Annotated in this window: 41 protein-coding genes, 3 tRNA genes, 1 rRNA gene and 1 pseudogene; 12 read left to right on the forward strand and 34 right to left on the reverse strand. The window is 52.6% G+C overall.

Annotation, left to right across the window (positions count from 1 at the left end):
• Positions 1 to 112: 112 nt before the first annotated feature.
• The 6 genes and pseudogenes from ACOTX5_RS21520 to ACOTX5_RS21545 all read right to left on the reverse strand — a co-directional run.
• Positions 113 to 2,113: pseudogene (locus ACOTX5_RS21520) on the reverse strand (primase-helicase zinc-binding domain-containing protein); the annotation flags it as partial.
• 14 nt (positions 2,114 to 2,127) lie between these two features.
• Complete coding sequence (locus ACOTX5_RS21525; protein WP_048229237.1) at positions 2,128 to 2,448, reverse strand: DUF5375 domain-containing protein; 321 nt, start codon at positions 2,446 to 2,448, stop codon at positions 2,128 to 2,130.
• Positions 2,445 to 2,672: a hypothetical protein gene (locus ACOTX5_RS21530; protein ID WP_048229235.1), complete on the reverse strand. Its 228-nt coding sequence runs from the start codon at positions 2,670 to 2,672 to the stop codon at positions 2,445 to 2,447. Before ACOTX5_RS21530 ends, ACOTX5_RS21525 begins: the two co-directional genes overlap by 4 nt.
• On the reverse strand, positions 2,669 to 3,220 hold the full coding sequence (locus ACOTX5_RS21535; protein ID WP_080350879.1) for a host cell division inhibitor Icd-like protein: 552 nt from the start codon (positions 3,218 to 3,220) through the stop codon (positions 2,669 to 2,671). Before ACOTX5_RS21535 ends, ACOTX5_RS21530 begins: the two co-directional genes overlap by 4 nt.
• Positions 3,217 to 3,483, reverse strand: coding sequence for a helix-turn-helix transcriptional regulator (locus ACOTX5_RS21540; protein ID WP_048229231.1), 267 nt, complete (start codon positions 3,481 to 3,483; stop codon positions 3,217 to 3,219). Before ACOTX5_RS21540 ends, ACOTX5_RS21535 begins: the two co-directional genes overlap by 4 nt.
• A gap of 341 nt (positions 3,484 to 3,824) precedes the next feature.
• Positions 3,825 to 4,004 (reverse strand): hypothetical protein, encoded by a 180-nt coding sequence (locus tag ACOTX5_RS21545; RefSeq protein WP_163373971.1) that lies wholly within the window; start codon positions 4,002 to 4,004, stop codon positions 3,825 to 3,827.
• A gap of 41 nt (positions 4,005 to 4,045) precedes the next feature.
• Between ACOTX5_RS21545 and ACOTX5_RS21550 the strand changes: the two genes are divergently transcribed.
• From ACOTX5_RS21550 to ACOTX5_RS21560, 3 genes are read left to right on the forward strand one after another with little or no spacing between them, the layout of a single operon-like run.
• A complete protein-coding gene (locus ACOTX5_RS21550) occupies positions 4,046 to 4,780 on the forward strand; it encodes a hypothetical protein (protein ID WP_049110223.1) in 735 nt (244 codons plus the stop codon).
• The gene (locus ACOTX5_RS21555) at positions 4,777 to 5,004 is read left to right on the forward strand and encodes an ogr/Delta-like zinc finger family protein (RefSeq protein WP_045141904.1); all 228 of its coding nucleotides are present in this window, start codon (positions 4,777 to 4,779) and stop codon (positions 5,002 to 5,004) included. The genes ACOTX5_RS21550 and ACOTX5_RS21555 overlap by 4 nt, the downstream gene beginning before the upstream one ends.
• A gap of 18 nt (positions 5,005 to 5,022) precedes the next feature.
• On the forward strand, positions 5,023 to 5,589 hold the full coding sequence (locus ACOTX5_RS21560) for a phage polarity suppression protein (protein ID WP_048229227.1): 567 nt from the start codon (positions 5,023 to 5,025) through the stop codon (positions 5,587 to 5,589).
• 633 nt (positions 5,590 to 6,222) lie between these two features.
• On the opposite strand, the gene ACOTX5_RS21565 is transcribed toward ACOTX5_RS21560, so the two are convergent.
• The 6 genes from ACOTX5_RS21565 to proB all read right to left on the reverse strand — a co-directional run bounded on the left by ACOTX5_RS21565 (position 6,223) and on the right by proB (position 12,088).
• Entirely contained in the window at positions 6,223 to 6,870 is a 648-nt protein-coding gene (locus tag ACOTX5_RS21565; RefSeq protein ID WP_063438770.1) for an HNH endonuclease domain-containing protein, read from the reverse strand.
• Positions 6,863 to 8,197, reverse strand: coding sequence for an ATP-binding protein (locus ACOTX5_RS21570; protein ID WP_080350883.1), 1,335 nt, complete (start codon positions 8,195 to 8,197; stop codon positions 6,863 to 6,865). Before ACOTX5_RS21570 ends, ACOTX5_RS21565 begins: the two co-directional genes overlap by 8 nt.
• Positions 8,194 to 9,369, reverse strand: a complete 1,176-nt coding sequence (locus ACOTX5_RS21575) for a tyrosine-type recombinase/integrase (RefSeq protein WP_049110227.1) — start codon at positions 9,367 to 9,369, stop codon at positions 8,194 to 8,196. Before ACOTX5_RS21575 ends, ACOTX5_RS21570 begins: the two co-directional genes overlap by 4 nt.
• Positions 9,370 to 9,532: 163 nt before the next feature.
• Positions 9,533 to 9,608: transfer RNA gene (locus ACOTX5_RS21580), tRNA-Thr, on the reverse strand.
• Positions 9,609 to 9,719: 111 nt separating this feature from the next.
• Positions 9,720 to 10,973: a glutamate-5-semialdehyde dehydrogenase gene (proA, locus tag ACOTX5_RS21585; RefSeq protein WP_017383130.1), complete on the reverse strand. Its 1,254-nt coding sequence runs from the start codon at positions 10,971 to 10,973 to the stop codon at positions 9,720 to 9,722.
• Positions 10,974 to 10,984: 11 nt separating this feature from the next.
• Positions 10,985 to 12,088, reverse strand: coding sequence for a glutamate 5-kinase (proB, locus tag ACOTX5_RS21590; protein ID WP_015571369.1), 1,104 nt, complete (start codon positions 12,086 to 12,088; stop codon positions 10,985 to 10,987).
• A gap of 305 nt (positions 12,089 to 12,393) precedes the next feature.
• Between proB and phoE the strand changes: the two genes are divergently transcribed.
• Positions 12,394 to 13,446, forward strand: a complete 1,053-nt coding sequence (phoE, locus tag ACOTX5_RS21595) for a phosphoporin PhoE (RefSeq protein ID WP_017383128.1) — start codon at positions 12,394 to 12,396, stop codon at positions 13,444 to 13,446.
• A 131-nt stretch (positions 13,447 to 13,577) separates the two neighbouring features.
• On the opposite strand, the gene crl is transcribed toward phoE, so the two are convergent.
• The 3 genes from crl to gpt all read right to left on the reverse strand — a co-directional run bounded on the left by crl (position 13,578) and on the right by gpt (position 15,843).
• Positions 13,578 to 13,979 carry a sigma factor-binding protein Crl gene (gene crl, locus ACOTX5_RS21600; RefSeq protein ID WP_006809999.1) on the reverse strand — a complete coding sequence of 134 codons (402 nt, stop codon included), beginning with the start codon at positions 13,977 to 13,979 and terminating at the stop codon, positions 13,578 to 13,580.
• Positions 13,980 to 14,035: 56 nt separating this feature from the next.
• Positions 14,036 to 15,280 (reverse strand): esterase FrsA, encoded by a 1,245-nt coding sequence (gene frsA / locus ACOTX5_RS21605; protein WP_017694464.1) that lies wholly within the window; start codon positions 15,278 to 15,280, stop codon positions 14,036 to 14,038.
• Between the two features lie 104 nt (positions 15,281 to 15,384).
• Positions 15,385 to 15,843, reverse strand: a complete 459-nt coding sequence (gene gpt, locus ACOTX5_RS21610; protein WP_003863205.1) for a xanthine phosphoribosyltransferase — start codon at positions 15,841 to 15,843, stop codon at positions 15,385 to 15,387.
• A gap of 258 nt (positions 15,844 to 16,101) precedes the next feature.
• Here gpt and pepD point away from each other — a divergent pair, with 258 nt between their 5' ends.
• A complete protein-coding gene (gene pepD / locus ACOTX5_RS21615) occupies positions 16,102 to 17,559 on the forward strand; it encodes a cytosol nonspecific dipeptidase (protein WP_032652656.1) in 1,458 nt (485 codons plus the stop codon).
• 55 nt (positions 17,560 to 17,614) lie between these two features.
• Here pepD and dinB read toward each other — a convergent pair whose 3' ends face one another.
• From dinB to ACOTX5_RS21655, 8 genes are all read right to left on the reverse strand, one after another.
• Positions 17,615 to 18,673 (reverse strand): DNA polymerase IV, encoded by a 1,059-nt coding sequence (dinB, locus tag ACOTX5_RS21620; protein WP_032102824.1) that lies wholly within the window; start codon positions 18,671 to 18,673, stop codon positions 17,615 to 17,617.
• A gap of 107 nt (positions 18,674 to 18,780) precedes the next feature.
• Positions 18,781 to 18,981, reverse strand: coding sequence for a (Na+)-NQR maturation NqrM (nqrM, locus tag ACOTX5_RS21625; RefSeq protein WP_003863212.1), 201 nt, complete (start codon positions 18,979 to 18,981; stop codon positions 18,781 to 18,783).
• 2 nt (positions 18,982 to 18,983) lie between these two features.
• Complete coding sequence (gene nqrF, locus ACOTX5_RS21630; RefSeq protein ID WP_015571374.1) at positions 18,984 to 20,207, reverse strand: NADH:ubiquinone reductase (Na(+)-transporting) subunit F; 1,224 nt, start codon at positions 20,205 to 20,207, stop codon at positions 18,984 to 18,986.
• 10 nt (positions 20,208 to 20,217) lie between these two features.
• Entirely contained in the window at positions 20,218 to 20,814 is a 597-nt protein-coding gene (gene nqrE / locus ACOTX5_RS21635; RefSeq protein WP_003863217.1) for an NADH:ubiquinone reductase (Na(+)-transporting) subunit E, read from the reverse strand.
• Between the two features lie 6 nt (positions 20,815 to 20,820).
• Entirely contained in the window at positions 20,821 to 21,459 is a 639-nt protein-coding gene (locus ACOTX5_RS21640; protein ID WP_003863219.1) for an NADH:ubiquinone reductase (Na(+)-transporting) subunit D, read from the reverse strand.
• Positions 21,452 to 22,246: a Na(+)-translocating NADH-quinone reductase subunit C gene (locus ACOTX5_RS21645; RefSeq protein ID WP_045911132.1), complete on the reverse strand. Its 795-nt coding sequence runs from the start codon at positions 22,244 to 22,246 to the stop codon at positions 21,452 to 21,454. The genes ACOTX5_RS21640 and ACOTX5_RS21645 overlap by 8 nt, the downstream gene beginning before the upstream one ends.
• The gene (locus ACOTX5_RS21650; protein WP_015571375.1) at positions 22,239 to 23,474 is read right to left on the reverse strand and encodes an NADH:ubiquinone reductase (Na(+)-transporting) subunit B; all 1,236 of its coding nucleotides are present in this window, start codon (positions 23,472 to 23,474) and stop codon (positions 22,239 to 22,241) included. The genes ACOTX5_RS21645 and ACOTX5_RS21650 overlap by 8 nt, the downstream gene beginning before the upstream one ends.
• A gap of 2 nt (positions 23,475 to 23,476) precedes the next feature.
• Positions 23,477 to 24,820, reverse strand: a complete 1,344-nt coding sequence (locus tag ACOTX5_RS21655) for a Na(+)-translocating NADH-quinone reductase subunit A (RefSeq protein WP_023295963.1) — start codon at positions 24,818 to 24,820, stop codon at positions 23,477 to 23,479.
• Positions 24,821 to 25,120: 300 nt separating this feature from the next.
• On the opposite strand from ACOTX5_RS21655, the gene dpaA reads away from it, so the two are divergent.
• Entirely contained in the window at positions 25,121 to 25,861 is a 741-nt protein-coding gene (gene dpaA / locus ACOTX5_RS21660; RefSeq protein WP_006810008.1) for a peptidoglycan meso-diaminopimelic acid protein amidase, read from the forward strand.
• Here dpaA and ACOTX5_RS21665 read toward each other — a convergent pair.
• Positions 25,832 to 26,599, reverse strand: a complete 768-nt coding sequence (locus ACOTX5_RS21665) for a class II glutamine amidotransferase (RefSeq protein WP_017383120.1) — start codon at positions 26,597 to 26,599, stop codon at positions 25,832 to 25,834. The genes dpaA and ACOTX5_RS21665 overlap by 30 nt on opposite strands.
• Positions 26,600 to 26,647: 48 nt before the next feature.
• A complete protein-coding gene (gene lpcA, locus ACOTX5_RS21670; protein WP_003863232.1) occupies positions 26,648 to 27,226 on the reverse strand; it encodes a D-sedoheptulose 7-phosphate isomerase in 579 nt (192 codons plus the stop codon).
• 239 nt (positions 27,227 to 27,465) lie between these two features.
• Between lpcA and fadE the strand changes: the two genes are divergently transcribed.
• Complete coding sequence (gene fadE, locus ACOTX5_RS21675; RefSeq protein ID WP_015571378.1) at positions 27,466 to 29,910, forward strand: acyl-CoA dehydrogenase FadE; 2,445 nt, start codon at positions 27,466 to 27,468, stop codon at positions 29,908 to 29,910.
• A gap of 107 nt (positions 29,911 to 30,017) precedes the next feature.
• The gene (locus tag ACOTX5_RS21680) at positions 30,018 to 30,788 is read left to right on the forward strand and encodes an amidohydrolase (RefSeq protein ID WP_045911133.1); all 771 of its coding nucleotides are present in this window, start codon (positions 30,018 to 30,020) and stop codon (positions 30,786 to 30,788) included.
• Positions 30,789 to 30,888: 100 nt separating this feature from the next.
• Here the strand turns inward: ACOTX5_RS21680 and ACOTX5_RS21685 are convergent.
• Together ACOTX5_RS21685 and dnaQ are read right to left on the reverse strand one after the other, a co-directional pair.
• Positions 30,889 to 30,965: transfer RNA gene (locus ACOTX5_RS21685), tRNA-Asp, on the reverse strand.
• 132 nt (positions 30,966 to 31,097) lie between these two features.
• A complete protein-coding gene (dnaQ, locus tag ACOTX5_RS21690) occupies positions 31,098 to 31,829 on the reverse strand; it encodes a DNA polymerase III subunit epsilon (RefSeq protein WP_003863237.1) in 732 nt (243 codons plus the stop codon).
• Here dnaQ and rnhA point away from each other — a divergent pair.
• Complete coding sequence (rnhA, locus tag ACOTX5_RS21695; protein ID WP_160840538.1) at positions 31,783 to 32,361, forward strand: ribonuclease HI; 579 nt, start codon at positions 31,783 to 31,785, stop codon at positions 32,359 to 32,361. The genes dnaQ and rnhA overlap by 47 nt on opposite strands.
• Here the strand turns inward: rnhA and ACOTX5_RS21700 are convergent, their stop codons facing one another.
• Positions 32,362 to 33,078: a class I SAM-dependent methyltransferase gene (locus ACOTX5_RS21700; RefSeq protein WP_017383714.1), complete on the reverse strand. Its 717-nt coding sequence runs from the start codon at positions 33,076 to 33,078 to the stop codon at positions 32,362 to 32,364.
• A 32-nt stretch (positions 33,079 to 33,110) separates the two neighbouring features.
• Here ACOTX5_RS21700 and gloB point away from each other — a divergent pair, with 32 nt between their 5' ends.
• Both gloB and mltD read left to right on the forward strand, forming a co-directional pair.
• A complete protein-coding gene (gloB, locus tag ACOTX5_RS21705; RefSeq protein WP_032102816.1) occupies positions 33,111 to 33,869 on the forward strand; it encodes a hydroxyacylglutathione hydrolase in 759 nt (252 codons plus the stop codon).
• 68 nt (positions 33,870 to 33,937) lie between these two features.
• Positions 33,938 to 35,302, forward strand: a complete 1,365-nt coding sequence (gene mltD / locus ACOTX5_RS21710; protein ID WP_032671409.1) for a murein transglycosylase D — start codon at positions 33,938 to 33,940, stop codon at positions 35,300 to 35,302.
• 52 nt (positions 35,303 to 35,354) lie between these two features.
• On the opposite strand, the gene ACOTX5_RS21715 is transcribed toward mltD, so the two are convergent.
• From ACOTX5_RS21715 to ACOTX5_RS21725, 3 genes are all read right to left on the reverse strand, one after another.
• Complete coding sequence (locus ACOTX5_RS21715; RefSeq protein ID WP_045911134.1) at positions 35,355 to 36,128, reverse strand: class I SAM-dependent methyltransferase; 774 nt, start codon at positions 36,126 to 36,128, stop codon at positions 35,355 to 35,357.
• Positions 36,129 to 36,205: 77 nt separating this feature from the next.
• Entirely contained in the window at positions 36,206 to 37,006 is an 801-nt protein-coding gene (locus ACOTX5_RS21720) for an endonuclease/exonuclease/phosphatase family protein (RefSeq protein WP_026080641.1), read from the reverse strand.
• A 137-nt stretch (positions 37,007 to 37,143) separates the two neighbouring features.
• A complete protein-coding gene (locus ACOTX5_RS21725; protein ID WP_045911135.1) occupies positions 37,144 to 38,319 on the reverse strand; it encodes an MFS transporter in 1,176 nt (391 codons plus the stop codon).
• Between the two features lie 103 nt (positions 38,320 to 38,422).
• On the opposite strand from ACOTX5_RS21725, the gene yafC reads away from it, so the two are divergent.
• Entirely contained in the window at positions 38,423 to 39,328 is a 906-nt protein-coding gene (gene yafC / locus ACOTX5_RS21730; RefSeq protein WP_015571393.1) for a DNA-binding transcriptional regulator YafC, read from the forward strand.
• A gap of 30 nt (positions 39,329 to 39,358) precedes the next feature.
• Here yafC and dkgB read toward each other — a convergent pair whose 3' ends face one another.
• The 3 genes from dkgB to rrf all read right to left on the reverse strand — a co-directional run.
• Positions 39,359 to 40,162 carry a 2,5-didehydrogluconate reductase DkgB gene (gene dkgB, locus ACOTX5_RS21735; protein ID WP_045911136.1) on the reverse strand — a complete coding sequence of 268 codons (804 nt, stop codon included), beginning with the start codon at positions 40,160 to 40,162 and terminating at the stop codon, positions 39,359 to 39,361.
• Positions 40,163 to 40,322: 160 nt separating this feature from the next.
• Positions 40,323 to 40,399, reverse strand: a tRNA-Asp gene (locus tag ACOTX5_RS21740).
• 55 nt (positions 40,400 to 40,454) lie between these two features.
• Positions 40,455 to 40,549: ribosomal RNA gene (gene rrf, locus ACOTX5_RS21745) — 5S ribosomal RNA — on the reverse strand; the annotation flags it as partial.

Below are 40,549 nucleotides of genomic sequence, written 5' to 3' on the forward strand. Positions count from 1 at the left end.
ACATCTTGTTGTCTGATTATTGATTTTTCGCGAAACCATTTGATCATATGACAAGATGTGTATCCACCTTAACTTAATGATTTTTACCAAAATCATTAGGGGATTCATCAGTGCTGAGTGCCTCGTCAGAGTTCTGCTGTGACTGGAGCAATGCACGCGCCGTCATCGGGTCGCTGAACTGCTGCATAAGCTGGCGCACGATGACGGCCAGCTCTTGCGCGATTTTGTCCTTAAGCTGCGGGTCACGCTCCTCCGGGGCAATTTGCTCCGGGAAGTGGATTATCACCCGCCGACGGGACACGCCGCCGCTGCGGTCGGTGAAGCGCATCGGGTTATTGTTCACGGCCAGAATCACCGCCGGGATATAGGCCGAATAGGCGTCGCGGTATTTTGGGTCAACTGACACGGCATCGCCGCCGGTTATGGCCTTAAGTCCTGCGCCGTCCCCGCTCCATTTCTCCTGGTCAGGCAGGCGTATCAGCGAGAAGCCAATCAGCGCGGCACGCTCACGTGGTGATTCCAGCGTCTCGATGGTCGCTGACGTAGCGTTGTCCTCCCCGGCGAGCAGGGTCGCAATTTCGGCCAGAATACTTTTCCCGCTTCCGCCGGGTCCGGTGACTTCGAGAAAAAGCTGCCAGTCGTAGCGGTTCGCCAGCACCATAAACAGCGCGGCGAGTATCACGTCACGTTTAGCCGAATTACCACTGGCCGCACGGTCGAGCCAGCGCCAGAAATTCGGCGCATGGGTTTCCAGCGTTTCACCCTCCACCGGAGGGGTAAAGTCCACGTCGCACAGGGTGCGCAGCCAGTGTGATTTGCTGTGCGGACTGAATACGCCGGTGAGGGTATCGAGCACACCGTTGCGAAAGCCAATCAGACGACGCGCCGGGGCGGCCTGCTGCGGAATAATGAGTTTCAGGGTATCGACCACCGAGGCAATTCTCCCCGATGAAAACGGGGCACGCAGGCGCTGGAACAGCCCGGCCACGTCGCGCGCAAAGTCTGAGGGCGGGATGATTTTCCATGTCCCGGCTTCATACCGGGACAGGAGCTGGCCGTTCGCATCCACAGCCAGCGCTTCGCCGTAATGCTCATGCACCCGCATCGCCTTTTCACTGGTGCTCATGGCGGTAAATTCCGCCTCGCTCATGGTGTCGAACGGGCTTTGCGCCGCTGGCCGGATGGCATCGTAAATCGCTTTGCGTGTGGTGTCCTCGCCCTGCTGCATAAACGCATCATTCCAGTCACCGAACACCGGCGGGAGGGCAACCGTGCCCTCACAGGCCTGTGCGGCCTCTGCGGCTTTGATCTGGCCGTTCCCGCTGAGGTCACGGTCAGCGGCGAGGATAATCTGACAGGCCGGGTGCCTCTGACGGGCAAGGCTCGCCAGAGAAAGGAGGTTCACGGACGAGAGCGCCACCATGACGGTTTCACCGGTCAGGTGATGCACGGTGAGCGCGGTCGCGTAGCCCTCCGCTATCCACAGGCGTTTTCCCGCCTCTTTTTTCCCCTTGATAAGGTGATACGCCCCTTTTACCGCTCCGCCTTTCAGGGTGCGTTTGAGGCCGTCAGAATTAATAAGCTGAACGTTAACCACCGAGCCGGTATCGTCCTGCAGCGGCACGATGACATCACCGGCGCGGTAGGTCACGCCGCCGGTCTTGTGTGTGGTGGAAAGCGTCAGGCATTCGAGCGCAGGAAAGCCCTTCCGGGTCAGGTAGGCGTTGCCGGTGCCCGGGCGGGTTTTCTCCAGAAGCTTTGCGGCAAGCGTGGCAGCGGCTCTCCGGCTGGCATCGCTTTCGGCCTCGGCGGCGGTAATAATGTCCTCAGCAACCGGCGGCAGACTGCCGGTCAGGGCGCTCACCTTCCCGGCGGCTTCGGAAGCCGACACGCCGAACACCTTTTCGACCAGCTTAAGTCCGTCACCCGCGCCGCACTGGTTGCAGAACCACGTCCCGCGCCCCTCTTTATCATCGAAGCGGAAGCGGTCAGAGCCGCCGCACACCGGGCAGGCCTGATGCTGGTTTTTACTCACTTTCACACCCAGCGCCGGGAGAATGCGCGGCCAGTGGCCGCATGCCTGTTTTACGGTTTCCGTTACGTTCATTTTCATCGTTATTTTCTCCCTCAGTGCACAACCGGCGTGTCGATATGACGGGCACAGAGTTCATCCATTACGGCAAGCCCCAGAAAGGACAGCGACGGCGCGGCTTTCAGTGGTCCGGCTTCCATCAAATCCTCCAGCAGCGCACAGGCAATCTGACGGCCTTTTTCCTCGCCATGCTGGCGCAGATAAAACCCTTCCAGCTCGGCGGCAATAGCACTTTCCAGCGCATCAAGGGTGAGTTGCGGGTAGCGGTGCTGACGTTCGCATAGGGTCAGCCAGGCACAGGCCACGGCACGACGATACAGGGCGGCGCGTAATACCGGCGGTAACGGCTTTTTCATACGCTACCCTCCCCGGCCAGCCAGCGCTGATTGCAGCGTTCGACCACGCCGTCGAGCTGGGCGGTCATCAGGTAAATCACGGAGTTAAGCTGCGACTGCTGCGCGGGGTCGCGGTGGAGGGTGGTGCAGTCCTGCTCCTGCATCATCGCGCTGACAAAGTGGCCGACGTTGCGCAGGTGCTCAAGGCATTCGAGTTCTTTAATGCTGAGGGTGGTGTGTTTCATGCGCGCACCTCTGCAACCGGCAGACGGCCAGCAAACGAGAGGATGTAATCGCGAACAAGGGAAAGACGTGCGGCGTGCTCGTCACCGGCCACGGTGCGAAGCATACAGATACGGGGTTTACGGTCTGCGCGACGAACGGCGGCAAACAGGAAGACAAATTGCGGGTGTGACGGGGTGAGGATCGTAGCCATAAGGGCAACCTCCATAGTTAGCTGGTTACAGCTACCACCGAAGTTTCCACACTTATGGGTGGTAGCCCAGACGGGGGTGGAAATACCGGTAACTATGGGAACCGGCCCGACCGAAGTCGGCCCCGCCTGAGCCACCATTATTATAACAGCGCACAGGTTTCTAAACCGTTGCGCAGATAACGGGTGCATCAAGGCACAGACATAAAAAAAGACGCAAGGCGCGTCTAATGTCGCCATAGTTAAACACGGGTTTCCACGCCCGGCTGTCGATTTTGCGACAGCGGGAAAACTATACCTGGAAACGGCGAACGGAAGCAAGCCAGAAAAAGGGGCTTTCAGAAGAACGGTCATCATCATGCGTCACAGCTCCGGTTACGATCGGCGATCCGTTCGGCCATCCATGCGGCGATTTCTGACTGCGCCCACGCCACGTTTTTACCGCCAAGTGAGATCTGTTTCGGGAAAGCCTCCCGGCTGATGAGGTCATAAATCGTCGAACGGGACAGGCCACACAGGTGCATCACTTCGGGCAGGCGAATAAAGCGCTCCTGAACGGCGTCAGAAAACGGCATTGGCGGGGCGACAGGCGCAGAAGACGGGGAAGAAAAAGCGGTGTGCATCGGGCTACCTCATAAAGTCCATACAGTGCCGGTCGTGTCCGTCCGGCCTCGGGTAGCTCTCTATTTTGTGAATATTTTCTCTCAGGGCAACAAGTCTTTTCATATCAGCCCACCACACAACTGACTGAATTTTATACCGTAAACACTGCTGGCCTATATTGGCCGTTATTGGCCTTTATTGGCCATTGTTGGCAAAGTCGATAAGTTAAAAATGAAATATATATACACACTTTTATTCCGAATGAATCTAACCAGCTGAAACTCAGTCAGTGGTCAATAAATGCTCAGGGTGAACAGTGGTGAACAGACGGTGAACAGTCAGACCATCAACTGTTCACCATTTAAGATACTGTATTACTTATATTTTTATTTAAGGTGAACAGTGGTGAATAGTAAACAGTAAAAAAACAAACAGAGAGGGTGATTTTCCTGCGACCTTTCTCTGGCAAGCCTGCTTTTGAAAGTCCCGTCTGTGCCATTCCTGCCACAACGGCAATGAGTCGAGTTGTTGTGTGGCGCACGGCAGAATCTCCTCAACTTGACATGACTGAGGAGACACACCATGACCACCACCGCTATCCCTGAATACCTGACACCCGCATTTCAACAACTGGACGCGGCCAGAGCCGCCCACCTCGAGAGCGCCCGTCAGATGGATGACACCACCACGGCCATTGCCCGAACCGCCGAACAGAAAGCTGAGATTGAAAAGGAAAACGGCAGCGATGCCAGCGTATGGCGCAGGGCATTCCGTGCCGGTGGAGCAGTGCTGACGGATGAGCTGAAACAACAGCATCTGGCACGCGTGGCCTCCCGCGAGCTGGTGCAGGAATGCGACAGGCTGGCTGAGGTTCTGGCCTATGACAGCGACCGGCTGAAAGCCCTCTGTGACGGCACGGCCAGAGATTATCGTCAGGCGCATCATAGCGTGCTCAGCCAGTACGCCGGGAAAGAGCTGGATAACGCGCTGCGTGATACGTGCGGGGCCCTTGTCCGGGCGATGAAACTGAAAATGCTGACGCTGGGGAACCCGCTCGCAAACACCGTCGGGATTCAGGGTTATGTCGAACCGGATAAAGCCGTCATGCAGGAGGTGCAGGCGTGGCTCAAGCGTGCAGTGAATGACTGTCATATCCGTCTGGCGGATGAGCCGGTGCTGTTTAAAACCGGGCTGTCGGCTGAGACGCTGCCCCATATGGATTACGGCGTGGCAGTGACCAACGGTCAGCGTCAGGCCTTCTTTAACAAACTGCATGAGCGTGAAGCTGACCTGAAAGCGCGGGGACTGCTGGAGTGATGCACTGCCCGTTCTGTCAGTGCCCGGCGCACACCCGTACCAGCCGCTATCTGTCCGGGACGATCAAGCAGATTTATTACCAGTGCACCAACGTCCTGTGCTCCGCCACGTTCAGAACGGTGGAGTCAGTCGACAAAGTGATTCAGCCGCCCTCGGCCACGACAGAAACAGACGACCATTTAATCTGCACTCAGGCCGGTAAAACCCGAAAACAACGCCTGTAACCCATACGGAGACACCTGATGACACCCTTAACGCTGGAGCAGGCCTTTGAAGTCTGTCAGAACACTAAAACCGCCTGGCTGACCCGCAAACAGGAGCTGGCCGACACCGAACAGGAATACCGGGAACTCATCGCCACCGGTGATGACAGCCGCACCCGGAGTCTGCAAACCCTGCGCGATATTATCGACGTGAAAAAATGGGAAATTAATCAGGCGGCCGGTCGTTATATTCGCGCACATGAGAGCGTGCAGCGCATCAGTATCCGTGACCGGCTGAATGATTTTATGCAGGCGCACGGCGCAGAGCTGGCCGCCGCGCTTGCGCCTGAATTAATGGACTATAACAGCCAGAATCCCGCCGTCAGACACTGCGCGATGCAGCACTCCGTCGATTACCTGCGCGAGGCGCTGTCGGTGTGGCTGGCCGCCGGTGAAAAAATTAATTATTGCGCACAGGATAATGACATTTTAACGGACATCGGATTCAGGCCTGATGCGGCTTCGCGGGATGATAATCGTGAGAAATTCACACCTGCACAAAACCAGAATTACGTGAATAAACGCGCAGAACTGGCCTCGCAGTAGCCCGTCAAAAAATCCCCGTAAATCCCGCCATTTTTCCCGAATTAAGCCATGCATGCGTAAGGTGCATGGTTTTGCATGCGTTTTCACGTCCCGGCCTCCCCCGCCAGCGCCAGCTCTGGTGCGGTCTGAGGCTGCTCTTGCACCTGCATTGAAAGAGGCCCCTTAAGCGGGCAGGCGGGGCGGGGAGAGCATTGCGCGCCAAGACAGTGATTAATCATTTTTAATTTATACTATTCGAATATTTATAGAACCACTTACATAGAGATAAAGCGTAAACTTTCGGTTAAATATTAACATCTGATTGTGGTCCATAAACGGTATGACATTGAGTAATTAAGCTGTGCATACAGAATGCGAGACATTACTAGTTTTAGACTCAATTCCTTGACATATAATCACTGCAAAAAAAATAGAATACAAAAAACCTTCTTTAAAAAACCTCTAAAAAAACATCCTATGTACATGTAAAATAACTCCAGAATAAAATAATAGCATACTATCACTCTGGTTATTCCAATAACCTCGAATAATTGCACATTACGCACTACATTGACTTCTTGAAATATTAACAAACGCCTCACATCTAAAAATAAAAAACATATCCTTTTTTTACATGAGAGGCGTAACCATAAACTATCGCAAGGCTGCTTTTATTTGCAACAAAAGTTCAGCCCGCCTAATAATACTCTGAGTGCTGAGATACTCTTCCATCAAACCGGTCAAGTCAGTTTCGGTTATATATTCATCACCAACTTCAAATTCATGAAAAAATCTGTTTAGCTTACAGATGCTTATGGTATTCGCACCTTTCATTGATTTGTCAATATATGCCCTGCCAAACCTGATAATGTGCTCATCCCATGAATCAAAATGGGGATGTACTATTTTAAAGACAGTACCTGTCGTTGGGTATCTTACACGTCGAGAGCTGTTTCTAGTTACATCAGGAACTTCATTAATCACTTCCTGAGCGCGTTTAATCTCATTACAATCAGCACATATTACACATAGATTTCTAGAAGTGAACATAAAATCTAACTTTAAGGATTTTGGTATTATATGTTCAACAGTACAGTTTAAAGCAGAGCGTAATGAAATATCATTTTTACAAAATGCACACGTACCGCGTTGTTCACCACGATAAAAATCCCTAATTCTTGCTCTAAGGTTAGATAGCAAACCCTCCCCCCAAGACAAATGTGTATAATTACCTCGCTTGACCTCATCGATAGCCAAAAGATCATCCCTGGTAAAAACATAAAGGTTTTCAATATCAGCCATAATAATCGAAAACCTCCTCCAACACTTTAATCAACTCGTAGACAGGATCCTCTGATGCTATATTTTCCTTAAAACTTTTTAACCTTTCCAACAAAGCAGTATCTTCTACATCGAAAGATTTATTCTTTTTAACTTTTGAAAATAAGTTAATTGCTAACTTCGTTATATATTCATTTCTATACCCAGGAGCATCGAACACTTCTGCTAGTTGATAATCAGCTGATCTAAATGAATTATCGACAGAAGAAGTTAGCTCATCATTCTCAAGAGAGAGAATGTATCCATTATCAGACTTTAAACCTGATACTATTTGCGGAGAGTGTGTCGCAATTAAAAAATGACAACCAACATAGTCAGAAAATGTATTTTGTAGTAAATCTATAAATTCTAGCTGCCATTTAGGGTGAAGACTTATCTCTGGCTCATCAATGCAAATTAGAGAGCCATTTGAGATGGAACTCGCTATCCCCATCATCATCAAAATCATACATTGCTGACCAGAACTAGATTGGAAAAGGCTTATTTTGTTTTTTTCAGTCTTCCCAAACACCCTAATATCTTTAACTTGCAAAATATTTAAATCAATAAGAACCAACAAATTTTCAATCTCAGATTCAAACATATCGCTTTCTGAGTATAAGTTGAGCTTGAAATAAAAGTTTTTACCAAGATAATGATATTGGGTATAATCGATGTATTTAGAAACATTTGATATAAAATCTTCAAGATGAGTTAACTTATTCTTTTCTTTATAATTATTAAGTTTTTCAATGAACAATGGATCTTTAAATCTGTTTCTCTCTACGTAATCGTTATAGAATTCTACATAGTTGCCGCTTTTTAACTTACCGAGATTTACATTTAAAGAGAAACTAATATCCATCATTGGAGCGAATCCTAAATATGAAAATAGTCTCCCTAATCTTTTTAAGATGCCATGATTAATACTCATGCCATAAAAAATTGAGGCGATACCTTTAGTCAGAATCGCGTGTGGTGAATTACTAGTTGTTTTTAAACCATAATAAAAATAATTATTCTTAAAGTTGCTATTTTTTGCAGCATGCACATATAAAGGAAACTTATCAAATCGCCCAGTTGAAACTGCAATAACTTTCTTTGGACTAGTAATTGAACCTGATGCTAAGAGTGCACTGTCATCTTTAGAGAAAATAAAAGAATTAACTACCTTACTAAGTAGACGGCTCTTACCGCTTGAATTTTTACCAGTGATAATCGTATATGTGTTTTGTTCACTTACATTACCTTTGCTTAAGGTAAACACACGACTATCACTAGTCACTTTTTCAATTTGGAATTTCATCATTCACCACTTTTAAAAATAAAATCACTATACCATGAAAGCATGACTCTTCTATTTGATATATATTGAGCATGGTTGTAAGTACCTCTGATATTGTTTTTGTCCACATGAGCTAGTTGCATTTCAATCCATATACTTTCATAACCACGCTCATGCAAAATTGTAGACAATGTATGTCTGAAACCATGTCCAGTTAGCTTCCCACCGTATCCAATACGTTTGATAAGCTGATTTATGCTTGCTTCACTCATAGGTTTGTTCGGATCGTTACGTCCCGGAAAAACATAACGATAGTTTCCTGTCATTATCTTGAGTTCCTTGAGTAAATCTAACGCCTGAGTTGACAATGGCACAAGATGCGCCCTACGCATTTTCATCCTTTCGGCAGGAATTTCCCAAAGAGCGTTATCTAGATCAAATTCTGACCATAATGCTGCACGCAATTCGATGGTTCTTACACCTGTGATCATCAGTAATTTAGTAGCAATTTGGACAAGCCGACTCCCTGTATAACTGTCTAAAGCACGCAGAAAATCAGTTATCTCGTCAGCTTTTAGAAAAGGGTAGTGATTGGATTGATGTACTTCGAGAGCACTGGATAGATCCGCAGCAGGATTAAACTCAGCCCTTCCTGTAGCGATCGCGTAACGAAAAACCTCTGAGCAACGCTGTCGCACTTTGCGCATCTTCTCTAACGCTCCGCGCTTTTCAATTTTACGCAGCACATTAAGCAGTTCTAGCGGTTTTATTTCGCCAATGGGTCTTTCCCCTACATATGGGAAAATATCATTCTGAAATGCTTCCATGATATCTGACGCATATCCTGCCGACCATTTGGTAGACTTCATCTGATGCCATTCTGTGGCTATCTTTTCAAACGCATTTTCGGATTCCGTTTGCAAAGCAATCTTCTGCTCTTTTCGAACCTCACTCGGATTCTTTCCTTCGGCGACCAGCTTTCGGGCATCCTCACGACGGGAACGCGCATCGGCAAGTGTGATTGTTGGATAAACACCAAGCGAGATCATTTTGGGTTTACCGGCAAAACGATAACGGAACCGCCAGCTCTTGCTTCCATTAGGCTCTATAAGCAATGACAGCCCTTGCCCATCTCCAAGTGTATAGGCTTTAGCTTCAGGCTTAGCGCGGCGAATCTGCATATCGTTTAAAGGCATGTGTATAGGAATCCAAGACCGAACAGGAACATATACACAATCCTATACACATTCCGTATCGGATTCTACTGGATGGTTACGGACAGTGACGGACTAAAATTCGATAAAATCTATATAAATCATGGTAGTTATGGATGAATACGGACGTTTGAGGAAATTGAGATGGTGCCGATAATAGGAGTCGAACCTACGACCTTCGCATTACGAATGCGCTGCTCTACCAACTGAGCTATATCGGCCCTGAAAGGCCGGTTACGAGCGTAACCACGGGGCAAAAGAGTAGATCTAACCGGGTGATGCGTCAATGCCCTTTTGAATCAAACGGCTATTTTTGCATCACCCGCGATTATTTACCCACGAATCGTATCATCACCGTAGCCGATCCACTTGTAGGTGGTCAGTGCTTCCAGCCCCATCGGACCGCGGGCGTGCAGCTTCTGAGTGCTCACAGCCACCTCCGCGCCCAGACCAAACTGGCCGCCATCGGTGAAGCGCGTCGAGGCATTCACGTAAACCGCAGACGAATCCACTTCATTCACAAACCGATCGGCATTGCGCAGGGTGCGCGTCAGGATCGCGTCAGAATGCTGGGTTCCGTGTTCACGAATGTGCGCAATAGCGTCATCGAGATCCGCAACCACCTTCACGTTCAGATCCAGCGACAAATACTCATCGTCGTACTGCTCCGCGTTAACCGGAACGACCTTCGCCGGACCGTCTTTCAGCAGGGCGAGAGACTTCTCATCCGCATGCAGCGTGACGCCACTTTCCGCCATCTGCTTGCTCAGCGCTGGCAGGAAGGTACTGGCGATGCCCTGATGCACCAGCAGCGTTTCCACCGTATTACAGGTGCTTGGACGCTGTGTTTTAGCGTTGACGATAATCTTCAGCGCAGGTTCTACCTCCGCGGTGTCATCCACTACGATATGGCATACGCCAATACCACCGGTGATCACCGGAATGGTAGATTGCTCACGGCACAGCTTGTGCAAGCCCGCGCCGCCGCGTGGGATCAGCATGTCGATGTATTTGTCCATGCGCAGCATCTCGTTGACCAGCGCACGGTCGGGGCTTTCAATCGCCTGCACGGCACCCGCCGGTAAACCACACTCCTCCAGCGCCTGCTGAATGACGTTTACCGTCGCGGCGTTGGTGCGCCAGGTCTCCTTCCCGCCACGCAGGATCGCGGCATTACCGGTCTTCAGGCACAGGGAGGCGACATCCACCGTCACGTTTGGACGCGCTTCGTAAATCACCCCAATGACGCCAAGCGGCACGCGGCGACGCTCAAGGCGTAATCCGCTGTCGAGCACCCCACCGTCAATCACCTGCCCTACCGGGTCGGGGAGGTTGCACACCTGACGGACGTCGTCGGCGATACCTTTCAGACGCGCCGGGGTCAGCGCCAGACGATCGAGCATCGCTTCGCTTAAGCCGTTGCGACGCGCTTCCAGCAGATCCTGCTCGTTGGCGAGCAAAATTTCCTGCGACTGAGATTCCAGATAATCAGCGATTTTTTCCAGCACGCGGTTTTTCTCGCGGCTGGAAAGGAGCGCCAGTTTATAAGAGGCTGCTTTCGCGGCTGCGCCCATTTGTTCAAGCATGTTCTGGCTCCTTAACGAATAATCATGTCGTCACGATGCACGGCAACCGGGCCATATTCATAGCCCAGGATGGCGTCGATCTGCTGGGAATGGTGACCAGCAATCCGACGCAGCGCGTCGCTGTTATAACGACTTACGCCATGAGCGATGTCGCGACCTTCAAGGTTACGGATTCGGATCACTTCACCACGCGAGAAGTTGCCTGTCACGCTTTTAATTCCTTTTGGAAGTAACGAGCTTCCTCTTTCCAGAATAGCGGCGGTCGCGCCTTCATCCACGGTCAGTTCGCCAGCCGGGGGCGCGCCAAAGATCCAGCGCTTTCGGTTTTCCAGCGGGGATGCCTGAGCGTGGAATCGTGTGCCCACAGAGATGCCTTCCATCACATCACCGATCACGCCCGGACGGCTGCCCGCGGCGATGATGGTGTCGATACCGGCCCGACACGCCACGTCCGCGGCCTGGAGCTTGGTGCCCATGCCGCCTGTCCCCAGACCAGAAACGCTGTCACCCGCAATGGCGCGCAGCGCATCGTCAATGCCGTGAACGTCTTTAATTAGTTCTGCCTGTGGATTAGAACGCGGGTCAGCGGTAAACAGCCCCTGCTGATCGGTCAGAAGCAGTAGCTTATCGGCCCCTGCCAGGATCGCCGCCAGCGCAGAGAGGTTATCGTTGTCGCCCACTTTGATTTCAGCGGTGGCAACAGCGTCGTTTTCGTTAATGACCGGAACGATATGGTTATCCAGCAGTGCACGCAGCGTATCGCGGGCGTTCAGGAAACGTTCTCTGTCTTCCATATCCGCACGCGTCAGCAGCATCTGCCCGACGTGAATGCCGTAGATGGAGAACAGTTGTTCCCAGAGCTGTATGAGTCGGCTTTGTCCCACGGCGGCCAGCAGCTGTTTGGAGGCGATCGTCGCGGGGAGTTCGGGGTAGCCCAGGTGTTCACGCCCGGCGGCAATCGCCCCGGAAGTCACAATCACAATACGATGCCCTGCGGCATGCAACTGAGCGCACTGACGTACAAGCTCAACGATATGGGCACGATTCAGGCGGCGCGATCCGCCTGTTAACACACTGGTACCGAGTTTTACCACCAGCGTCTGGCTGTCACTCATGATTCTCTGCCGTTCAACAATAAGGGAAAATGATGTCAGTCAGACGTTTTAACAGGTGTCAGCTCCGTTGCCAACTGCCTTAGCGCATGACCCGTCACTTTGTTGCGCGGGATCAGGAAGCGTAGCGGCAGATTTTGACAATTTTATTACCGAAAAATTAAAACATACTTTTTTAGACATATTCTTACTTTGTCATAAAACTTTCACCCACGAACGATAAAACCCTTCCTGTTTTTCACGGGGTAATAAGTCGAATCTTATTACTCAGCGAATATTAGCGCGTTTTTATAAAATCAGGATTGAAAATGAAAAAGAGCACTCTGGCATTAGTGGTAATGGGCGTAGTTGCTTCCGCATCTGTTCAGGCAGCAGAAGTTTATAATAAAAACGGGAATAAACTGGACGTGTACGGCAAAGTAAAAGCAATGCACTACATCAGTGATGATGACGCTAAGGATGGTGACCAGACTTACGTTCGTTTCGGCTTTAAGGGTGAAACGCAGATTAACGATCAGCTGACGGGCTACGGACGTTGGGAAGCTGAGTTCGCAGGTAACAAAGCTGAGAGCGACTCTTCTCAAAAAACACGTCTGGCATTTGCCGGGCTGAAACTGAAAGACTTCGGCTCACTGGATTACGGCCGTAACCTGGGCGCGCTGTATGATGTCGCCGCATACACCGATATGTTCCCGGAGTTCGGCGGTGACGGCCTGGCGCAGACCGATAACTTCATGACGAAACGCGCCTCCGGTCTGGCCACATACCGTAATACCGATTTCTTTGGCCTGGTTGACGGCCTGAACATGACCCTGCAATACCAGGGCAAAAATGAAAACCGCGACGTGAAGAAGCAAAACGGTGACGGCTTCGGTACCTCCCTGAGCTATGACTTCGGCGGCAGCGATTTTTCTGTGATTGGTGCGTATGCCAGCTCCGATCGCACTAACGATCAAAACCTTCAGGCACGCGGCGAAGGTAAAAAAGCAGAAGGCTGGGCAACCGGTTTGAAATATGATGCCAACGATATTTATCTGGCCACTATCTATTCCGAAACCCGCAATATGGCCCCTATTTCCGGTGGCTTTGCAAATAAAGCGCAAAACTTCGAAGTGGTTGCGCAATATCAATTTGACTTTGGTCTGCGTCCATCTCTGGGTTACGTGCAGTCTAAAGGCAAAGATATCGAAGGTATCGGCGATGAAGATATCGTGAAATACATCGACGTAGGTGCTACATATTATTTCAACAAAAATATGTCTGCGTTTGTTGATTATAAGATCAACCAGATCGATGACGATAATAAACTGGGCGTAAGCAGCGATGATATCGTTGCGCTGGGCATGACCTACCAGTTCTGATGTTGTGGTAATAAAAAACCGGCGCTGAGCCGGTTTTTTTGTGCCCGGTGACGCTGTGCTTACCGGGCGTACGGGATAGTACATTTTTCATGCCGGGTAAGGCGTAGCCGCCACCCGGCGCTGTGACATCATCAGGCTCTCAGTTTCACCGCTTCGCTGGAAAAATCGTCCGCAGGCTCCAGCTTCAGATCCAGCGTTGCCAGCAGATCACGAGCTTTGCCGTGAAATTCTTTTAGCGTATGCTCCAGACGATCGATCACTTCCTGATCTTTGATGCTCGTCGCCTGCCAGTGCCCGTCTTTATTAAACAGGCCAAACTGATAGCTATAGGTAAAACGGTTTTCCTGTGCTTCCATTTCCATCCACCAGCCCCAGAACTCACGTTTTTCGGGTGCAGGCTTCACGTTGACGCAAACAGCCAGGCAGTCGAAAAAAAAGCGATTCTCTTCACACTGCTCTTCTCGAATATACGGGCCAAGAGCCATGAACTTCTTAATCAGTCTACTTTTCGGGTGTCCACTCGGTAACGTCATTGCGATCTCCTTTTGTGAAGCACTGTTTTACCAAACCAACGAAATTTAGCAAACTATTAACACAATCTCTGCGTGATCCAGCGTGTGATCTCTTTCAGCGCTTTGTCAAAATTCTGGTACACCGGGCTGAAGGGTACCTCCAGCAATTTACCATCAGAAGATGACGACGTGATTAAGCGTGACTCCTCTTCCGGGCTAAACGGATCGTTCTTCCAGAAACCGGACATCATCGGGGTTGGGCAGCGGCGGCCGAGTAAGCCCTGCGTTTTTAATGAATAACGATTAAGTTCAATGCGCAACGCTTCGTCTGAAGCATCATGCATGCCAAGTCGGCTCGCCAGCACGTCCAGATACATCTCAGGAACGCTACCCTGACGCGCAGGATCGCTTAACAGAGCATGCACCACCGGGCCAAGACAGGCGACGGCCTTCAGGCGTGAAGATTCAAGGTAGGCAAGCCGTACCGCGACGTTAGCGCCAAAGCGGAAGCCAAACGCGCCAACCCGGGTGTGGTCAACCCAAGGGATATTCTCCAGCGCTTTTAAAGCATGCTGGTGCAGCAGGCTGGAGTCTTGCGTAAGTTTCCATTTGGATGAAAAACCAATGGAAGGCATATCAAGCGTCAGCATGGCGATTCCGTTTGGGGCAAAGTAGCGCTCATACAGGCTGTAATAGTCAATTTGTAACGAGTCCAGTCCACCGCACATCAGAACCGTCGGGAACGGCCCTTCCCCCTCCGGCATATGCAGGAATCCGGTCACCGGGCTGCCACCGGGAATGGCGAACTCAATTTCACGCATCCGGCCAGGCAACCGCTGCGCGGCCTCTTCATAAGCCCGGTTTGCCAGCGCCTGGGCCTGCTCTGCCAGTTCGTCGCCTTTAAGATGCGGATATGCAGCGATGCTGTACAGATTTGCCGCATGCAGCCAGTGCTTTCCGCTGAGAGTGGCGTCTTCTTCCTGGCTCGCTTTTTGCTGCCAGAGCATGGCCTGCTTTGACCATTCGTAGATCCAGTTTCCACCACGGTAGCCCACCACCGTATCGTAGAGATCGCCGTCGGTACGCTCGGACTCACTCATCACGATACGCGCCTGCACGTCGAGGATTTCACGCGGATCGATGCCGCGCCAGATCCACATCAGGCGGTTAATCATTCGATACCAGTGGGGCACGTTCTTACCGTCTAACGCTGACTGAACGGCAGGCATTGTCCCCGGATTAAAACGACGCACCAGCGTCGACGTTTCAGGGTGCTTGAAACGGGGTTTGAAGAGAGTTTCGGTAAGATTCGCCTGCGTCATTGCGTTGCCTCCATGGATACGTCATATGAAGACCATTGTAACGCGTGGCAGGCTAAAAAGAACAACGCCCGGCATAACCGGGCGTGTAAAGTTACGTACTGAAATTAACGGCCAGAGATAGGCGGTACGAAGACCACGCCCATATCCCATGGCTGTTCAATCCAGGTATCCTGCGGGATATCAATAACGTAATCATCAACCAGTGGGCGACCCGCTGGTTTCGCGAAGATAGTGACGAAGTGCGCTTTTGGATACATTTCGCGGATAGCCACCGCGGTACCGCCGGTGTCCACCAGATCGTCGATAACGATAAAGCCTTCACCGTCGCCTTCCGCGCGTTTCAGCACTTTCAGTTCGCGCTGGTTGTCGTGATCGTAGCTGGAGATACATACGGTATCGACATGACGAATACCCAGCTCACGTGCCAGCAGCGCCCCCGGTACCAGACCGCCACGGCTGACGGCAATAATGCCTTTCCACTGTTCGGAAGGCATCAGACGCGCAGCCAGTTTGCGTGCGTGAATCTGCAACATGTCCCAGGTGACGACGTATTTTTCGCTCATGTGAAGTGTCCCAGCCTGTTTATATACGGCTTAAAAAAATGAGGGTGAACCAGGTTGCGCGAGATTATAGAGATCTGACGCACTAAAAACCAGTGTTACGCGCCATGAGCCTGAGTTTTTACATGCTTAATGCTACCAGCCACGGGAGAAAGTGGTATTCTCAGTTGCATCTCGCAAGCCTGACTTGTGGTAACGATTAACCTGCTAACCCTGTGACCTGCAACATTGTTTTGCAGCGCAACGACAAGGAGACCTATCGTGTCTGAACTGTCTCAATTATCTCCACAGCCACTGTGGGATATTTTTGCCAAAATCTGCTCCATTCCGCACCCTTCCTATCACGAAGAACAGCTTGCCGAACATATTATGGGTTGGGCGAAGGAAAAAGGTCTGCACGCTGAGCGCGACCAGGTTGGCAATATTCTTATCCGCAAACCTGCCACCGCAGGTATGGAAAACCGTAAGCCAGTGGTATTGCAGGCGCACCTGGATATGGTTCCGCAGAAAAACAACGACACCGTTCACGACTTCACAAAAGACCCGATCCAGCCGTACATCGACGGTGAGTGGGTGAAGGCGCGCGGCACGACTCTGGGCGCAGATAACGGCATTGGTATGGCTTCCGCGCTGGCCGTGCTGGCTGACGACAGCGTTGAACACGGTCCGCTGGAAGTGCTGCTGACCATGACTGAAGAAGCGGGCATGGATGGCGCGTTCGGTCTCCAGGCAAACTGGCTGCAAGCGGACATTCTGATCAACACCGACTCCGAAGAAGAGGGGGAGATCTACATGGGCTGCGCAGGCGGGATCGATTTTATCTCTACCCTGCCGCTGTCCCGCGAAGCGATCCCTGCCGGATTCGAGACCTTTAAGCTGACGCTGAAAGGACTGAAAGGCGGTCACTCCGGCGGTGATATTCACCTGGGCCTGGGCAACGCCAACAAACTGCTGGCGCGTTTCCTGGCGGGCCATGCTGCTGAACTGGATCTGCGTCTGGTGGACTTCAACGGCGGTACTCTGCGTAACGCGATCCCTCGCGAAGCCTTCGCTACCGTGGCGGTGCCTGCGTCGAAAGCGGACGAGCTGAAAAAACTCTCCAGCGTGTATCTGGAGATCCTGAAAAACGAACTGTCTGCAAAAGAGAAAAACCTGACGGTGGTGCTGGAGTCCGTTACGACGGATAAAGCCGCGCTGACCGCACAGTCTCGTGACACGTTCGTCCAGCTGCTGAACGCAACGCCAAACGGCGTTATTCGCAACTCTGACGTGGCGAAAGGCGTGGTGGAAACCTCCCTGAACGTGGGCGTGGTGACCATGGGTGACGACAGCGCAGAGATCATCTGCCTGATCCGTTCCCTGATCGACAGCGGTAAAGAGTACGTTGTGAGCATGCTGGAATCTCTGGGTACCCTGGCGGGCGCGAAAACGTCTGCAAAAGGCAGCTACCCGGGCTGGCAGCCGGATGCAAGTTCTCCGGTCATGGCACTGGTGCGTGAAACTTATCAGCGACTGTTCAACAGCACCCCGAACATTCAGGTTATTCATGCGGGTCTGGAGTGTGGTCTGTTCAAGAAACCGTATCCGGATATGGACATGGTCTCCATCGGGCCAACCATCACCGGGCCACACTCCCCGGATGAGCAGGTTCACATTGAAAGCGTCGGTCACTACTGGACGCTGCTGACTGAGCTGCTGAAAGCAATTCCTGTTAAGTAATTAGCCGTTTGATGCCCGGTGGCGCTACGCTTGCCGGGCCTACGATTAGCGTAATCTACAGTCCCAACACCAGTTGACGCTCCAGCTGCGGATCCAGCAAGGTGACGTGCAGCCCCACCAGCCTCACCCCTCGTCCGCCCCGCCGTTCTTCCCACGCCTTTTTCGCCGTCGCGATAAGATCCTCTTTGTTGAGGCGTGGCCAGACGTGCTCCTGCGTCGTCTGCTGAAAATCGTTAAATTTCAGTTTGATGCCCTGTCGGGCAATAAGCAGATCCGGTTTGACCTTCAGTAAGCGTCGTTCAAGCTCAGGATAAAGCTGTTCCGTAATAATGGTTTCACACTCGGTCCAGTCATGGATATCTTCGCTCAGCGTGCGTTCAACGCCGACCGATTTACGCAGCCGTTCGTTGTTCACATCCCGGTCATCAATGCCCTGACTGCGTTCCCACAGTACGCGGCCAAACTTGCCAAAACGCTTAAGCAGCAGCGCCAGATCGCTGCGCTGAACGTCTTCGCAGGTGCGTAGCCCCATATTTTCCAGCTTCGCGGCGGAGACTTTGCCCACGCCGGGGATTTTGCTGAGCGGCAGCGTCTTTAAAAACGCCGGAACCTCTTCCGGAGTGATGACGTACTGGCCGTTGGGCTTATTTAAATCGGAGGCGATTTTGGCGAGAAATTTGACCGGCGCGACGCCTGCCGATGCCGTCAGGTTCAGCTCGTTAAAAATAGTCTGGCGGATCTCCTGCGCCATGAGGGTGGCGGAGCCGTGGCAGTGCACGCCGTGGGTGACATCCAGATAGGCTTCATCCAGCGATAACGGTTCAATCAGTGAGGTGTAGCGGGAGAAGATCTCCCGAATGTGGCTCGATGCTTCTTTATAGGCATCAAAACGTCCGGGCAAAAGAGTGAGATGCGGGCACAGTTTCAGCGCCATCGCTGTCGGCATGGCGCTGCGTACACCGTATTTGCGAGCAGGATAGTTGGCGGTGCTGATGACACCGCGCTGAACCCGGCTGCCGCCAATGGCGATCGGAATATCCCGCAGCGCCGGGTTGTCACGCATCTCCACTGCGGCAAAAAAGCAGTCCATATCGACATGGATTATTTTGCGCATAGTAAGCCCTCACTTATTACTGGATAAGTATACAGTAAACAAATGAGGGTTGAGAAGTGCGCGCAGGAATTGTCGGGTGGCGGCGTTGCCTTACCCGACCTGGAAGACTAAATAATGCGTTGCTGCTCGCGAGCCATCCGCTTTTTCCGCGCATCGCACGGTTCCGGACAATCGCACACTTTTTCCATTCCGATGGAAGAGATGCCTCCGCAACTGCCTTGAATGCTTTTACGCTTGATGATCCAGCCTAAGGACATGCCGAAGATCACCAGCACAAACACCGCAAAGGTCGCCAGAAAAGTCAGCATAATCAGCCTCCGAAATCATCAAGCATGATGTTCTCATCTTCCACGCCAAGATCTTTTAGCATCTTAATCACGGCGGCGTTCATCATTGGTGGACCACACATATAGAACTCGCAGTCTTCCGGTGCCGGGTGCTGTTTGAGGTAATTTTCATACAGCACGTTGTGGATGAAGCCCGTATAGCCTGTCCAGTTATCTTCCGGCTGCGGATCGGATAGCGCCACATGGAAGGTAAAGTTAGGGTTATCACGCGCCAGTTGTTCAAACTCATCGTCATAGAACATTTCGCGCAGTGAACGCGCCCCGTACCAGAAGCTGATCTTACGCTTGCTGCCAAGTCGTTTGAGCTGGTCAAAAATATGCGAACGCATCGGCGCCATACCCGCACCGCCGCCGATAAAGACCATCTCCGCGTCAGTATCTTTGGCAAAGAATTCGCCGAACGGGCCGGAAATCGTCACTTTGTCGCCAGGCTTGAGGGACCAGATATACGACGACATGACGCCAGGAGGGGCATCAGGCACATTCGGTGGCGGCGTGGCGATACGCACGTTGAGCATAATAATGCCCTTCTCTTCCGGATAGTTAGCCATGGAATAGGCGCGAAGCGCGGGCTCTTTTACCTCGGAAACAAAGCGGAAGAGGTTAAATTTATCCCAGTCTGCCCGGTACTCCTCAGGCACATCGAAGTCAGCATACGCGACGGTGTGTGCCGGACAATCAATCTGGATATACCCACCCGCACGGAACGGGACGCTCTCCCCTTCAGGGACACGCAGCTTGAGCTCTTTGATGAACGTGGCTTTGTTATCGTTAGAGATAACTTCGCATTCCCATTTTTTCACGCCGAAGATCTCCTCCGGCAGCTCAATCTTCATGTTCTGGCGCACAGCGACCTGGCACGCCAGACGGCATCCCTCTTTCGCTTCACGCTTCGTGATATGCGACAGTTCCGTTGGCAGAATATCACCGCCGCCCTCTTTGACCGTCACACGGCACTGGCCACAGGAGCCACCGCCGCCACAGGCAGACGAGACAAAAATCCCGTTGCCGGAGAGCGTGTTAAGCAGCTTATCCCCTGCCGGGGTACGGATCTGATTCTGCGGATCGTCATTGATATCAATGATCACATCCCCGGAATTGACCAGCTTCGCACGCGCCGCCAGGATCAGCCCTGACAGCACCAGTACTATCAGCGTGAACATCACCACGCCAAGAATAATTTCCATCTGTTAGCCCTTATAGCTGCACACCGGAGAAGGACATAAAGCCCAACGCCATCAGGCCGGTGGTGATAAAGGTGATCCCTAAGCCACGAAGCCCCGCAGGTACGTTGGCATATTTCATTTTTTCACGGATCCCCGCCATGGTGACAATCGCCAGCATCCAGCCGATACCGGAACCGAAGCCATACACAACCGATTCACTGAAGTTGTAATCGCGCTGAACCATAAACGAGACGCCACCGAAGATGGCGCAGTTCACGGCGATCAGCGGCAGGAAGATCCCCAGCGCGTTGTACAGCGACGGGAAGTATTTATCGAGGATCATCTCAAGGATCTGAACAAGCGCTGCAATCACTCCGATAAAGGTGATGAAGTTCAGGAAGCTAAGATCAACCCCCTCCACCAGCGCGCCATCGCGCAGCACGAAGTTGAATACCAAGTTGTTAATCGGAACGGAAAGCCCCAGCACAACGGTAACTGCCACGCCCAGACCAAATGCCGTCGATACCTTTTTAGAAACGGCAAGGAACGTACACATGCCCAGGAAGAAAGCGAGCGCCATGTTTTCAACAAACACCGCGCGCACAAATAAACTCAGGTAATGAGCCATTGTCGGTTACTCCTTTTCCTGCTGTTCAGGCTTCAACGTACGAATCAGCCAGATCAGCAAACCGATAATGAAAAATGCGCTTGGGGCCAGCAGGAACAGGCCGTTCGGCAGATACCAGCCGCCGTTCTGTACCGTATCCAGCACCGGAATGCCAAACAGCTTGCCGCTGCCAATAAGTTCGCGCAGGAAACCAACCGTCAACAGGATCACGCCGTAACCCAGGCCGTTGCCAATACCGTCCATAAAGCTCGCCAGCGGTGGCATTTTCATCGCATAGGCTTCAGCACGCCCCATCACGATGCAGTTGGTGATTATCAGGCCGACAAACACCGAAAGCTGCTTCGAGGTTTCATAGGCGAAGGCGCGCAGGAGCTGATCGACCACGATCACCAGCGAGGCGATAATCGCCATCTGCACGATGATCCTCACGCTGTTGGGTATGTGGTGGCGGATCATTGAGATAAACATGCTGGAAAACGCTGTCACCAGCGTTACCGCCAGCGTCATGACCACCGCCGTTTCCAGCTTGGTGGTCACCGCCAGCGCCGAGCACACCCCCAGCACCTGTAGCGTTATCGGGTTATTGGCTAACAGCGGGCCAATCAGCACCTTTTTAACTTCTTTCAGTTCACCCGTATCAGCCATTATTCAGCGCTCCTTCACGTACATTCTTCAGGAAGGGACCAAAGCCCAGTTCACCCATCCAGAAATCAAAGCTGTGCTGCACACCGTTAGAGGTGAGCGTGGCGCCGGAAAGGCCATCAACGGCAAATTCATCGCCGGGACGCGCGCCCCCTTTCACCACCTTCAGCGCAGGCTGGCCGTTGTCGTCGAGCACTTTTTTACCAACAAACTGTGCCCGCCAGTTAGGGTTCTCAACTTCGCCTCCCAGCCCTGGTGTTTCGCCCTGATCGTAATAAGTAATGCCTTTGACCGTACGACCATCGGTATCCAACGCCACAAAGGCGTACATCATTGACCATAAACCGTTGCCATAGATGGGCAACACGATTTCCTGGATGCGCTTTTGCTCGTCACGGACGAGGTAAATCTCCGCGACATTGCTGCGGCGCTTAATGCCTGCCGGATCCTGCGAGGCGTCAAGCGTGGTGCTCATCTGCGGATCTTTTAGCGCCAGCGCCTGGTTGTATTTCGCCGGGTCTTTATCCATTAACTCCCCGGTTTTTAAATCCACCAGCCGTGCGGTAATACGTTCGGCAAACACCGCTGCGACGTCATCCTTCGTCATGCCTTCCTGTATCAGCCCGGCCACGGCCAGGATGTTACGCTGTTTATCCAGCGCTCGTTGCTCCTGCTGTAGCGGCTTTAACCCTACGGCAGAACCGGCCACGACAATGGAACAGACCAGACACAGTACCAGCACCACCAGCAGCGTTTTGCTGATGCTGTCGTTATTTTTGATCTCAGCCACGCGCCTTCCTCCGCTTAATGTTGGCGCGCACGACCAGGTAGTCGAACAGCGGCGCAAACAGATTGGCAAACAGAATGGCCAACATCATCCCTTCCGGATAAGCCGGGTTGACCACGCGAATCAGTACACACATCACCCCAATGAGCGCGCCGTAACACCATTTACCTCTGTCGGTAAACGAAGCCGAGACCGGATCGGTGGCCATGAACATCATGCCAAACGCAAAGCCTCCCAGCACGAGGTGCCAGTACCACGGCATGGAGAACATCGGGTTTGTGTCTGAACCAATGAAGTTGAAAAGCGTGGCGGTGAGTACCATCCCGAGCATGACGCCAGCGACAATGCGCCAGGACGCCACGCGGCCAAAGAGGATGATGGCCCCGCCGATTAAAATCATCAGGGTAGACACTTCACCGATGGAGCCTGGAATATTGCCGATAAACGCATCAAACCAGGTGACAGGCTGTCCGGTTGCATTGTTGACCAGCGTTTCGCCGCCGCCTGCCGCCCACTGTGAAAGTGGCGTCGCGCCGGAGAATCCGTCTGCTGCCGTCCACACCAGGTCTCCCGAGATTTGCGCCGGATAAGCAAAGAACAGGAACGCGCGCCCTGCCAGCGCCGGGTTGAGGAAGTTGCGTCCGGTCCCACCGAAGATCTCCTTGGCAATCACCACGCCAAAGCTGATCCCCATCGCCGCCTGCCAGAGCGGCAGCGTTGGCGGGACAATCAGCGCAAACAGAATAGAGGTGACAAAGAAGCCCTCGTTGATCTCATGTTTGCGAATAATGGCGAACAGCACCTCCCAGAAACCGCCCACGATAAAGACAGTCATATAGATGGGGAGGAAGAAGACAGCGCCCAGCGTCATCATGCTGACCCAGCCAGCATCTGCCGCAAAGCTCACCCCCAGCGACTGCGCCAGACGATAGTGCCAGTCAGATTGAATCACCTGCGCCAGTTGCTCTGCATCATACATATGGTGCAGCGCCGGAATAGTTTGCAACCCAACGTTATACATCCCCCAGAACATGGCCGGGAAGACCGCAAACCAGACCAGAATCATCATTCGCTTGAGGTCGATGGCGTCGCGAACGTGGGCCGCGCCTTTCGTCACCAGACCCGGCGTGTAGAAAATGGTCGTGGTCGCTTCATACAGTGGGTAATACTTTTTGAGCTTCCCTTCGGTAAAGTGCGGCTCAATTTTTTCAAAGAGGTGTTTTAAGCCCATGGTTATCCTTCCTGCTCAATGCGGGTTAACACCTCGCGCAATACGGGTCCATATTCGTATTTACCTGGACACACATAGGTACACAGCGCCAGATCTTCTTCGTCCAGCTCCAGACAGCCCAGCGCCTGGGCACCGTCGGTATCGCCGGCCAGGAGATCGCGCAGCAGCACGGTGGGCAGAATATCCAGCGGCATCACGCGTTCGTAGTTGCCAATCGGAACCATGGCGCGCTCACCGCCGTTGGTGCTGGTGGAGAAGTTAAACAGCTTACGACGCAGGAAGTGGCCGAGCGTGGTGCGCGTTACCGAGTATTTTTCTGCACCAGGCAGTACCCAGCCGAACAGCTCTTTCTCGCGTCCTTCAAGCACCACGCTCACCTGAAGATGGAAACGACCCAGCCAGGCCATCGGGCCTGTCGCGTGCCTGCCGCTCAGCACCGAACCGGAAATAATACGGTTTTCACCCTCTTTCGTTTCGCCAGCCAACAGCGCCGTCAGGTCCGCCCCAAGCAGCGTGCGAACCAGACGCGGTTGGGTTGCCTGAGGGCCGCCGATGGCAATAATGCGTTCTGCGCACAGCTCACCCGTGGTGAACAGCTTACCGATAGCGATCACGTCCTGATAATTAAGATGCCAGACCTGTTTCGTCAGGCTTACCGGCTCCAGGAAATGAATATGCGTTCCCACCAGCCCGGCCGGATGCGGGCCGGCAAATTCATTAAAGGCCACCTGCCCTTGCGGATGCCCGCCCAGCTTACCGCCGCTGGCCTGGCAGACATGCACTTTGCCCGGCGTCAGGCGCGTTAACACGGTGAGGCCGGCATCGAAAGCTTTGCGTTCAGCCAGGATAAGAGGCTGCGGATCTGCGCTGAGCGGGTTGGTGTCGATGGCCGTGACGAAGATAGCGGCCGGCACAGTGCCAGGCACGGGCGTTTTGCTATAGGGGCGCGTGCGAAGCGCCGTCCACAGTCCCGACTCCAGCAGTTGCGTCTGCACCGCGTCGTGGCTGAGGGTGGCAAGATCGGCGGCGTCAAAACGCGCAAATTCGCGTTTCTCATCGCCTTCAATTTGAATAACAACCGATTGCAGGACGCGACGCTCACCACGATGGATGGCGACAACGGTGCCGCTGGCTGGGGCTGTAAACATAACGCCAGGATTTTTTTTATCCTCGAAGAGCGCCTGGCCTTTTATTACGCGATCGCCTTCCTGTACCAGCATCGCGGGACGCATGCCCACGTAATCATCACCTACAATAGCGACATGATGAATACTGGCGCCGGTGGTAACGTGCTGTTCAGGCACGCCAGAGATTGGCAGATCGAGTCCTTTTCTGATTCTAAACATGTGGTTAGCAGGTATCCATGAACAACAATCCAGAGAGGCCGGAGTGTATCATTTTCGGCCCTGCCAGGGGCAGCAAATCCGCCGACTGGCGCGCCGAAATGCGAGCTATTGCGCAAAGTTCCTGGAGTCAGGACAATGTGAATGGGTTATAAAGTAAAACTAATTTGTAAACGCAAAGGTTGGCTCTTGCGAAAATCTCCATCGGTGCTAATGTGAGCGCTCCTGTCCAGATTAGTCTGATTTCGGGTGTCTTTTGCCGTTCTGGCAAGTTGGTCATTGTTTTATCAAGGAACCAGTAGTATGCGTAAAATCGCATTGTTCATTGCGATGCTTCTGATACCGTGCATGTCGTTTGCCGGGCTGCTTGGCAGTAATAGTTCAACGACGCCGGTCAGCAAAGAGTATAAACAGCAGTTGATGGGATCCCCGGTTTATATTCAAATCTTCAAGGAAGAGCGCACACTCGATCTGTTTGTCAAAATGGGCGAGACGTATCAGCTGCTCGATAGCTACAAAATCTGTAACTATTCTGGCGGGCTGGGGCCGAAACAGCGCCAGGGTGACTTCAAAAGTCCGGAAGGGTTTTACAACGTTCAGCGTAACCAGCTAAAACCGGACAGCCGCTTCTATAAAGCGATTAACATCGGTTTCCCCAATGCCTTCGACCGTGCGCACGGTTACGAAGGGAAATACCTGATGATTCACGGTGCCTGCGTGTCAGTCGGTTGTTATGCGATGACGGATTCCGGCATTGATGAAATCTTCCAGTTTGTCACGGGCGCACTGGTCTTCGGCCAGCCGAATGTTCAGGTCAGCATCTATCCGTTCCGTATGACGGATGCGAACATGGCGCGCCATAAGTACTCTGTTTACACAGATTTCTGGAAACAGCTAAAACCGGGCTATGACTACTTCGAGCAGACCCATAAGCCGCCGGTGGTGTCCATCGTCAATGGCCGTTACGTGGTGAGTAAACCGCTCAGCCATGAAGTGGTTCAGCCGCAGCTGGCGTCAAATTACGCGGTCCCCGAGACAAAATAGCGCCCACTCGCCTGGCATGATCTTTTGCCAGGTTTCGTTGCCGGTCAGCGGCTGCGTTGCAATGACTGTGACCACATCGTTCGGTGTGGTCTCCTTCTGAAAATCAATTTCCACATCCTGATCGAGCAGCGTGGCGACGCCAAACGGCGCACGTCGGGTGATCCAGAACAGATTCGTCGAGCAGAACGCCATCACGTAGCGCCCGTCAGACAGCAGCATATTAAAGACGCCCTTCTCGCGTAACTCAGACGCCAGTGACGCTATGTACTTAAAAACGGCGGTCATGTTGCCGGGCGTACGGGGGTAGCGCTCGGTCAGCTTGTGCAGCAGCCAGCAAAATGCTTTTTCGCTGTCCGTTTCACCGACAGGACGGAAATTGCCGGTTTCCAGCGACTTATAGCCCGAAAGCTGCCCGTTGTGCGCATAGGTCCAGTTACGGCCCCACAGTTCACGGGTAAACGGATGGGTATTTTCCAGCGCCACTTCGCCGCGATTTGCCTGGCGGATATGGGCGATCACCGAACAGGATTTAATAGGATAGTCCTGCACCAGTCTGGCAATGGGTGAGTTAAAGCTGGGTTGTGGATCTTTAAACGTGCGACATCCTTTGCCTTCGTAGAAGGTAATACCCCAGCCGTCTTTATGCGGCCCGGTTCCTCCACCGCGCTGAACCAGCCCGGTAAAACTAAAGCAGATATCGGTTGGCACATTGGCGCTCATCCCGAGCAGTTCGCACATAGATCACCTCCACAACAGCGGGGGGCACCGGCGCCCCCCAGCGAAGTCTTACTTAACCATCTCTTTTTCGATCAGTTGGATCAGGATGTGGATCACTTTGATGTGAATTTCCTGAACGCGATCCGCATAACCGAAGTGTGGTACACGGATTTCAATGTCCGCTGTACCGTCCATCTTACCGCCATCTTTCCCGGTAAGGGTGATCACTTTCATGCCCTTCTCACGCGCGGCGGCGATCGCTTTGATCACGTTAGCAGAGTTACCGGACGTGGAGATACCCAGCAGCACGTCGCCTTCACGGCCTACGGCTTCAACGTAGCGGGAAAAGATATGGTCGTAACCGAAGTCGTTGCCTACACAGGAGATGTGGCTCACGTCGGAAATCGCAATCGCCGGGTAGCCCGGACGGTTTTCGCGATAGCGTCCGGTCAGCTCTTCGGCGAAGTGCATGGCGTCACAGTGGGAACCGCCGTTACCGCAGGAGAGCACTTTACCGCCGGCTTTGAAGCTGTCGGCAAGCAGGACCGCCGCGCGCTGAATAGCGTGAATATTGGCATCATCTTTCAGAAAATTCGCCAGCGTTTCCGCCGCTTCGTTCAGTTCGTTACGAATAAGATCCTGGTACATGAGGATAATCCTTCAGTATTGATGAAATAACACAGTGGAGTGTACCGGATAGCAGTAAAAGCGAGAAGCTAAAGCCATGCGAATCGTCCGGCGTTTTGATTATTTGTGCCGGCTAAAACGCGAACAATGTGAACCAGGTTGTAATTATTTTGTAAACACATTGCTAAAGGAAATGACATCAACTACAACCATATCATCACAAGTGGTCAGACCTCCTACAAGCAAGGGAGCTTTTCTTTATGATGATTTTGAGCATTTTCGCAACCGTTGTGCTGCTCGGTGTGTTGTTCTATCACCGTGTCAGTTTATTCCTGAGTAGCCTGATTCTTCTGGCCTGGACGGCTGCACTTGGCGTCGCTGGTCTGTGGAATATCTGGGTCCTTGTTCCCCTGGCCATCATTTTGCTGCCGTTCAACCTGACGCCGATGCGTAAGTCGATGATCTCTGCGCCGGTGTTCAGGGGATTCCGTAAAGTGATGCCGCCGATGTCGCGTACAGAGAAAGAAGCGATTGACGCCGGTACGACCTGGTGGGAAGGCGATCTGTTCCAGGGCAACCCGGACTGGAAAAAGCTTCACAACTATCCGCAGCCGCGTCTGACCGCCGAAGAACAAGCCTTTATTGATGGTCCGGTAGAAGAAGCGTGCCGCATGGCAAACGACTTTGCCATCACTCACGAAATGGCCGACCTGCCGCCTGAGCTGTGGGCATACCTGAAAGAGCATCGCTTCTTCGCGATGATCATTAAGAAAGAGTACGGCGGTCTGGAATTCTCCGCTTACGCTCAGGCTCGCGTACTGCAAAAACTGGCGGGTGTCTCCGGGATCCTGGCGATCACCGTTGGCGTGCCAAACTCCTTAGGCCCGGGCGAGCTGTTACAGCATTACGGTACAGAAGAGCAGAAAGATCACTACCTGCCGCGTCTGGCGCGTGGTCAGGAAATTCCGTGCTTCGCGCTGACCAGCCCGGAGGCAGGCTCCGATGCCGGCGCAATTCCTGATACCGGCGTGGTTTGCATGGGCGAATGGCAGGGCCAGCAGGTGCTGGGCATGCGCCTGACCTGGAACAAACGTTATATCACCCTCGCACCTATCGCCACGGTGCTGGGCCTGGCGTTCAAACTCTCTGACCCGGAAAAACTGCTGGGCGGTGAAGAAGAGCTGGGTATTACCTGTGCGCTGATCCCAACCTCGACTCCGGGCGTTGAAATTGGTCGCCGTCACTTCCCGCTGAACGTACCGTTCCAGAACGGTCCTACCCGCGGTCAGGATATCTTTGTTCCGATTGACTACATCATCGGTGGCCCGAAAATGGCCGGGCAGGGCTGGCGTATGCTGGTGGAATGTCTGTCTGTGGGCCGCGGCATTACCCTGCCGTCGAACTCAACCGGCGGTCTGAAATCGGTGGCGATGGGGATTGGGGCTTACGCGCATATCCGCCGTCAGTTCAAAATCTCCATCGGCAAGATGGAAGGTATCGAAGAGCCGCTGGCGCGTATTGCGGGCAATGCCTACGTGATGGACGCCGCAGCCTCGCTGATTACCTACGGCATTATGCTGGGTGAAAAACCCGCCGTGCTGTCAGCGATTGTGAAGTATCACTGTACCCACCGCGCACAGCAGTCAATTATTGATGCAATGGATATTGCAGGCGGTAAAGGTATCATGCTCGGCGAAGGCAACTTCCTGGCGCGCGGCTATCAGGGTGCGCCGATTGCCATCACCGTGGAAGGGGCAAACATCCTGACCCGCAGCATGATGATCTTCGGCCAGGGTGCGATTCGTTGCCATCCGTACGTGCTGGAAGAGATGGCTGCCGCGCAGAATAATGATGTGGATGCCTTCGACAAGCTGCTGTTCAAACATATCGGTCACGTCGGCAGTAACAAGGTGCGCAGCTTCTGGCTGGGCCTGACGCGCGGGCTGACCAGCGCGACGCCAACCGGCGATGCGACCAAACGTTACTACCAGCATCTGAACCGTCTGAGCGCCAACCTGGCTCTGCTGTCTGACGTTTCCATGGCGGTGCTGGGCGGTAGCCTGAAGCGTCGCGAACGCATCTCCGCCCGTCTGGGTGATGTGCTGAGCCAGATCTTCCTGGCCTCTGCGGTGCTGAAACGCTACGACGATGAAGGCCGTCAGGAAGCGGATCTGCCGCTGGTGCACTGGGGCGTTCAGGATGCGATGTATCAGGCCGAACAGGCGATTGACGATCTGCTGGCGAACTTCCCGAACCGCTTCGTGGCGGGTGCCCTGCGCGCGGTGATCTTCCCGACCGGTCGTCATCACCTGGCGCCGTCCGACAAACTGGATCACAAAGTGGCAAAAATCCTCCAGGTACCAAGCGCAACCCGCTCTCGTATTGGTCGGGGTCAATATCTGGCACCTACCCCCCATAACCCGGTAGGTTTGCTGGAAGAGGCGCTGCTTGACGTGATGGCCGCCGACCCGATTCACCAGAAGATCTGCAAACAGCTGGGCAAAAACCTGCCGTTTACACGACTGGATGAGCTGGCAAAACAGGCGCTGGCAGGTGGCATCATCGACAACAGCGAAGCTGCGATTCTGGTGAAAGCCGAAGAGAGCCGTCTGCGCAGTATTAATGTGGATGATTTCGAACCTGAAGAGCTGGCGACACAGCCGGTAAAGCTGCCAGAGAAACACCGCAAACCTGAAGCGGCATAAGGCCTTTTGCTCCCACAAACCCCGCCCCGCGCGGGGTTTTTTATTGCCACATTTTCTGGTAATGACGTGCTACAGTGTCAAAAAGTGTTTATTAAGGAGCCTGTATCGTGCCTGGTTTAAAGATTTCTGTTTTGCAGCAACCTTTAGTGTGGATGGACGGCCCCGCCAACCTTCGCCATTTTGATCGCCAGCTGGAAGAGATTACCGGACGCGATGTGATTGTCCTGCCGGAGATGTTTACCACAGGTTTCGCGATGGAGGCAGCAAAACAGTCCATGCCGCAGGACGAGGTGGTGGCCTGGATGCACGCCAGGGCGCAGGAAACAAATGCGCTGATTGCCGGTAGCGTCGCACTCCAGACCGGGCGCGGACCGGTCAACCGCTTCCTGCTGGTCGAGCCGGAAGGAAAAGTCCATTTCTACGATAAGCGCCACCTGTTCCGCATGGCGGACGAACATCAACATTATGAAGCCGGAAGCGAACGCGTGGTATTTGAATGGCGCGGCTGGCGTATTCTGCCGCTGGTCTGCTATGACCTGCGCTTCCCGGTGTGGTCGCGCAACCGCAACGATTATGACCTGGCGTTGTACGTCGCCAACTGGCCCGCCCCACGCTCCCTGCACTGGCAGGCTTTACTGACCGCGCGCGCGATTGAAAATCAGGCTTATGTCGTTGGCTGTAACCGCGTGGGAACGGACGGCAACGGGCATCACTATCGCGGTGACAGCCGGGTGATCAGTCCGCAGGGTGAGATTATTGCCACCGCCGAGCCGCATCAGGCAACACGAATTGACGCTGAGATCTCGTTAACGGCGTTAAAGGAGTATCGGGAGAAGTTTCCGGCCTGGCAGGATGCAGATCCGTTTACGATCGGATAAACGCAACCCGCGATGTTACCCTGGCTTATCGCCTTGCGTAACATCAGGGAAAAGCAGAAATGAAAAAGGCCCACGTTATAAATAACGTGGGCCTGAATAGTGGCGGAACGGACGGGACTCGAACCCGCGACCCCCTGCGTGACAGGCAGGTATTCTAACCGACTGAACTACCGCTCCACTGTTCCCGTTTGGGGAACGAGGCGAATATTACGGTTTGCCTCTGAACTCGTCAACGCTTTTTCTCAGGTTTTGAATCGTTTGCTGCAAAATTCACCCAAACGGTGATTTAACAAACGTTTCAGCACATTTTCACGTGCGCCACAGACAGCTTCCGCCCTTCTTCTGCACTAAATCGAGACGAGATTCATGGTTCATCAGTTCTTCATCACTGGCTAAAACAACCCGCAGGCGATTCGCCTGACGCACAATACGCTGAATTCCCCCTTCATCCCTCGTCTGCTGGGATTCATTTTCCATACTGAATTTCATCGACGTTTGCCCGCCGGTCATGGTCAGGTAGACATCGGCCAGGATCTGGGCATCGAGCAACGCGCCGTGCAGCGTTCGCTTGGTGTTGTCTATCTCATAGCGAGAGCACAGGGCATCAAGGCTGTTACGCTTGCCGGGGAACATCTTCCTTGCCAGCGCCAGGCTATCCGTGACTTTACAGAACGTATTCGTCTTCGGAATATCACGGTTGAGCTTGCTGAACTCATAGTCCATAAAGCCGATATCGAACGACGCGTTATGAATGACAAGTTCCGCACCTCTGATGTAGTCGAGAAATTCATCTGCGACGTCGGCAAAGGTGGGCTTATCCAGCAAAAACTCATCGGCAATTCCGTGAACGCCGAACGCTTCCGGGTCCACCAGCCGATCGGGTTTAAGGTAAACGTGGAAGTTGTTGCCCGTAAGGCGACGGTTCACCACTTCAACGGCACCAATCTCAATGATTTTGTGCCCTTCGTAGTGGGCGCCAATCTGGTTCATACCGGTGGTTTCGGTATCAAGAACAATCTGGCGAGTAATTGCAGTGCTCATAGCGGTCATTTATGTCAGACTTATCGTTTTACTGAACGTTTCAAATACAGGAAGTCTACCAGAGATGCGTAAACAGGTAGAAATTTTCACCGATGGATCTTGTCTCGGTAACCCAGGGCCCGGCGGCTATGGCGCCATTATGCGCTATCGCCAGCATGAAAAAACATTTAGTGAAGGCTATTTCCTGACCACCAACAACCGCATGGAGTTGATGGCGGCCATCGTGGCGCTGGAAGCGTTAAAAGAACATTGTGACGTGGTGTTGAGTACCGACAGCCAGTATGTCCGCCAGGGCATTACCCAATGGATCCACAACTGGAAAAAGCGGGGCTGGAAAACGGCAGAGAAAAAACCCGTCAAGAATGTCGATCTCTGGAAGCGTCTTGATGCCGCCCTCGGTCAGCACGAAATCAAATGGGAGTGGGTAAAGGGGCACGCCGGTCATCCTGAAAACGAACGCTGTGACGAGCTGGCTCGCGCGGCGGCATCCAACCCGACCCATGAGGATGCAGGTTATCAACCTGAATCCTGATCACGGTTTTTTGTACTGCCGCGTGGCCCCCACGGTCTGGCGGATCCGCGTTTTTGATTTGCTTTGCTTCATCGGGTTGAGCGTAAGGGGGATCGTCCTCTTACGCGCGACAATAAATTGCATGCAGCCCAGCGCGGGTAAATGGGTGCTTAATAAGACCCCGCCTTTACGCGTCCAGGGGATGACCTGAAAACCCCCGTAGCTTAGCACTTCGAAATTTAACAGTGAAAGCCAGTCCAGCTGGCGCATCATGGTAAACATCCTGCTGTTATAAGGCGGCGTGCGACGCAGAACGGGCGTCAGTTTACGTAGCCCCATCAGACTCAGCGGATTAAAACCGCTCAGGATCAGCCAGCCGTCATCAATCAAAACGCGGTCGGCTTCCCGCAGCAGACGATGGGGATCGCTGCACCAGGGCAGCGTGTGGGCGAGCAGACAGGCATCAATGGATTTTTCCGCAAACGGCAAATGCAGCGGATCCGCTTTCACCTGAACCGGGGAGCCATTAAGCGATACGCTGACCTGATGCGAGATAGCGCAGCTTTCGGTATTGATTTCTGCGCTCAGATTGCCAATCTTAAGCAGGTGAAAACCATACATTTTCGCGAGCCAGGGTTTAAGCTGAAGTTCTAAGGCCTCGCGATAATATTCACCCCAGGGCAACTCTGCCCAACGTTCCGGTGGTGCGACAGTCTGAGGTATCCTTGCCGGTTTCATCAAAACACCCGCCACGCTATAAGAGGTAATGCATGAATCTTATCAGTATTTCCGCCTTTCAGGACAATTACATCTGGGTTTTAGTCGACGACGATCGCAGATGCATCATTGTTGATCCAGGCGAATCCGCACCGATCCTGCACGCGATTAAAGAAAACGGCTGGCAGCCGGAGGCGATCCTCCTTACCCATCACCATCACGATCATGTCGGCGGTGTTCCCGATCTCCTTGCACGCTATCCCCATCTACCCGTCTACGGACCAGCAGAGACACAGGATAAGGGTACGACGCAAGTTGTTGAAGAAGGCGAAAGTATCCTCATCCTCGGGTGGGAGTTTTCCGTATTTGCTACGCCAGGTCACACTTCCGGTCATCTCTGTTTCTACAGCAAACCTTATCTGTTTTGTGGCGACACGCTGTTTTCTGGCGGCTGTGGAAGGCTGTTTGAAGGCACGCCAGAACAGATGTATCAATCTTTACAAAAAATTAATGCGCTGCCAGCCGACACCGTAATTTGTTGCGCACATGAGTATACATTAGGGAATATGAAGTTTGCTGCAAGCGTGCTGCCTGAGGATCGGGCGATTCAGGATTATTACCAGAAAGTGAAGGAGTTACGTGCAAAAAACCAAAAAACACTCCCCGTAATTCTGAAAAATGAGCGACAAATAAATTTATTTTTAAGAACTGATGATGTTGATTTAATTAATAAAATTAATCAAGAAACAAATTTGTTACAACCTGAAGCGCGATTTGCATGGTTAAGGTCAAAGAAAGATAACTTCAGATAATTGCGGGTTGCCTTTTCAAAATTTCGCCGTTATCATCGCTCGTCTTTTAAGCAACTATTGACACACACATGAAGGCAAAAGCGATATTACTCGCCTCTGTCCTGCTTGTAGGTTGCCAGTCACAAAACGGCAGCAACGTACAACAGCACGCACAGAGCCTTTCTGCGGCTGGTCAAGGGGAAGCAGGGAAGTTTACGAGTCAGGCGCGATGGTTGGACGATGGGACATCCTTCGCGCAGGAACAAGACTTGTGGGCCTCTATTGGCGACGAGCTAAAGATGGGAATTCCGGAAAACAGCCGGATTCGCGAACAGAAACAGAAGTATTTGAGAAATAAGAGCTATCTCCACGATGTAACATTACGGGCAGAGCCGTATATGTACTGGATAGCCGGGCAAGTTAAGAAACGTAACATGCCTATGGAACTGGTACTACTACCCATAGTGGAGAGCGCTTTTGACCCGCACGCGACGTCTGGCGCCAATGCAGCAGGCATCTGGCAGATCATTCCGAGCACAGGGCGAAATTATGGTTTAAAGCAGACCCGCAACTACGATGCGCGTCGTGATGTTGTCGCTTCAACGACAGCCGCTCTCGACATGATGCAACGTCTGAACAAGATGTTTGACGGCGACTGGTTATTGACCGTCGCAGCGTATAACAGTGGTGAAGGTCGTGTACTGAAGGCAATGAAAGCGAATAAAGCGCGTGGAAAATCCACAGACTTCTGGTCGCTCTCACTGCCACAGGAAACAAAGATTTACGTACCGAAAATGCTGGCACTGGGCGATATTCTCAAGAACAGCAAACGTTACGGTGTACAACTGCCAACACCAGACGAAAGTCGTGCACTGGCGCGTGTCCGCCTCAGCAGCCCGGTTGATATTCAACAGGTTGCCGATATGACGGGTATGTCGGTAAGTAAGCTTAAAACCTTTAATGCAGGTGTTAAAGGCTCCACGCTGGGCGCTAGTGGCCCTGGCTATGTGATGGTTCCGCAGAAACATGCGGAACAGTTACGAGAGTCTTTAGCTTCGGGTGAAATTGCAGCCGTTCAGTCCACGCTGATCGCTGATACGTCGCCTGTAAGCAGCCGCAGCTATAAGGTGCGTTCAGGTGATACGCTTTCAGGTATTGCATCACGTCTTGGCGTGAATGCGAAAGATCTCCAGCAGTGGAATAATCTGCGCGGATCTGGTCTGAAAGTGGGTCAAACGCTGACCGTAGGTGCAGGTAGCAGTGCACAGCGTCTCGCTAAAAACAGCGATAGCATTACCTATCGCGTACGTAAAGGCGACTCGCTGTCCAGTATTGCTAAGCGTCACGGCGTAAACATCAAAGATGTGATGCGCTGGAACAACGATACTGACAACCTGCAACCTGGCGACCAGCTGACGTTGTTTGTGAAAAACAGCGCTACGCCAGATTCCTGATAGTACGATCGCTTGTTAAAAAGGCACCGATTCCCCTCGGTGCCTTTTTTATTTATCCCGCTTTTTGCGCTTCAGCCATAATGGTGTCGCTGGTAAACGAACCATCGTCATGCAGTTCAAAGTACGCCTTCACGTCAGCAGAGGCGCTCTCCTGATACAATCGGATCGCCTGAGTCAATGCCTCGGGTGTGCGCATCCGAGCAATCCATGGTGTGAACTCCAGCGGCAAACGGTCGGTTATCAATGAGCGTGAAATCAAGCCGGCTTCGGTGATAAACGTAAGCCACTCTCCACTGGAGTAGTTTTGCACGTGCGAGGTATCACGCAGCGCTTCAACCGTCTGGAGCCAGATATTTCGTACCGGATGTCCGGGAGACATCACGTCCATGATGATGAAGATTCCGCCCGGTTTGAGCACGCGTTTCACTTCCCGTAATGCCTGCCCCACATCATGCCAGTGGTGTGCAGAGTAACGGCTAATCACAACCTCAAACGACGCATCCTCAAAGGGTAAAGATTCAGCGTAGCCCTGGCGCGTCGTGACGTTATTCAGCCCTTTCGCTTTCGCCGCTTCAGCAACCACATCCAGCATCTGGCTCGATAAGTCATATGCCATCACCTGAGCAACCTGCTGTGCGGCGGTAAAACTGGCGTGCCCCGCCCCGCAGCCTAAGTCCAGCACGTGCGCGTCAGGAAACGCGGCGAGCCGTTCGCCGAGACGTACCAGATCGCGGCCAGAGGCGTGCACGGCGCTGCTCAGGTAGGCACTTGCCTGAGAACCAAACTGTTTTTCGACGTTGTCATGATGGGAGTGTGTTGTTGTCATGTTGCTGTCCTTTTATGGGTTAAAAAATAAAGGGCAGCACCCGCACAGGCCTGCCCCACGGCAGACCTGACGCACCATTATTTATCAGGTTTGCCGGGACTGAATTCAACTAGTAGAGGATTATGATCGGAGGCGCGCGTCACCAGAACGGAGGCGTCGTGCACGCTTAAACCCCGATAGAATACAAAATCGAGAGGACGACCAAACGCTTTCTTGCGCTGGTCATCGTTAAAACGAACTTCACGCAGCGACATTTCACGCGCGAAGCGGTACAACGCGTTCATACGCGGACGGCTCCAGGCATTGAAGTCCCCGGCCATAATGATCGGCCCACTGTGATGAGCAATCTGATCGCCAATGGGTAGTAACTGCTTACTGTACACATCAACACCCAGGCTGAAGTTCACCGCATGAATGTTTACCACCATCAGCAGGCGGGTGTCGGGCAACGGATAGACCGTGACCAGCGCCGATTTTGCCAGACGCAGGATTGGCTCACGTTCACGCAGCGGGCAGCAATAGACCGGATGTGCGGCTGAAAGGGTCATCACCCCAGAAGGATGCTGTGGCAGAACAAAGGCAGGCACCTGATCGGCTGCAAGATAGTTTGTCGTTGCAAACCTGACCAGCTCAGGCGTGGTTTGCGCCTCCTGTAACAGAACCAGATGCGCATCTTTACCAAAATTTTTAAGTACGGATAACCACTCCGCACGCTGTTGTTTAAAGATGTTCCACACCAGTACGCGAATTTTTTCGTCACTGCTTAATGGCGTGCCCGCTGGTAATGCCTGACCCAGGCTCGCAAACGACCCCGGAGGCAAGATCCTCTCCGCGGGCATTCCGGCAACATAACGCATGGCATAGGTATTTTTTCGCACTTTTGGAAACGACCTCTGTAACATGAACCAGCCCGGAAAACGGACTGGTTCTAATGTTATAGGGATTTTAGGTCACACTTTCAACGCAATTACAGAGAAACCGCTTTCCAGTTTTGTAAGCAAGCACTTACTGATACTTATCCAAGCGCGATACGAGCGGGTTTATCAAGTCGTCCACTCAGACCAATAAGCAGGAAAGCGACAAGCACAATTACCGCACCAATCCATGGCGTTTGGGTTAATCCAACGTGTTCAACCGTCTGCCCGCCGATAACCGATCCGAGTGCGATACCGATATTGAATGCGGCGATATTCAGGCCGGATGCGACATCCACCGCATTGGGCGTATAGCGTTCGGCTTTCTGTACAACATAGACCTGCAATCCCGGTACGTTACCAAACGCGAATATTCCCATAACCAACACAGTTACCAGCGCTGCGTATTGTATCGACGCGGTGAACTGGAAAATCATCAGCAGGACAACCAGCGCGGCGAAGATAAATTTTAGCGCCGGTACCGCACCATGCTTATCTGCAAGCTTGCCGCCCCAGATATTGCCGATTGCGACGGAGATACCGTAGCCCAGTAAAATCCAGCTCACTGCGCCCGGAGAAAAACCAGCCAGTTCCTGCATCATCGGTGCAAGGAAAGTGAACGCAGTGAACACACCTCCATAACCCAGAGCCGTAACGGCATAGATCAGCAGCAGGCGCGGGTGTGTCAGAACCTTAACCTGATCGCTCAGGCTGGCGCTCGCGCGCACCGGAATACTGGAGGGCACCAGCAGCAGGCTGGCTACCAGAGCAATTACGCCCAACAGCGATACAGCAAGGAAGGTTTCTCGCCAGCCAAAATGTTGCCCAATAAACGTTCCTAACGGCACGCCGGTGACCAGCGCGACGGTTAAGCCGCCAAACATAATCGCAATGGCTGACGCCGCTTTCTCTTTTGGCACCAGGCTGGTTGCAATCGTGGAACCGATGGAGAAGAAGACACCGTGCGCGAGGCCAGTCAGCAAACGGGCAATGACCAGGGTAGTGTAGTCCGGAGCCTGCCACGCCAGAATATTGCCGGCGGTGAAGAGCACCATCAGGGCAACTAACAGTTGTTTACGTGGAAAGCGTCCAGTCAGTGCGGTCAGCACAGGCGCCCCAACAGCGACGCCTAACGCGTAAATAGATACCAGCAGCCCGGCAGAAGGCAGCGAAATGGCGAGTTGTTCAGCAATGGTGGGAACAAGTCCTACAATTACAAATTCGGTCGTGCCAATTGCGAAGGCACTGATCGTCAGGGCAAGAAGCGCCAGTGGCATAAATACTCCGTCTCTTCAGGATTAAGATGACAGGCAGTATGCGCCAGTGTTTAAATAACAAAAATGGTTATAATCTCAATAGAATTTTGCGGATGATGCAATAATGAAAGCCACATCGGAAGAACTGACTATCTTTGTTGCCGTTGTTGAAAGCGGCAGCTTCAGCCGTGCGGCCGAACAACTCGGGCAGGCGAACTCCGCCATCAGCCGCTCGGTGAAAAAGCTGGAGATGAAGCTCGGGGTAAGTCTGCTCAACAGAACAACGCGGCAGCTCAGCCTGACGGAAGAAGGTGAACGTTATTTTCGCCGCGTACAATCCGTTTTGCAGGAGATGGCGGCAGCTGAGACGGAAATAATGGAGTCGCGTAGCACTCCGCGTGGATTGCTACGCATTGATGCGGCGACGCCGGTTGTGCTTCATTTTCTGATGCCATTAATCAAGCCATTCCGGGAACGTTATCCGGAGATGACTCTGTCCCTGGTCTCTTCAGAGACGTTTATTAACCTGATTGAGCGTAAAGTTGATGTGGCGATCCGCGCGGGAACCCTGACGGATTCAAGTTTACGCGCTCGCCCACTGTTCACCAGCTACCGCAAAATTATCGCGTCACCGCAATATATTGCAGAGCATGGCAAACCGGAGACCGTTGAGGAGCTGAAGCAGCACCTGTGCCTGGGCTTTACGGAACCTGTCTCGCTGAACACCTGGCCCGTGGCCTGTCATGACGGACAACTTCATGAGATCACTTGCGGACTTTCGTCTAATAGCGGAGAAACGCTGAAACAGCTTTGTCTTGAAGGAAATGGGATCGCCTGTTTATCAGACTATATGATTGATAAGGAAATAGCTGCGGGTCAGCTTGTAGAACTGATGGCTGACAAACGCTTACCTGTAGAGATGCCTTTTAGCGCAGTGTATTACAGTGACAGAGCGGTAAGTACGCGCATACGCGCTTTTATCGACTTCCTTAGCGAACATATAAAAACAGCTCCCGGAGGAGCTGTGTGAGGGTTTAAGGGTACAGAGGAAGGGCTTTTATTAATCCCAGTCTGGTGCTAACCCTTCCGGGCTGACCAGACGATCGTTACATTCCAGTGCAGCGATCGCGTTTTTATCTTCATCATCAAGCTGGAGATCCCGCGCTAACAGGTTACTTGCCAGGTTTTCACGTTTGGTTGAAGACGGGATCACGGTATAGCCCTCACCCATCGCCCATGCCAGGATCACCTGCGCGGCTGTCGCATTGTGTTTTTCAGCGATGCGTGCAATCACTTCATCTTTCAGCGCCTTACCATATGCCAGCGTCATGTACGAGGTGATGTGAATACCATGCTGTTTCGCCCAGTCCACGACTTTGTGGTTTTGCAGGTAAGGAGAGAGTTCAATCTGGTTGGTGGCAATATTTTCTTTACCCACTGCGGCAATGGCCCTTTCCATCAACGGGATGGTGAAGTTAGAGATGCCAATTTTACGCGTTAAGCCCTGCTCTTTCGCTTCCAGCAGCGCCTGCATGAACTCCTCCACAGAGACGGCATCGTCAGGTGATGGCCAGTGGATCAGCGTCAGATCAACATAGTCAGTACGCAGCTTTTTCAGACTTTCCTTCAGGCTTGGGATCAGCTTGTCTTGGCTGAGATTCTCAATCCAGATTTTAGTGGTGATGAAAAGTTCGTCGCGCGGTACGCCACTCTCTTCGATGGCCTGGCCTACGGCAGCTTCGTTATCATAAATCTGCGCCGTATCAATAGCACGATAGCCCAACTCAAGTGCGGTTTTAACAGATGCGATAACAACGTCGTCTTTCAGGCGGAAAGTGCCCAGACCCAGTGCAGGGATAGTCATATGATTCCTCAATCGTTATGTTCATAAACTGAGGAGAATTATCGCTGTAGTTGTTATGACGAAAAAGATCGTAAAACGCAGAGGATTTTTGCTAATTTCGCAACAATCAAACGACAGATAAGAAAAAAGCCCTGAGCGTTAGCTCAGGGCTTTTAATAAGTGGCGGAACGGACGGGACTCGAACCCGCGACCCCCTGCGTGACAGGCAGGTATTCTAACCGACTGAACTACCGCTCCACCGAATACTTCTGTAACCACCGGATTAATACACCGGCTTACTACTTAATTTGATGCCTGGCAGTTCCCTACTCTCACATGGGGAGACCCCACACTACCATCGGCGCTACGGCGTTTCACTTCTGAGTTCGGCATGGGGTCAGGTGGGAC

The sequence above is a fragment of the Enterobacter cloacae complex sp. IR5441 genome (assembly GCF_049238215.1).
Taxonomy (GTDB): domain Bacteria; phylum Pseudomonadota; class Gammaproteobacteria; order Enterobacterales; family Enterobacteriaceae; genus Enterobacter; species Enterobacter hormaechei_C.

What these genes read in the sequence shown, in the direction of transcription:
- ACOTX5_RS21525 (WP_048229237.1), bottom strand. Translation starts at nt 2,448, where the DNA reads ATGAAAAAGCCGTTACCGCCGGTATTACGCGCCGCCCTGTATCGTCGT.
- ACOTX5_RS21530 (WP_048229235.1), bottom strand. Translation starts at nt 2,672, where the DNA reads ATGAAACACACCACCCTCAGCATTAAAGAACTCGAATGCCTTGAGCAC.
- ACOTX5_RS21535 (WP_080350879.1), bottom strand. Translation starts at nt 3,220, where the DNA reads ATGATGATGACCGTTCTTCTGAAAGCCCCTTTTTCTGGCTTGCTTCCG.
- ACOTX5_RS21540 (WP_048229231.1), bottom strand. Translation starts at nt 3,483, where the DNA reads ATGCACACCGCTTTTTCTTCCCCGTCTTCTGCGCCTGTCGCCCCGCCA.
- ACOTX5_RS21550 (WP_049110223.1), top strand. Translation starts at nt 4,046, where the DNA reads ATGACCACCACCGCTATCCCTGAATACCTGACACCCGCATTTCAACAA.
- ACOTX5_RS21560 (WP_048229227.1), top strand. Translation starts at nt 5,023, where the DNA reads ATGACACCCTTAACGCTGGAGCAGGCCTTTGAAGTCTGTCAGAACACT.
- ACOTX5_RS21565 (WP_063438770.1), bottom strand. Translation starts at nt 6,870, where the DNA reads ATGGCTGATATTGAAAACCTTTATGTTTTTACCAGGGATGATCTTTTG.
- ACOTX5_RS21570 (WP_080350883.1), bottom strand. Translation starts at nt 8,197, where the DNA reads ATGATGAAATTCCAAATTGAAAAAGTGACTAGTGATAGTCGTGTGTTT.
- ACOTX5_RS21575 (WP_049110227.1), bottom strand. Translation starts at nt 9,369, where the DNA reads ATGCCTTTAAACGATATGCAGATTCGCCGCGCTAAGCCTGAAGCTAAA.
- proA (WP_017383130.1), bottom strand. Translation starts at nt 10,973, where the DNA reads ATGCTTGAACAAATGGGCGCAGCCGCGAAAGCAGCCTCTTATAAACTG.
- proB (WP_015571369.1), bottom strand. Translation starts at nt 12,088, where the DNA reads ATGAGTGACAGCCAGACGCTGGTGGTAAAACTCGGTACCAGTGTGTTA.
- phoE (WP_017383128.1), top strand. Translation starts at nt 12,394, where the DNA reads ATGAAAAAGAGCACTCTGGCATTAGTGGTAATGGGCGTAGTTGCTTCC.
- crl (WP_006809999.1), bottom strand. Translation starts at nt 13,979, where the DNA reads ATGACGTTACCGAGTGGACACCCGAAAAGTAGACTGATTAAGAAGTTC.
- frsA (WP_017694464.1), bottom strand. Translation starts at nt 15,280, where the DNA reads ATGACGCAGGCGAATCTTACCGAAACTCTCTTCAAACCCCGTTTCAAG.
- gpt (WP_003863205.1), bottom strand. Translation starts at nt 15,843, where the DNA reads ATGAGCGAAAAATACGTCGTCACCTGGGACATGTTGCAGATTCACGCA.
- dinB (WP_032102824.1), bottom strand. Translation starts at nt 18,673, where the DNA reads ATGCGCAAAATAATCCATGTCGATATGGACTGCTTTTTTGCCGCAGTG.
- nqrM (WP_003863212.1), bottom strand. Translation starts at nt 18,981, where the DNA reads ATGCTGACTTTTCTGGCGACCTTTGCGGTGTTTGTGCTGGTGATCTTC.
- nqrF (WP_015571374.1), bottom strand. Translation starts at nt 20,207, where the DNA reads ATGGAAATTATTCTTGGCGTGGTGATGTTCACGCTGATAGTACTGGTG.
- nqrE (WP_003863217.1), bottom strand. Translation starts at nt 20,814, where the DNA reads ATGGCTCATTACCTGAGTTTATTTGTGCGCGCGGTGTTTGTTGAAAAC.
- ACOTX5_RS21640 (WP_003863219.1), bottom strand. Translation starts at nt 21,459, where the DNA reads ATGGCTGATACGGGTGAACTGAAAGAAGTTAAAAAGGTGCTGATTGGC.
- ACOTX5_RS21650 (WP_015571375.1), bottom strand. Translation starts at nt 23,474, where the DNA reads ATGGGCTTAAAACACCTCTTTGAAAAAATTGAGCCGCACTTTACCGAA.
- ACOTX5_RS21655 (WP_023295963.1), bottom strand. Translation starts at nt 24,820, where the DNA reads ATGTTTAGAATCAGAAAAGGACTCGATCTGCCAATCTCTGGCGTGCCT.
- dpaA (WP_006810008.1), top strand. Translation starts at nt 25,121, where the DNA reads ATGCGTAAAATCGCATTGTTCATTGCGATGCTTCTGATACCGTGCATG.
- ACOTX5_RS21665 (WP_017383120.1), bottom strand. Translation starts at nt 26,599, where the DNA reads ATGTGCGAACTGCTCGGGATGAGCGCCAATGTGCCAACCGATATCTGC.
- lpcA (WP_003863232.1), bottom strand. Translation starts at nt 27,226, where the DNA reads ATGTACCAGGATCTTATTCGTAACGAACTGAACGAAGCGGCGGAAACG.
- fadE (WP_015571378.1), top strand. Translation starts at nt 27,466, where the DNA reads ATGATGATTTTGAGCATTTTCGCAACCGTTGTGCTGCTCGGTGTGTTG.
- dnaQ (WP_003863237.1), bottom strand. Translation starts at nt 31,829, where the DNA reads ATGAGCACTGCAATTACTCGCCAGATTGTTCTTGATACCGAAACCACC.
- ACOTX5_RS21700 (WP_017383714.1), bottom strand. Translation starts at nt 33,078, where the DNA reads ATGAAACCGGCAAGGATACCTCAGACTGTCGCACCACCGGAACGTTGG.
- gloB (WP_032102816.1), top strand. Translation starts at nt 33,111, where the DNA reads ATGAATCTTATCAGTATTTCCGCCTTTCAGGACAATTACATCTGGGTT.
- mltD (WP_032671409.1), top strand. Translation starts at nt 33,938, where the DNA reads ATGAAGGCAAAAGCGATATTACTCGCCTCTGTCCTGCTTGTAGGTTGC.
- ACOTX5_RS21715 (WP_045911134.1), bottom strand. Translation starts at nt 36,128, where the DNA reads ATGACAACAACACACTCCCATCATGACAACGTCGAAAAACAGTTTGGT.
- ACOTX5_RS21725 (WP_045911135.1), bottom strand. Translation starts at nt 38,319, where the DNA reads ATGCCACTGGCGCTTCTTGCCCTGACGATCAGTGCCTTCGCAATTGGC.
- yafC (WP_015571393.1), top strand. Translation starts at nt 38,423, where the DNA reads ATGAAAGCCACATCGGAAGAACTGACTATCTTTGTTGCCGTTGTTGAA.
- dkgB (WP_045911136.1), bottom strand. Translation starts at nt 40,162, where the DNA reads ATGACTATCCCTGCACTGGGTCTGGGCACTTTCCGCCTGAAAGACGAC.